This is a genomic window from Kitasatospora sp. NPDC096204 (genome assembly GCF_044763205.1).
In the GTDB taxonomy this organism is placed as follows: domain Bacteria; phylum Actinomycetota; class Actinomycetes; order Streptomycetales; family Streptomycetaceae; genus Kitasatospora.
Window position 1 is genome coordinate 1 of the sequence record NZ_JBIWFT010000037.1, and the last position, 56,738, is coordinate 56,738.

The window sequence follows — 56,738 nt, forward strand, 5'->3', positions numbered from 1 at the left end:
TGGGGCGCGGCGGGCCCGGGGGGGCGGCCGGGCGGGGGGGGGGCCGGCCCCCGGGCCCCCGCCCGGGGGCCCCCGGGGGGGGGGGGGGGGGCCCGCCCCCCCCCGCCCCCCCCCCACGCCGCCTCGCCGCGCGGCTTCGGCGCTGCCGCTCCCCCCGACACCCCGGCAAACCCGCCGATCCCCCCTGGCCACACCCTCCGGCGAGAGCGGTCCGCACAGGCCCCGGCGAGCCCCCACCCCGGGGACGTCGTGATCTCACGCTAACAAACCGCGTGGTTGGTTTGTCAATAGTGAAATCCATGAAACATCCACATTGTGACGAAGTGCCCGGCGATGGCCGAAGAGGCCTCTTACCAGGGATTTGTGGCCCTGCCCGGGTGTCCGACCGCGCTCCACCGCCCTCCCCGGGTGGGGGTGGGCGGAGGCGGGCACCGGATGGAATCCGACATTCCGAGCATCATGGCAGCACGCAGTGACACCGGACGGATGCCCAGCGCAGCCGGGTGAGGAGCGGCGCGGGCGGGCTCAGCGGAGCAGCCGGCGCTCCTTCGCCACCGCCACCGCGCCCGCCCGGGTGTCCACGCCCAACTTGTCGTAGATCCGGCCCAGGTGCGTCTTCACGGTGGCCTCGCTGATGAACAGCGCCCGGGCGATCTCCCGGTTGCCCAGCCCCTGAGCCAGCTGTTCGAGGATGTCCTGCTCGCGCTCGGTCAGCTGCGGCGAGGGCGCCCGCATCTGTGCCATCACCCGCGAGGCCACCGGCGGGGAGAGCACCGTCCGGCCCTGTGCGGCCGCGTGCACGGCGGCGAAGAGCTCCTCCGGGCGCTCGGCCTTCAGCAGGTAGCCGGTGGCGCCGGCGGCGATGGCCCGGGTGATGTCGGCGTCGGTGTCGTAGGTGGTGAGCACCAGGACGTGCGGCCCGCCCGGGGCGGCGGTGATCCGCCGGGTGGCCTCCACCCCGTCGATGCCGTCGCCGAGTTGGAGGTCCATCAGGACGACCTGGGGCGCCAGCCGGGCGGCCAGCGCGACGGCCTCCTCGCCCGTGCTCGCCTCGCCGACCACCTCGATGTCGCCGGCGCTCGCCAGCAGTGCCAACAGGCCCGCCCGCACCACGGCGTGGTCGTCGCAGACCAGCAGCCGGACGGGAGCCGTCCGGGCGGGAGTCGTGCGGACGGGACTCGTGCTCATGGCTGCTCCAGGGTCATCGCTGTTCCGGACCGGTCGGTGCTCCCGGGCTCATCGGTGCTCCGGGCCCGTCGCTGCGGGATCACCGCTGCTCCAGGGGCACCGTGGCGGAGACGACGGTGCCCTCACCGGGCGTGCTCTCCACGGTCAGCCTGCCACCCAGCTGCCGCAGCCGGGCACGCATGGCCGGCAGGCCGTACCCGCGCCGGCTCCCGCTCTCGCCCCCGCTCTCGCCCCCGGTCCCGCCCCCGGTGCCGACCGCGTCCGGGTCGAAGCCCCGCCCGTCGTCGGCCACGTCCAGCACGGCCTGGTCGCCGAGGAAGGACAGCGTGATCGCCGCGGCCGACGCCCCGGCGTGCTCGCGGACGTTGGCCAGCGCGCCCTGGGCGATCCGCAGCAGCGCGGACTGCGCGGCGGTGGGCAGCGGAACCGGCGTGCCGTCCAGGTGGAAGCGGACCGGCAGCCCGCTCTCGGCGGACTCCCGCTCGGCCAGCGCCCGCAGCGCCCGGTCGAGGGTGCGGCCGTCGGACAGCTCCACCGGGGCGAGGTCGTGGACGAAGCGGCGGGCCTCGGCCAGGTTCCGGGCGGCCACCTCGGCGGCGGTGCGGACATGGGTGCGGGCGGTCGCCGGGTGGGTGTCCCAGGTGCGCTCGGCGGCCTGGAGCAGCATCTGCTGGCTGGACAGGCCCTGCGCCAGGGTGTCGTGGATCTCCATCGCCAGCCGCTCGCGCTCGGCCAGGGTGCCCTCCCGCCGCTCGGTGGCGGCGAGTTCGCGCCGGGTGCGGACCAGGTCGGCGATCAGCGCGCGCTGCCGGGCGGCCTGCCGGGCCATGAAGAGGAAGACGCCGGTGGCGAGCGCGGCCACCGCGGGCGGCAGCAGGACGAGTGTGGCGTCGACGCCGCCGGGCAGCCGGATCTCGGCGATCACCACCAGCAGGGTCAGCGCGCCGACCAGCGGGATGGCCGCCTTCGCGGGCAGCGCCCGCAGCGCGGTGTAGACCAGCGGGACGGCGCACCAGGCGAAGCTCGGCGCGAGCAGCACCAGCACCACCCAGAGCGCCACCACCAGGGCCAGCGGCCACCGGCGGCGCCGGCCCGGGGCGGTCGGGCGGCGGTGGTCGAGCCAGGACCCGGCCGGTTGGGCGACCGCGAGGGCCGCGCTCAGCCCGATCACCCAGGGCGCCTGCGCGTTGCCGGAGTGGTGGCTGAGGTAGCGGTTGAGCGAGGCGGCGAGCAGCAGCAGGAAGGCGGAGTCCAGCAGCAGCGCGAGCCGGCCCGCGTCCGGATCGCCGGCGTCGGGCCCGAGGACGCCGCGACGGCCGGCACCGGTACGGCCCGCAGCGCGGCGGCCGGCGGTCGGGCGGGGCTGCTGCACGGGTGGCTCCTGGCTGAACGGGTGGTGCGCGCGCGGCCGGTGGGGTCCGTACCGGACGAAGGGCGGCCGCGCCGGCCGGCACGGCCCGTCGTACCGCTCGGTGCGGGCCCGGGCCGACGACAGCCGGATCCGCACCGACCTGCGTCGATCCCTCGATGGTGACCCGTCCGGCCCGGGCCCGCATCAGCCGATCGGTTGACGCCGCCGTCCACCATCATGCCCGGATGCCCGCGCCGGACCGTCGATGTGGCGGCCCCTGCCCCGGCCGGAGGATCGAAGCACGCCGCCGGACGATCCCCCCGACGGTCCGGCGGCCCCCGAACCCCCACCCGACCCCGCAGATCCGCTGAGGAGCTGGACCATGAAGAAGACCTCCGTGCGCACCCGGGTGCTGACCGGCACCGTCGTCGCCGCCGCGGTCGCCGCCGCCACCGTGGGCGCCGTCTCGGCCAGCGCCGAGTCCACCGACACCCCGGCCGTCCCGGCCGCGGCGAAGGCCGACACCCAGAACAAGAACCTGGCCCCGAGCAGCGGTCTGACCATCGACGCCGCCACCCGCGCCGCCCAGGCCGCCCTGGACGCGGCCACCAAGGCCGGCCAGCACGTGTCGGTCGCGGTCGTCGACCGTGACGGTGTCACCCGGGTGCTGCTGAAGGGCGACGGCGCCGGCCCGCAGGCCCCGGTCTCGGCCGAGCGCAAGGCCTTCACCGCGGTGTCCTGGAACGCCCCGACCTCGGAGCTGGCCAAGCGCCTGGCCCAGGCCCCGAACCTGAAGGACATCCCGGGCACCCTGTTCCTGGCCGGCGGTGCCCCGATCCAGTCGAAGGGCGCTCCGATCGCGGCCGTCGGTGTCGCGGGCGCGCCCAGCGGGGACCTGGACGAGCAGTTCGCGCAGGCGGGCGTCGCCGAGCTGGCGAAGTGACGCGAGCCCGGCCGGCGGCCCGCCCCGCGCGGGGGCAGGGGCCGCCCGGCCGGGCCAGGGTCTCGTTCGGGTGAACACAGGGAGGGGCGCCGCAGAACACGGGATGACCCTTCGAAAAGCCGGTGCCACTGTCAGTGGCGCGTGGCAGGCTTCCCGGTATGACGGCGTGGACCCTCAACGACATCGAACGTGCGATCCGCTCCTCCTGGGGTGTCGACACCTGTGCGCCCGAGGATCTGGCCCACTGGCGTCCCGACAATCCCGCCCGCGGCCAGTGCGGGGTGACGGCGATGGTGGTGCACGACCTGCTCGGCGGCGACCTCATGATGGGCGAGGTGTACGTCGACGGGGTGCGGACGGATCTCCACTGGTGGAACCGTTTCGCCACCGGCTTCGAGATCGACCTCACCCGCGAGCAGTTCGGGCCGGACGAGCTGGTCGGCCCCGGCCGTCCGGTCGCCCGCCCGGCCCGCCCCGGCCGCCTCCAGGCCCAGTACGAGCTGCTGCGCGGCCGGGTGGTCGCCGAGCTGGAGCGCGGCGCCGCCGCCGACCGCACCCGGGTGCCGGCCCGGGCCGCCCGGGCCGCCGCCGCCCGGGCCCGCGCCTGCGCCTGAGGCCGTGCCTGAGCCCGCGCCTGAGCCCGTGCCTGAGTCGTGACCCGGCCGCGGGTGCGCCGGGCGGTTCGGCAGCAGGTTCGGCGGCGGATTCGGTAGCCGGTCGGTTGCGGGTTCGACAGCCGGTGTCGTCCGGCCCGCAAGGCCCCCTGACGTACAGTCGGTCGCATACGAGCAGTGGCGACCAGGGGAGTGCGCGGATGAGCGGGCGGACGATCGGCTTCGTCGGGCTGGGCGGGATGGGGCGCGGCATGGCCGGCAGCCTGCTGCGGGCCGGCCACACGGTACGGGTCTGGAACCGCTCGCCCGAGCCGGTGGCCGCGATGGTGGCCGAGGGCGCGCAGGCGGCCGACTCGCTCGCCGAGGTGTTCGCCGCCGACACGGTGGTCTCCATGCTCGCCAACGACGCGGCGGTCGAGCAGCTGCTGCTCGACCCCGCGCTGCTGGCCGGCGCCGAGGCGACCCTGCACGTCAACATGGCCACCGTCTCGCTCGCCCTCGCCGAACGGGCCGAGGCGCTGCACGGCGAGCACGGCATCGGCTACGTCGCCGCCCCGGTGCTCGGCCGGCCGCCGGTCGCGGCGGCCGGGCGGCTGAACATCCTGGCCGCGGGCGCGCCCGACCTGCTGGAGCGGGCCGAGCCGCTGTTCGCCGCGATGGGCGAGCGCACCTGGTACTTCGGGGACAGCCCCCGGCAGGCCAACACGGCCAAGATCAGCACCAACTTCCTGATCGCCTGCGCGATCGAGTCGATGGCCGAGGCCTGCAGCCTGGCCGACGCGAACGGCGTCCGGCCGACCGAGCTGGTCGAGATGCTCACCGCCACGCTCTTCCCCGGGGCGATCTACGGCGGCTACGGCGCGATGGTGGCCGAACGCCGCTACGAGCCGGCCGGGTTCCGGCTGCCGCTCGGGCTCAAGGACGTCGGCCTCGCGCTGGAGGCGGGCGCCGCGCGCAACGTCCCGCTCCCGTTCGGCAGCATCCTGAGGGACGCCTTCCTGGACGCGCTCGCCCACGGCGACGGGGAGAAGGACTGGGCGGCCGTCGCCGCCGTCGCCCGCCGCCGGGCCGGACTGCCCGACTGAGCACCGTCCGGTCGCCCGCGCCAACCCCCGGTCGCTTCAAGGGGGTTGGCGCGGGCTCGGAATAAACCGACCTTCGATGGCCGCTCTCTCCTCCGTCCGTACCGCATTCACGACGGGGGAGTCATGATGGTCGATCAGTCGTCCGGCGCCGAGGCGCCGCGTCGTTTCCTGTTCCTCGACGCCAGCGCGCGCACCGACGGGAACTCCGTCCGACTGGCCCGGCTGGCCGCCGAGGCGAGCCTGCCGTCCGGCGCCGAGCAGCACTGGCTGCGGCTGGAGGACCACCCGCTGCCGCCCTTCCGGGACCTGCGGCACACCGGGGACGGCGGCTACCCCGAGCCGGCCGGCCATGGGCGGGTCCTGCTGGACGCCACGCTCGCGGCCACCGACCTGGTCTTCGTCGCGCCGCTGTACTGGTACTCGCTGCCGACCAGCGCCAAGCTCTACCTCGACCACTGGTCGGCCTGGCTGCGGCTGCCCGGGGTGGACTTCCGCGCCCGGATGGGCGGCCGCACGCTCTGGGGCGTCACCGCACTCGCCGCCACCGAGGAGGACAAGGCCGAACCGCTGGTCGGCACCCTCCGGTTGACCGCCGAGTACATGGCGATGCGCTGGGGCGGAGTGCTGATCGGCAGCGGCAACCGTCCGGGCGAGGTGCTGGACGACGCGCGGGCGGTGATCGCGGCCAAGTCCTTCTTCGCGGGCTGAGTCCGGGCCCGGCCCGGGGTGAGTCCGGACTCGGACCGCCCCGAGCCCCCGCCCCGAGCGCCCGGCCCGAGCCCCGGGCGTACACCGCGGGCCGACCGTCGGCGGGCCACCAGCGGGCCGGGCGCGGCCGGGCCCGGCCGGGCGTCCACGCGCGTTCGCCCCCCCGCCGGAGGAGGCCCTGCGGTACCGTCCCACGGGGCGTGTACCCGTCACCGCGGCCGACTTCGAGTGAGGTGCAAAAGCCGTACGGATGGCCAGAGTTGGGCGATTCGGGCATCGATTTCCCCGGTCCTGGACGCAGCGTGCCACCCGGCTTCCGGACCGGTCGGATCGTTCGGTACTCTCCGTCGGACTTTCAGCTTCGCGGGGGGTACTGCGGCGTCTGCGGCCGCCCCCTCGCGCCCGGGCCTCGCCCGGACACTTCCGTGAGGTCTCCTTGTCCATACGTCGCAGTCTTGCCCTTGCCGGAGCCGCCGCGCTCGCGTCCTCGCTCGTGCTGGCGGGCGCCCAGAGCGCCATGGCCGTCGGCACCCCCGGCACCCCGTCCGCCGTCGCCTCCCAGGCCGACAAGGCGTCGCACGCGAGCCTCGACCTCTCGCTGAACAACGTGCCCGGCACCTTCATCGCCGGTGGTGACGCCCGCGAGTTCACCTTCAAGGTCGACAACCGGACGAAGCACGACTTCGTCTTCATCCCGCTGCTCAAGTTCAAGAGCAAGGCGGGCTCGCTCCAGGCGAAGGACCTCAAGGTCCAGTACCGGCTCCCCGGGGGCGAGTGGCAGACCGCCGTGGTCGCCCCCGACAAGAGCGGGGAGAAGAAGAACGACTCCGTCCTGATGATGCTCGGCACCCTCGACGCCGACGGCAACCCGGTCGGCGACGACCTGCTCGGGGTGAACCGCGGCAAGAACGTCCCGATCAAGGTCCGGGCGTCCTTCACCGACGGCTCCCCGCTCGGCCGGGCCGGCGTCGTCCCGGTCGTCTTCGCCGCCCAGCTCGACGACTCCAGCCACCAGCCGGTCGACAACGGCCACCTCAGCTGCGACGGCGGCGTGGGCTTCGTCATCAAGGCGCCGGGCGGCAAGCCGACCCCGACGCCCACCTCGTCGCACACCGGCAAGCCCAGCCCGACGCCGACCCAGACGGGCAAGCCCAGCCCGACCGCGAGCAGCTCCCCGTCGGCCACCGCGACCGCCACGCCGACCGAGAAGCCGACCGAGACGCCCACCGGCAAGCCGACCGAGACCCCGACCGAGAAGCCCACCGAGCAGCCGACCACCCCGGCCACCGGTTCGCCCTCCGGCTCGGCCACCGCCCCGGCCCCGGCCGAGAGCACCGGCGACACCGCGGGCCCGATCGACTTCCCGGTGGAGCCCCCGGTCATCACCCCGCCGCCGCTGACCCCGGCCGTGGTCGACAAGGCCAAGGCTGCCGCCGACGGCGCCGACAAGGCCCTGGCCCAGACCGGTGGCGGCGACAACACCACGGTCATCGCGGCCACCGGTGGTGCCGTCCTGGTCGCCGGTGTCGGCACCCTCGTGGTGCTGCGCCGCCGCAAGTCCGCGCAGCAGGGCTGACCCGAAGCGCTGCCGAGGCGCTGACCCGAAGCGCCGCCCCGAGCGCTGACCCGGGCGCGCCGACGAGAGCGCGCAGGCCCGGTGTCCCGTGCCGCCCGTGCCGCCCGCACCGTCCCGTCGGACGGATCCGCGGGCGGCACGGGCGGTTCTCATCCGTCACATAGGATGTCCGGCCGGAGGGGGGCGGAACGGCGGGGAGAGGACAGGTGCGGGTAGCACGCACGGCACGGACCACCACCGACTACGAGGCGACCACCGGGCGGATCGCCGGACTGCCGCTCCGCAGGCACCACGTCCTGCTGACCGCCTGGACGGTGCTCTGGTTCCTCCTGGTCGAGCCCAGCGGCGGCTTCTCGTGGCACTACCTGCGCCAGGGCGAGCAGCTGCTCTTCAGTGACCAGCCCGACGGCGGCCTGTCGCTCTACGCCCACCACCCGGAGCTCCAGATCGGCCCGGTCAGTCTGGCCGCGGCCAGGCTCACCGCCCCGTTCACGCCGCACACCGGCGAGCTGATCGCCGAGGCGGTGAGCGCCGGGCTGGGCCTGGTGATGCTGGTCCTGATCGGCCGCACCGCCGCCCTGTACTACCTCGGCACCGGGACCAACCACCGACGCCTCCAGCAGCGGCTGCTGATCGCCGGGCTGGCGTTCATCCCGATGTGGGTCGAGGTCTCGGTCCGCTTCGCGCACCTCGACGACGTCCTGGCGCTGTTCTTCACCACCCTCGCCGCGCACGCCCTGGCCCGCGGCAAGCCCGTCCAGGTCGCGGTCTTCCTGGCGCTGGCGGTCGATTCCAAACCCTGGGCGATCGCCTTCGCCCCGCTGATCCTGGCGCTGCCCCGGCCCGCCTGGCTGCGCACCGCGCTCTGGTTCTGCGCCCTGGTGGCGGTCGCCTGGCTGCCGTTCTACCTGGGCAACCTGGACACCATGGCGGCCGCCAAGTTCACCATCCCGAACCAGCCCGCCTCCGCGCTGCGCTGGTTCGGGGTCACCGACCCGGCCACCCCCTGGTGGGACCGGCCGACCCAGTTCGCGCTCGGCATCGGGCTCGGCTGCGTCGCCGTCTGGCGCGGCCGCTGGCCCGCCGTGGTGCTGCTGGGCGCGGACGCCCGCATCCTGCTCGACCCGAGCGTCTACACGTACTACACCGCCTCGATCCTGCTCGGCACCCTGCTCTGGGACGCGATCGGGCAGAAGCGGCTCGTCCCGTGGTGGAGCTGGATAGCGCTGGCCTCGCTGTACGGCGGCACGCTGCTCCTGCCGTCCGACGCGGCCCGCGGCTTCGTCCGGCTCGCCTTCGTGGTGGTCTCCGCCTCGTACGTGCTGCTCTGGCCCACCCAGCGGTCCCGTCGGCAGCGGACCGGCGCACCGGGCGACGGCGGCGGCCGCAGGGGTGGGCGGCGGCGCGAGCGGGTGCCGGTCGGCGCCGGGGGCTGAGGCGGGCGCGCCCGCGCCGGTACCACGGCTTGACCCTCACGCGACGTGAGGGACGAGGGTGGTGGTCAGCACCAGGGAGGAACTCCGATGACCAGTGAGGGCTACTCGGTCGGCGCCGTGGCGAAGATCGCCAAGGTGACCGTCCGCACCCTGCACCACTACGACGAGATCGGCCTGCTGTCCCCGGCCGGCCGTACCCGCTCCGGCTACCGCCGGTACGGGGACGCCGACCTCGACCGGCTGCAGCAGATCCTCTTCTACCGAGAACTCGGGTTCCCCCTGGAGGAGATCGCGGCGATCCTGGACGACGAGTCGGTCAGCCCGACCGAACACCTCCGGCGGCAGCACCGGCTGCTCACCGACCGGATCAGTCACCTCCAGGAGCTCGCCTCAGCCGTCGAACACGCCATGGAGGCACGGAGAATGGGCATTCAGCTGACCCCGGAGGAGAAGTTCGAAATCTTCGGCGAGGGCTACCGGGAGGAGTGGGAGCAGGAGGCCGAGCAGCGCTGGGGCGACACCGAGGCCTGGGCCGAGTCGCAGAGCCGCGCCGGCGGCTACTCCAAGGCCGACTGGCAGCGCATCCAGGCCGAGATGACCGGGATCAACGACCGCCTGGCCGAGGCGGTCGCCGCCGGCGAGCCCGCCGACGGCCCGGTGGCCACGGACCTCGCCGAGGAGCACCGCCAGCACATCTGCCGGAACTTCTACGACTGCACGTTCACCATGCACCGCGGCCTGGCCGGGCTGTACGTCTCCGACCCGCGCTGGACCGACACCTACGAGAAGCTCGCGCCCGGCCTGGCCCAGTGGCTGCACGACGCCATCCTCGCCAACGCGGACCTGCGCGAGGCCGACCCCGAGGCGAAGCGCGAGGCCTGACAGGGGGCGCGCCCGGGCCGTCGCGTGCTCAGGCCACTCCGCGCCCGAAGGAGCGCCGGTAGGCGGTCGGGGAGGTGCGCATCACCCGGCCGAAGTGGTGGCGGAAGGTCGCGGCGTTCTCGAAGCCGACCGCCGCGGCGATCTCCTCCACCGTCCCCTCCGGCGACTCCAGCAGCGCCAGACTGGCCGCGATGCGCTGGGTGACGACCCAGCGCATCGGGCTGGTCCCGGTGCGGGCGGTGAAGTGCCGCAGGTACGAGCGGTCCGACATCCGGGCGGCGCGGGCCAGTCGGGAGATGGTCAGCGGGGAGGACAGGTGGTCCAGCGCCCACTGCATGCTGCGGGCTATGCCGTCGTCGTCCTCCTCGACCGGGCGGACCGCCGCCTCGATGAACTGGGCCTGCCCGCCGTCCCGGTGCGGTGCCACCACGAAGCGCCGGGCCACCGTGTTCGCCACCTTGGCGCCGTGGTCCCGGCGGACCAGGTGCAGGCAGAGGTCGATGCCGGCCGCGCTGCCCGCGCTGGTCAGCACGTCGCCGTTGTCCACGTACAGCACGTCCGGGTTGACCCGCACCGCCGGGTGGCGCTGCTGGAGCAGCTCGGCGTACCGCCAGTGGGTGGTCGCCTCCCGGCCGTCCAGCAGCCCGGCGGCGGCCAGCGCGAAGGCGCCCCCGCAGATCGACACGATCCGGGCGCCGCGACCGTGCGCGGTGCGCAGCGCCTCGACCAGGGCGGGGGAGACGCCCCCGGCATCGCGGCCGGGAGGCGCCCCCACGCCGCCGAACACGTCGGGCACCCCGGGGACGACCACGGTGTCGGCGGCCGCCAGCTCGTCCAGCCCGTACGGGGCGGTCAGCGTGAAGCCGCCCACCGCGTCCAGCGGAGTCCCGGGCCGCTCGGCGCACACCTTCAGCCCGTACCAGGGCGCCGCCAGCAGGCCCGCCAGCTCGGGCCGCGCCAGCCCGAACACCTCGACCACCACGCCGAGTTCGAAGGTCGCCATGCCCGGGAAGGCGTACACCGCGACGTCGTGCACGGGCTCCGGGCGCCGGCCGATGGTGACGGACACCGGCCGCGACGCGGTGGGTGCGGCCGCGGCCGCACCCACGGCCGTACCGGTTCCGGCACCGACCGGGCCGTCGACGTTCTGCTCGGCCATGCGAACCCCCTGCTCACGGGTGGCGGAATGCCGGTGAGTGTAGCCGTCCGGACCCCCTCGGAATTTTCTTCGAACCCACCTGCAACCTCCGCTCCCGTCACACGTCCTTGACTACGGGGGCGGAGGGAACCCGGCCGAGGGCGGGCTGGGACGATCCCCCCGATCATGATCTTGATCAGGTGACCTGACGGAACGGCGGCCGCCGTCACCGTCCCGGGGGAAAGCGGAAACGCAGATGTCCATGGCCATCGGGCCGACCGCCGTGCAGTCAGGGGGACGCGGCTTCTCCGTCCGAGGAGTGGTCGCCGCGCTGTTCGGTGCGCAGGAGGTCGGCGAGCCGCTCGCCGGCGTCGTCACCGAACAGGACGCGAAGCAGCGCCGTTCCGGCTTCCGCCTGCTGCGCGGCGGCCGCAAGCCCACCGAGGACCGGCCCACCCTGACCGACCTCTACCACGCCCACCGGCTCGGTCTGGTCCGGATGGCGGTCCTGCTGGTCGACCACCAGGACCTGGCCGAGGACGTCGTCCAGGAGGCCTTCACCCAGCTCTACCAGCGCTACGGCGAGGAGCTGGACGACCTCGACAACGCGCTCGGCTACCTGCGCACGTCGGTGGTCAACGGCGCCCGTTCGATGCTGCGCCGGCGCAAGACCGCCCGCGAGTACGTGCCGCCGCACGTGGCCGACGCCCCGTCCGCCGAGGACCACGCGGTGCTCAACGACGAGCATCGCCGGGTGCTCGTGGCCCTGCAGGAGTTGACTCCCCGCCAGCGCGAGGTGCTGGTGCTGCGCTACTGGTCCGACATGTCGGAAGCGCAGATTGCCGAGACCCTGGGGCTCTCCCGGGGTGCCGTGAAGTCCACCGCCAGCCGCGCTCTGGACGCCTTGGAAAAGCACCTGGAGAAGGTTCGATGACCGAGAAGCTCCCCCGCCGCACGGGCGGCGACGGCGACGGGCCGGCCGAGACACCCACGGAACGGCTGCTCCGCGAGGCGTTGACGGCCCGCGCCTCCATGGTCACGGCGACCGGTCTGCGCCCGGCCGCTCCCCCGAAGAGCAGGATCCGCCGACTGCGCCCGGTGTACGCCGTCACCCTGCCGCTCGGTCTGGCCGCCGCCATGGCGGTCGGCGTGCTCACCTTCCACGGCGAGCCGGTCGCCCAGGACCAGGCCCCTCCGCCGGCCGCCACGCTGACCTCCGTGCCGAGCCCGACGCCCGAGCCGACCGAGGCCCCCAGCCCCACGCCCACCCCCACCGACCCGGGCACCCCCACCGGCGACGCCGAGACCGGGGTCCCGCTCGCCGACGGCGCCTCGTCACCCTCCGCCTCCATCACCGGCAGTCCCACGGGCGGCGGGGGCTCGTACAGCCTCCGTGGCGTCAAGTTCAAGGTCCCGGCGGGCTGGAAGGCCGTGCCGGTCGCGGCCGACCGGGTCTGTGTCCTGAGTCCGGGCGCGCCGACGGAGCCGCAGCAGGACTGGGCGGCGGCGAAGTGCGAGCCGTACGGCGTCCTGGTCGTGGCGTACAACAGCGCGGACGAACTCGACCTCGGCGGCCCCTGGCCGACGATGAACGACCTCGCCGCCCCCGACGGCTGGGGCCATCAGCCGAACTGCCCGATCTGGGGCCGGCCCTACTTCCCCGACAGCGGCTACTCCTCGATGGGCGCCCCGGTGCGGACCAAGTCCACGGTGGGCGGCAAGACGATCGACAAGACCCAGTGGAACGTCACCTGCAACCCGGGTGACAGCTTCACCGCCCAGCTGTGGGGCATGGGTTCGGACCAGGTCTTCGTGGTGGCGAACGGGCTCAAGAGCGACTACCAGGCGGGCCTGACGTCGATCGTCAACAGCCTGGACGTGAGCGGCCACAAGCCGCCGACCGGGGCCGCGCAGAGCGGCAAGGACATCGCCATCACCGTCGACGGCGGCATCGGCGCGGGGCAGAAGGTGTCCAACGACGGCACCCCGGTGACCTTCTCGGTGACCTACCGGAACACCGGCCAGAAGAGCTTCGCGAAGGTTCAGCCGCTGGTCTACACGAAGGAGTACGCCGGGACGCCGCCCAGCGAGATGGTCCTGATGAACCAGGGCAAGCTGGAGCGCCAGGACGGCGGTGGCTGGACGGCGCTCCCGCTGTCGATGGGCGGCGGCATGGACTACGCGATGGCTGCCGAGAGCGCCGCGTTCTCGCTCGCTCCGGGTGAGAGCAAGAAGGTGACGTACCGGATGACCCTTGACCCGGTGGACGGGCCCGGGACGATGCCGGTGGCCGTCCAGGTGACGCTGCCGTACTCCGGCACCGCGGGGCTGAACGTCCTGAACGAGCTGACCGTCCCGGTGACGGTCGTGAAGAAGTAGTCCCAGGCGGGACGTCAGTCCCAAGCGGGCCGTCGAGGCGCCGTGGCCGGGGTTCCCCCCTGGTCACGGCGCCTTTCGGCGTTCCGGGGCGGGTCGCGGGAAATTTCTTCGAATCCGGCTGCAACCCCCCGGCGGGATGGACGTCTATCAGGGTGAGAGGCGGGGAGAGCGAGCCGGCGGAGCCGGGGGGCTCGGGCCGGCTCCTCGGGGCGCGACAGTAGGCGCCCGCTCATCCGATCAAAACCATCAGCACCGTGTCCTTTGGGGGGACTGTCACATGAACGCGTCCGTTATCGCCCGTATTGCGAAGATCATCCCGCTGGCCGTCGTCGCCGCCGTCGGGGTCGCCGCCTGCGGCCCGACCAACGGCGGGTCGTCCGTCGCCGCCTCCGCCCCCACCCCCTCGGCCACCTCCTCGGCCACCCCCGGCGCGGGCGCTGTCCCGACCACCCCCGCCCCGGCCGCGCCCACCACCGAGACGCCGGCCGCCGCGCCCACCGTCGAGGCCCCGGCGGCGCAGGCCCCGGCCGCCGAGCCCACCGAGCCCGCCAAGGCCGCCGCGAAGGCCCCCGCCAAGCCGGCCACGAAGGCCCCGGCCAAGCCCGCCGCCGCCAAGCCCGGCGCGCCGCAGACCGCCCGGTCCGGCGGAAGCGGCATCGGGATCACCTTCAACGGCCTGAGTGAGGGCGCGCAGATCGAGCTGAACGAGCTGGTGACCTTCTCCGTCACCTGGAAGAACAACGACGCCACCGGCACCCGCGGCGTGGCCCCGGTGGTGGCGACCCAGCAGTACGAGGGCGCCCCCTGCGCGCGGCTGATCGACCTCGCCGACGGCACCCTGGAGCGCAAGGACGCCTCCGGCTGGAAGAAGCTGGACCACCTCAGCCAGGGCACCGGGATGGACTACGTGATCAACCGGAACGACGGGGCCTTCACGCTCGCCGCCGGCGAGAGCCGGACCATCGAGTACCGGATGCGGCTGTCCATGGCCAACCGCCCGGGCCGGCTCGCGATCGAGGCGGACGCCCCCGTGCCGAACTCCACGGACTATCAGGGCATCGCGAAGGCCGTGCTGAACGCGGCGGTCGTCGACCACCTCAGCCCGGAGGTGACCGGTGTGTCGAAGACGGGCCTCAAGGTCGGGACGGCCCCCGTCGAGTTCGGCTTCGAGGCCAACGCCCCGGGGGGCACCGCGAACCTGCACCCCGTGGTGGGCGTGTCGAGCGCCAAGTGGCTCGCGGCGGACGACTTCACGCTGGAGGCGAGGGTCGGCAGTGTGTGGAAGCCGGTCGAGGTGCAGGAGGACTGCGACGGTCTGACCGCGGTCCTCCCGACCGGGACGGAGAGCAACCGGTGGGGTGACACGGTCGAGTACACCTTCCGGATCACCATGAAGGAAGCCCCGAAGTACGACGTGGAGGTCCAGGTGGGCGCCCGGTCGAACGGCCACCAGTCCGCCTACTGGAACGTCTTCGGCGACCGGGCCTGACGGCCGGCCCGCACCCGAAGCCGAACGGCCCGGCCTCCCACTGCTCGGGAGGCCGGGCCCTTCACCGTTCCACGGCTCAGGCGAGCGAGGCCATCCAGGCCTCGACGTCCTCGGAGCTGCGGGGCAGGCCGGCCGAGAGGTTCTCGTTGCCGTCGGCGGTGACCAGGATGTCGTCCTCGATCCGGACGCCGATGCCGCGGTACTCCTCCGGCACGGTCAGGTCGTCCTGCTGGAAGTACAGGCCGGGCTCGACGGTCAGCACCATGCCGGGGACCAGCAGCGCGTCGACGTGCTCCTCGCGGCGCGAGTGGGCGCAGTCGTGGACGTCCAGGCCGAGCATGTGGCCGGTGCCGTGCAGGGTCCAGCGGCGCTGGAGACCGAGCTCCAGGACCTTCTCGACGTCGTACACCGAGGCGTCCAGCAGGCCCCAGGCGAGCAGCCGCTCGGCGAGGACGCGCTGCGAGGCCTCGTGGAAGTCGCGGAACCGGGCGCCGGGCTTCACCGCGGCGATGCCGGCCTCCTGGGCGTCGTACACGGCGTCGTAGATCCGGCGCTGCAGCTCGGTGAAGCGGCCGTTGATCGGCAGGCTGCGGGTGACGTCGGCGGTGTAGAGGGTGCTGGTCTCCACGCCCGCGTCCAGCAGCAGCAGCTCGCCGGGGCGCACCTCGCCGTCGTTGCGCACCCAGTGCAGGGTGGTGGCGTGCGGGCCGGCCGCGGCGATGGTGCCGTAGCCGACGTCGTTGCCCTCGACCCGGGCGCGGCGCCAGAAGGTGCCCTCGATCCAGCGCTCCGAGGTGGCGACGGCCTGGCCCAGCTCGCGGACCACGTCGGTGAAGCCCTTGACGGTGGCGTCGCAGGCGGCGCGCAGCTCGCCGATCTCCCACTCGTCCTTGACCAGCCGCAGGCCGCTCAGGAACTCCTTGAACTCGGCGTCCTTGTCGGCGTCCAGGGCGTCGGCCAGCGCGGCCTCCAGGGCGGCGTCGTAGCCGCGGACGATCCGGGTCGGCACGGTGGAGTCGGCGGCCTTCGCGGCCAGCTCCTCGGCGGCCTGCCGAACGTCCCGGGCGGGCAGGCCGAGCAGCTGCTCCTGCTCGCTCAGGCTGTGCCGGCGGCCGACCCACAGCTCGCCGTAGCCGTCCAGCCAGAACTCGCCGTTCTCGCGGTTCGAGCGGGGCAGCAGGTAGAGCGCGAACTCGTGGCCGGCCGCTCCGGTCGGCTCGCCGACCAGCACCGCGTCCTCGGTCTGGTCGCCGGTGAGGTGGACGTACTCGCTGGAGGCGCGGAACGCGTAGTCGGTGTCGTTGGAGCGGACCCGCAGGTTGCCCGCCGGGACGACCAGGCGCTCGCCGGGGTAGGCGGCGGACAGCGCGGCGCGGCGCTCGGCCGCGTACGGGGCCTGGGCGACCGGGACGAGGCCGTGCAGCTCGGTGTCGGCCCAGCCGGACTTCATCGAGGCGGCCAGCTCGTCGGAGATCTCGCCGTAGAGACCGTTCTTGCGGCCCTTGAACTGCTCGGGCTCCTCGCCGCCCTCGGCCTCGGGGTTCTCGGCCACCGCGGGGGTACGGTCCTCGGTCACGTGCAACGCCTCCTTGGGGGGTGGTACCGCCGCCCCTCGGGGGAGGTGTCGGATCGCGACACGCGCGGGCGGCCGTGCGTCCATGGTACGGACGTCCGGCCGCCCGCCCGCTTCGGGCTCGAACGGTCACTCGAAGCGGGCCGCCAGCAGCATCAGGTCGTCGGTGGCCGTGCCCGGGGTCTCCCGGTCCGGGCAGACCGCCAGCAGGTGGGCGCAGAGCCGGTCCGGGTCGATCCGCACGTCGCGCGGGGCGTCGGCGGCGGCCCTGCGCAGGTTGGCCTGCCCGGTGTGCAGGGTCGGCCCGCAGCGGCGGGCCAGGCCCTCGGTGTAGAGCAGCAGGGTGTCGCCGCGCTCGGCGGTGAACCCCACCCCGGGCGCCTCCCAGCAGGTCAGCATGCCGAGCGGGGCGGAGAGCGAGGTCTCCACGAACTCGGCGCCGTGCCGGCCGACCAGGACCGGCGGGCAGTGCCCGGCGCCGGCCAGGGTGATCCGGCGCTCCTCGGGCTCGACCCAGGCGTAGACGGCGGTCGCGGTGCGGGTCGGCTCGGTGGTCTTGAGCAGCAGCTCCAGGTCCCCCAGGACGGAGACCGGGTCCTCGCCCTCCAGCACCGCGTACGCCCGCAGCGCGGCCCGGACCCGGCCCATCGCGGCGGCCGCGCCGGGGGCGGAGCCGGGGCCCGCCCCGGGGCCGTCGCCGGAGACGGAGCCGACGGTGAGGCCGATGGTGCCGTCGGGCAGCGGGATCGCGTCGTACCAGTCGCTGCCGGAGGAGCGCTCCAGCCCGGCGGGGACCAGCCGGGCGGCCAGCCGCAGCCCGGCGGCCCGGGGGAGCCGGTCCGGCAGCAGTCCGCGGCGCAGCGCCTCGGTGGTGCGCGCGATCCGGTCCGTCTCCAGCTGCTTGGCGAGCAGCGGGGCGGCGATCTCGCAGTAGTGGCGGGCCAGTTCCCGCTGGCAGCCGGTCGGTTCGCCGGGCTCGTCGTAGAACCAGAGGGCGGCGGCGAGCGGGCCGTCCTCGTCGGTGGCGAGCGGCAGGCCGTAGGCGCCGCCGAGGCCGAGGTGGACGGCGAGTTCGCGCAGCCGGGCGCCGATGGCCGGGTCCTCGGCGAGGTCGCGGGAGTGCATGTGGGCGGGCCGGTCCAGTTCGCGCAGCAGCCGCGCCAGCAGGCTCTGCTCGGCCGGGACGGTCTCCAGGGCGCCGAGGCTGGCGCGGTCGAGGTTGAAGCCGACCGGCTGTCCGGGCCCGCCGCCGGGCCGCCTGGTGACCAGCATGCCGCGCCGGGCGCCGAGCAGGGCGGCGCCGGAGGCGAGGACGGTGTCCAGGGTGGCGGTCAGGCCGCGGGCGCGGGCCAGCCGCTCGGTGTGCTCGTGCAGGCTGGTGATATCGGACAGGCGTCCGGCCAAACGGTCCTGCACCACGGCGGACGGGGCCGTGCGGTCGTCCGCCGTGCCGTCCGGGGCGTCGACGGGGCCGGGCAGGTCCGGCAGGTCGAGGACGGTGAGCCCGCCTGCGCAGCCGGGTTCGCCCGGCTCGGCGGTCGTCGTCGACGGGACGGCCGTCGACGGGTGGGACTCGTTCATGCCGTCACTCCTGACGCGGTGCTACGTGCCATGCGAAACCCCCAGCTAGGCCAATGTGGAGCGAGCACGGCCAAAGGGCGTGTTTCGCCTCGATTCGCTACTACTCGTCATTGATCGACAGCAATGCCACCACTTCTACACAGGCCATTCGGGGCATGTCCAGATCCAGGACGACGCGGTGGCCCGTTCCACAGCCGGCGCGACCCGGTCGGGGGGCGTGCGGGGTTGGTCCGCGCGCCCGTGGAGCCCACAGGCATGGAGCGGGCCGCGAGCGGGCAGAACCGGGAGGACGGACCCGGGCGGCCGTCCGGATCGTATGTCCGTGCCGCCCGTGAGCCGGGCTGGCCGGAACTCTCTCACTCGTACGGTGGAACCAAGCGCGCCCGGGCGGCGTCCATCCGGTCGCGTACGGGATTCTCGTTCCAAGGGCTGTGCCGGTGCGCGGCCCTTCATGTCGTGCTCCACACCTGCTCCACGTCGCAGCCGCGCCGTCCGCCCCGCCGCCCCGCCCCGCCCCGCGCCGCCCGGGGCCCGCCGCGGCGGCCCGCACGGAGGATCCCGACGGACGCCGGTGGAGCGGAGCGAACCGAGCGGTCAGGGAAAGGAACGAGCGCCATGCGTGAGAACCCGAAGAGCCGGTCGGAGGAGCGTTCCGCCCGGTTGGCCGCGGCCCTGGCGGCCGCCGTCGACCACCGCTGGCCCGTGGTGCCGGGCACCGTGCTGTGCGACGGCCACTGCTCCTGTGGAGACCCGGACTGCACCGTCCCCGGCGCCCACCCGCACGACCCCTCGCTGCTGGCCGCCACCACGGACGCCCGGATGGTGCGCTGGTGGTGGGAGCGGCGGAGCCCGGACGCGCCGGTGCTGGCCGCCACCGGCTGCACCGTCTCGGCGGTCAGCCTGCCCGCGGAGGCCGGAGCCCGGGCACTGGTCTACCTGAGCGCGCTGCGCCTGCCGCTCGGACCGGTGCTGGCGATGCCGGGCCGCTACGCGCTGCTGGTGGCTCCGTACTCGCTGGACGCGCTCGGCGACATGCTCGCCCAACTCCCTTGGGTGCCTGGATCGTTGCGCTACCACGGGCCGGGCGGCTTCCTGCCGCTGCCGCCCGGTGGCGCGGCCGGGAGCGTGCGCTGGGTGCTGGCGCCGCGGCCGGGCGCGGGCGGCGGGGTCTGGCTGCCGCAGGTCGGGCCGCTGCTGGGGGAGTTGGTGGAGGCGACGGTCCGGCTGGACCGCGGACGCTCGGCCCACTGAGGCCGCGGCTCCGCGCGGGCGCTCCATCGGGGTGATCCATCGGGGTGATCCATGCGGGCGCTCCGAGGGGGCGCTCCGGAAAAACAAAAGATCCGACCGCTGGCGACGGGGGATGCACCAGCGGCCGGACTCTTTAGACAGTAACAAGGATCCGCGCTCGCGCCAATTTCCAAGACGCCCTCCACGCCCGGAAATTGCGCGTTCACCACGACAATGTGACGCGTATCACGCGGATCCTGCGCGCTTTAGTTCAGGGTGACCTGACGGTTCACCAGGTTCGCGCGGGCGCGCCGCTCCTCGGCGGTCAGCGGGGTCCCGTCGGCGAGCACGGAAGCGAGCCGCGCGGCGAACTCGGCGGCCGGCTTCTCGCAGTCGGCGGCGGTCATCTCGAGCGGGAGGTCCCACACCGGCACGGTCAGGCCGTGCGCGCGGAAGGAGCCGACCAGGCGGGTGTCCGGGCCGAGCGAGGCCTCCTCGGCCGCGTTCAGCCGGGCCAGCGCGTCCAGCAGCTGCTCCTCGGGCACGGTCATCACCCAGCGCAGGTGGTTCTTGTCCGGGGTGCCGCACCAGTAGGCGGAGTCCACGCCGGCGAGCTTCTCGGTCGGGATGGCCGAGGCGTTGGCGCGCTCCAGGGAGGCGGCGACCTCGCCGGTGGCGGCCTCGGCGTCCTCCAGCCAGAACTCGAAGCCGGTGTGCACGGCGGGCGTGAACTCGGCGGTGGTGTCCAGCAGGTCCTGCAGGCGGCGCCCGCCCGGGACGGTCCGGCGGGCCGGCACCGGGCTGCCCGGCTCGGTGGCCAGGGCCAGCTCCAGGGCGTCCGCGAGGTCGCGGCTGAGGTCGCCCGAGGCGGACTGGGTCTGCAGGCCGAGCAGGATCGAGCCGTCCTGGCGGCGCAGGGCCGGCCAGGCCAGCGGCAGCACGGTGGCGAGGGTCACCGACGGGACGTCACCGGCCGCGCCCTCGGCCACCCCGGCCGCCAGCGTCAGCGGCACCGTGGCGGCGGGCACCAGCTCACGCAGCGCCACCCAGTCGGCCTCGCCCGGCAGGCCCTCGAACGGGCGGTGCACCAGCTCCTGCACCGCGTGCGAGGCCTCGCGGCCGTGGCACGCCTTGTACCGGCGGCCGGAGCCGCAGGGGCAGTCCTCGCGGGCCCCGACCACGGGGATCTCGCCCGTGACGGCGGTGGTGGACTGGCGCTGCGGCGCCTTCTTGGCGGCCTTCTTGCCCATGCTGCGGCTCTCCCGGGAACGGTGGTCCTGTGTCCCGGGAAGCCTAACGACACATTCCCCGAGCCCGGCTCATGCGCTACGGGCATCGCCTCCGGTGCGCCGGGCGTGCCGGGCCCGGGCCGGCAGCGCCGCCCAGACCGTGACCTCTCCCGGGGCGTCGCGCACGCCCCAGTCGCTCGCCAGCTGGTCGACGATGCCCAGGCCGCGGCCGCCGCGCGAGGTCAGCGAGGGACTCGCGGGCAGCGGCCGGGTGGTCGCCCCGCCGTCCGTGACCTCCAGGGTGAGCACCCCGTCGGCGTGCATCTGCCAGCGGACCAGCACCCCGCCGTCCGGCTCGTCCGAGCCCTCGGCGGACTCCCGGCCGCCCGGCGCGGCGTGCGGCCGGGAGGGGACACCGACCAGGACCTGCCCGAGCACCTCGGCCCGGGAGCCGCGCCCCAGCGCCGGCAGCGGGCCGAGCGGACGGGCGTACCGACAGGCGTTGCTCAACAGCTCGGAAAGGATCAGAACAGCATCATCGATGACCGGTTCCGGTATCTGCCGGTCACCCAGATCTCGACGCAGTCGGCGCCGTGCGACCCCGACACTCGCTGGGCCGTGCGGCACTGCCATGGTCGATGAAGTCGGCACTTCACGCGCCACCATCAACGCCACCCCCGGACCTCCTTCAGCGTATGCCGAGGGAGAGATGCCCCTTGGTAATGCGTCGGAAACGAGCACTGGACGATCCCGCTCGCCCATTTCGAGCGCGGCGACCGACGGTCGACATCAGGTCATTCCGTGCTCACCCTCTGTCGCCCGGATGCAAGAATTCCGGCAATTTCGCGCAAGGAAGGTTTGACTGCTGACCAGAAGTGATCGGATCTGCCGGTATGGCCCCGGCCGGTCCTCGGTGCGTCGGCGGATCACCGGGGCGATCACCGGGCCGATCACCGGGCCGATCACCGGGGGATCGCCCGGCGATCAGTCGGCGACGATCCGGCGATGATCCCGCCGTCAGCGGCCGAGCTGCGCCAGCACCTCCGCGGGCCGGTTGGTGATGATCGCGGACACCCCGAGCTCCAGGCAGAGCTCGACGTCGGCCGGCTCGTCCACCGTCCACACGTGCACCTCGTGCCCCAGCTCGCGCAGCCGGGTCACCAGCTGCGGGCGGGCCCGCACCAGTTCGATGCCCGGGCCGGCGATCCGCGCCCCGCCCGGCAGCGGCGAGCCCGCGCGCAGCCGGCCGAGCAGCGGCAGGGTCCGCTCGAACAGGAAGACCCGCCGGTACTGCGGTGCGGCGGTGCCCACCCGGTCCAGCGCGATCGAGGAGAAGCTCATGATCCGGGCGGACGGGCGGCCGCCGTCCCGGGTCGCGCCGATCTTGAACCGCTCCAGCGTCCGCAGCAGTTCGGCCTCCACCCGGCCGCGGAAGCGCACCGGGTGCTTGGTCTCGATCGCCAGCTCCACCGGGCGGCCGCACTCCACCACCAGCTCCAGCAACCGCTCCAGCCGCAGCACGCCGCGCAGCTCGGGGTCGGTGCTGGGGCGGCCGGTCTTCCAGGCGCCGAAGTCGTACGCCTCCAGCTCGGCGAGGGTCATGGCCGAGACGGTGCCCCGGCCGTTGGAGACCCGGCCGATCCGGCGGTCGTGCACGCAGACCAGCGCGCCGTCGGCGGTGACCCGGACGTCGCACTCCAGCGCGTCCGCGCCCTCGTCGAGCGCGCGCCGGTAGGCCGCGAGGGTGTGCTCGGGCAGGGCGTGGGAGGAACCGCGGTGGGCGATCACCTGGACGGTCGGCACGGTGCGCGCCGCCGTCGAGGGCAGGTCTTGGCTGGTCACGGGCCCAACGATAGGTGGCGGAAGTGAAGCGCGGACAAAGACGGCCCCAACCTGTGGGGCCGTCTCCGCCGTGCTCTGCTGTGCTTCGCCGTGTTCTGCCTGGCCTCGCGTTCGGTCCGTTCCGTTCCGGTCCGGTCCCGTCAGGGCCGGGCGGTGCGGCGGCCGAGCGGGGTGAGCGCCCAGGTGACCAGGGCCGGCACCAGGAAGGCGAACAGCGAGGCCGAGGTCCACTCCTGCGGGGTGAAGTGCAGCGCCTCCTGGGCGGAGGTCCAGAAGTCCGTCCACCAGTCGGCCACCTTGGTCGGCGCGATGAACTGGTAGACGGCGAAGCCCAGCGCCCACGGCAGCAGCATCAGCCAGCGGGACGGTGCGTCCGCGGAGAGGTCCCAGCCGCGCCGGCCGGCGCCGAGGAAGTAGTCCACCACGAGCACCGCCAGCAGCGGCACGAACACCGAGCCGATCAGGCCGAGGAAGCCGTAGTAGGTGTCGGTGAACTCGTCGATCTGCAACGCCAGCACGGTGATCAGCACGCCGATCGCGCCGGAGAGCACCCGGCGGTCCACCTTCGGCAGCAGGTTCTGCACCGACATCGCGGTCGAGTACACGTTGGCGAAGGACTGGTCCGTCTCGCGCAGCACCAGCACCAGCAGGAACAGCCAGCCGGCCCAGACCCCCAGGAAGGAGTCGAAGATCCGGTTCGGGGCGCCGTCCGACTGCAGCAGCGCCATCAGGCCGAGCACGTAGCACCAGACCTGGGCGATCGTGTAGCCGGAGAAGCTGCCCCAGAACGCCGAGCGCGGGGTGCGCGAGTGCCGGGTGTAGTCGGCGGCCAGCGGGACGAAGGAGACCGACACCGCGATCATCGCGTCGGTGGCGCCCAGGAAGCCGTGCCAGTTGCCCGCGCCCGGGTCCGGCACGCCCTGGCGGCCCAGCTGGACGGTGAAGTAGACCATCGCCACCGCGACCGCCCCGGCCACGAAGCGGCGCAGCACCGCGATCGAGCCCAGCGGCCAGATGGTCAGCACGGTGGTCAGCGCGCCGGCGAGCAGGACGAACAGCCAGCGGTAGCCGGTGGTGTGGGCGACGGTCTGGGCGCCCGCCGAGATGGTCAGCAGCTCGAACACGCCCCAGCCGATGCACTGCACGATGTTCAGCACGGTCGGCAGGTACGACAGCCGGGTGCCGAACAGCCCGCGCAGGTTCGCCATCGCGGGGGCGCCGGTGCGGGCGCCGATCAGCGAGGCCAGGCCGAGCATCGCGGTGCCGACGACCGTACCGACGGTGATCGCGGTCACCGCGGCGGCCAGCGACAGCTCGCTGCCGGGGGCGCCGAGCACGGTGGCGGCGGTGGAGAAGCCGATCAGGCTGACGCCCAGGTTCATCCAGAGCGCGAAGTGGTCCCGGAAGCGCAGCGTGCGCGGCGGCTCGGTGTCGAGCACCAGGGGCGCCTCGCGGTGATCGGTCCGCTGGGGGCGGTCCAGGACGGCCGTGGACCCGGAGAGATCCTTGGACTCGGGCGCACCCGAAGAAGAGGATGGCGAAGCAGACGGCATGGCCGATACTCCCTACGCCGGCATTACCCGGACAGGTTCCGGCGGTCAGCGCCCCCTCGAACGTCCGTCACTCGCGTGGCGTACGGTCGACATGCGCACTCTCAGCCTGGTGGGTCCAAGCTCCCGCGTGTCAGTTGTGAGCGACAGGCTAACCGGCACGGGGGCCAACACCCAAGGCCGAGGGCGTACGGTCCGCATCGCGGGACGCCCGGCGGGGGAGGGGAGCCTCGGCCGTCCGGTACCGGCGTCGGTACCGGCTAAGGATTCTTATGAGTTCTTCAGAGGGGTCCTTACGGCAATCGAATCGTCAGTGCGAAAAACTATGGTCCTTGGTTCTGCCAGCTATGGAGGTCGTCCGTGAGCACCGAGCGCGAGGTTGGGCCCGCCGGGCCGCAGGGGGAGCAGCCCGCCGGCCAGGGGGCGGCCGAGACCGCTTCCGAAGGCCCTGCTCAGGGCGGGCACCAGCCGACCATGGCCTTCCGGCGGGTGCCGGAGCCGGAGGCGGGTGCCGTCGAGGCCGCTGCCGTCGAGGCGGCGCCGCCCGTGGACGCCGTCCCGGCCGAGGGTGCCCAGGCCGAGGGCGGGCACAAGCCCACCGTCGCCTTCACCAAGGTGCCGGCGCCGGAGGCCCCCACCGCGCCCGTGGCGTCCGCCGCGCCCGTCGCGGAGGAGCCGGCCGTCGACCCGGCCACCGGCTACATCGACGCGCCGCCGCCGGTCCTGCCGCCCGCCCCGCCGTCCCCGGTCGCCGCGGCCCCCGCCGCGCCTGCCCCCGCCGCCCCGGCCCTGCCGCCGGCCGGCAACCCGTACGCCACCCCGACCCACGGCGTCCCCGCCGCCGGCGCGCACGAGGGCTTCGGCGCCGCCCCGGCCGCCGCCCCCGCCGCGCACGGCCACCACCCCTTCGGGGCCGGCCAGCCGCTCGGCGGCTGGGGCCCCACCCACGACTCCACCTCCGGCGGCGCCGGCTACCCCGGCGGCCCGGCCGGTCCGCTCGGTTACCCGGCGGACTACCCCGGCGGCCCGGGCGGCCACGGCGGCCCGCGCAAGAAGCGCGGCGGTCTGGTCGCGCTGATCGCGGTCGTCGCGGTGGTCGCCGGCCTGGCCGGCGGTGCGCTCGGCGTGTCCGTCGCCGACCGCGTCGACAGCAGCAGCTCCGCGAACGACCACCGCAGCACCACCGTCCAGGCCAGCGACACCCAGAAGAACGAGCCCGCCCCCGGCTCGATCGCCGCCATCGCGCAGAAGGCGCTGCCCAGCGTCGTCACCATCAAGGCGCAGGGCAACGGCGAGTCGGGCACCGGCACCGGCTTCGTCTTCGACACCGAGGGCCACATCCTCACCAACAACCACGTGGTCGCGCCGACCCTCAGCGGCGGCAAACTGACCGTCAAGTTCGCCGACGGCACCTCCTACAGCGCCTCGGTGCTGGGCCACGCCGAGGGCTACGACGTCGCCGTGATCAAGATCGACAACCCGCCCAAGAGCAAGCTGGCCCCGCTGCCGCTGGCCGACTCCGACAAGGTCAACGTCGGCGACGCCACCGTCGCGATCGGCGCGCCGTACGGCCTGGAGTCCACCGTCACCAGCGGCATCATCAGCGCGAAGGACCGCCCGGTGGCCTCCGGCGACGACACCGGCTCGCAGGCCTCGTACATGAACGCCCTCCAGACCGACGCCTCGATCAACCCCGGCAACTCCGGCGGCCCGCTGCTGGACTCCGGCGGCGCGGTGATCGGCATCAACTCGGCGATCCAGTCCAACGCCTCCGCCAACGGCCGGGCCGGCAGCATCGGCCTGGGCTTCGCCATCCCGATCAACCAGGCCAAGTGGGTCGCGGACACCCTGATCAAGACCGGCAAGCCGGTCTACGCCAAGCTCGACGTGCTGCGCAACGACGACTACAAGGGCGACGGCGCGCAGATCCAGACCAAGGACGTCCAGGGCCAGCCCGCCGTCACCCCCGGCGGCGCGGCCGACAAGGCCGGCCTCAAGCCGGGCGACGTCATCACCAAGCTCGGCGGCGTCCCGATCGACAACGGCCCCGCCCTGGTCAGCCGGATCTGGACGCACAAGCCCGGCGAGACCGTCGACGTCGAGTACACCCGCAACGGTCAGACCCTCAACACCAAGGTCACCCTCGGCCAGCGCGAGGGCGACCAGTAACCCACCGCCCGCGCGGAAACGTGTGCACCGAACCCCTCCGGACCCGTTAGGCTGACCTCCGCCTGGAGAGCTGCCCGAGCGGCCTAAGGGAACAGTCTTGAAAACTGTCGTGCGGTGACCCCGTACCGTGGGTTCGAATCCCACGCTCTCCGCCGGTAGGAGAACCACCTGCTCAGGGCGGGTGCCGACATCGTTCGGCACCCGCCCTTCGCGTTTCCCGGGGAGGCGGGCGAACGGGGTTGACCCTGACACGGTGGTAGGGGATGGAGTGGTCGCACCATGTTGAACATCGGAGACTTCGCCAGCCACGGCCGGGTGTCGGTACGGATGCTGCGCCACTACGACGCGATCGGACTGCTGCGGCCCGCCCGGGTGGACCCGGTCAGCGGGTACCGCTTCTACGAGGCTTCCCAACTCGCCCGGCTCAACCGGGTGATCGCGCTCAAGGAGCTCGGCTTCACGCTGCAGCAGGTACGGGCCGTCCTGGACGAGCAGGTGGACCCGGCCGAACTGCGCGGGATGCTGCGGCTGCGGCGGGCCCAGCTCGCCGAGGCGATCGCGGCCGACGAGCTGCGGCTGACCCGGGTGGAGGCGAGGCTCCGAACGATCGAGAGCGAGGGGACCATGTCCGCACACGATGTCGTGGTGAAGAAGGTGCCGTCCGTCCGGGTGGCCCAACTGAGCGGTGTGGCGGCGAGTTACGAGCCGGAGGACATCGGACCGGTGATCGGGCCGCTGTTCGGCGAGCTGTGCGGGCGGCTGGCCGAGGCCGGGATCGAGGCGACCGGTCCTTCCGTCGCCCGCTACCAGGACGCACCGGAGGGCAACGGCGCGGTGCTGGTCCTGGTGGGCATCCCGGTCGGTTCGTCGGTGCGGCCGGGCGCGCACGACTTCGAGGTGCTCGACCTGCCGCCGATCGAGGAGGCGGCGACCATCGTGCACCGCGGCTCGATGGACGAGGTGCTGGGCAGCAGCCAGGAACTCGCCCGCTTCATCGAGCAGAACGGCTACCGCTCGGCCGGCTACGCCCGGGAGCTGTACCTGGAGTGCCCGGAGGACCAGGCGGGGTGGGTCACCGAGCTCCAGGAGCCGGTGGTCCGCCGGTAGTTCGCCGCTGGCGGGCCCCTGGGCGGGCTTGCCCTCGACCTGGTCGAGGGGCCTAGCGTCGCCCGGCATGACCACCACCACCGGCGCACCGGCCCCGGTCGCGCTGCCCCGCCCGTACCTGTTCTGGCTGGCCGGGGTCCAGGCCGGACTGCTGGGCGACGCCGCGCTGTACTTCGCCCTCGGCTGGGCCGCCTCCGCGCACGGCGGCGGCGCGGCCGGGCTGGTCCTGACCGCGATCACGGTGCCGCGCACCGCGCTGGTCCTGCTGGGCGGCGCGGTCGCCGACCGGTTCGGCGCCCGCCGGGTGATGCTCGTCGGGGACACGGTGATGCTGGTCGCGACCGGCGCGCTGGCACTGGTGGCGGCCGACCGGGGCACGCCGCTGTGGCTGCTGGTCGCGGCGGCGGCCGTGATCGGGACGGTGGACGCCTTCCACCTCCCGGCGAGCGGCTCGATGCCGCGCCGACTGGTGCCCGCCGACCGGCTGCCCCGGGCGCTCGCCCTGCGGCAGGCCGGCGGGCAGAGCGCCGTCCTGCTCGGGGCGCCGCTGGGCGGCCTGCTGGTCGCGGCCGGCGGGCTGTCCGGCGCGGCACTGGCGGACGCGGCGAGCTTCGGGGTCGTGCTGCTGGTCCTGCTGCGGGTGCGCCCCCGGGAGGAGGAGGGGCCGTCCGGTCCGCGGGAGGGACTGCTGCGCGAGGCGGCGTCCGGCGTCCGGCTCGCCCTGGCCGACCCGCTGCTGCGGGCCGCGCTACTGCTCACCGGCGCGGCGGCCGGGGCGCTGCTGCCGGTGGTGTCGCTGCTCGGCCCGCTGCTCGCCCGGGCCCACGGCTGGGCGGCCGGGACCGCGGGACTGGTGAGCGCCGGGCAGGCGGCCGGGGTGCTCGCGGTGGCCGGCCTGGTCGTCCGGCGGGGCGGGCTGCCCCGGGCCGGCGTGGGGGCGGCGGCCGGGCTCTGTGCGGCGTCGGCGGGGACCGCGCTGCTGGCGCTGGCCGGGGAACCGGCGGTGGCGGTGGCCGGCAGTACGGTGGCGGGCCTCGGCTCGGGGCTCTTCGCCTGCCACCTCGGCCCGCTGGTGCTGACCGGTGCGCCGCACAGCCATCTCTCGCGGGTCCAGGCGCTGCTGACGCTCGTACAGAGCCTGGCCCTGGTGCTCGCGAACGCCCTGCTGGGGCTGCTCGCGGACGCGGCGGGCGCCACCCTGCCCACCCTGCTCTGCGCCCTCGCCACCGCCACCGCGGGCCTCACCGCCCTGGCCACCCCGGCCCTCCGCCGGGCCTGAGCCGCCCGACGGCCCGGGCCCCGCCGTGTCGGCCCGGCCTTCGTCGTCCGCCTCTTCCGCCTTCCCGCCCGTCGCCGGGCCCACTTGCTCGGCCCCGCCGTCCGCTTCTTTCGCCTTCCCGCCCGCTTCCGGGCCCACTTGCCCGGCCCCCGCCGTCCGGGCAGAGTGCGGAGGTGGAGGCGGCCGGACGGCGAGTGGAGGCGGCGATGAGTGATCTGACGGACCGACTGACGCAGGCCCTCCCGGACGGGGCCGTCGTGGTGGACCCGGACGTGACCGCCGCGTACCGCCACGACATGGCGGGCTTCTGCGCGGCCGGGCAGCCCGCGGTGGTGGTGTTCCCGGAGACGGTCGAGCAGGTGCAGCACGTGCTGCGCACCGCGACCGAGCTGCGCGTCCCCGTGGTGCCCCAGGGCGCCCGGACCGGGCTGTCGGGGGCGGCGAACGCGGTGGACGGCTGCATCGTGCTGTCGTTGGTGAAGCTGAACCGGATCCTGGAGATCGACCCGGTGAACCGGATCGCGGTGGTCGAGCCCGGTGTGGTGAACGCCGAACTCTCCCGGGCCGTCGAGGAGTTGGGCCTCTCATATCCGCCGGACCCGTCCAGCTGGGAGTCCTGCACGATCGGCGGCAACATCGGTACCGGTGCGGGCGGGCTCTGCTGCGTGAAGTACGGCGTCACCAGCGAGTACGTGCTCGGGCTGGACGTGGTGCTGGCGGACGGGCGGCTGGTGTCCACCGGCCGCCGGACCGCGAAGGGCGTGGCCGGGTACGACCTGACCAGGCTGTTCGTCGGTTCGGAGGGGACGCTCGGGGTGGTGGTCCGGGCGGTGCTGGCACTGCGGCCGGCGCCGGCTCCCCAGCTGGCGCTGGCGGCGGAGTTCCCGAGTGCGCAGACGGCCGGGGCGGCGGTCTGCGAGGTGATGGCGCGCGGTCTGACCCCGTCGCTGATGGAGCTGATGGACGCGGTCTCGGTGCGGGCCGTCAACGAGTTGGGGCGGATGGGCCTGCCGGAGTCCACCCAGGCGCTGCTGTTGGTGGCCTTCGACGGGCCGGACCGGGTGGCCGAGCTGGCCCGGGTCGCGCGGTTGTGCCGGGAGGCCGGGGCGACCGAGGTGGTGCCGGCCGAGGACCAGGCGGAGTCCGACCTGTTGCTGGCCGCCCGGCGGATGGCGCTGCCCGCGCTGGACCGGCTGGGCACCACGATGATCGACGACGTGGCCGTGCCGCGCTCCCGGCTGGCGGAGATGCTGGACGGCGTCGCGGTGATCGCGGAGCGGCACGGACTGACCATCGGGGTGGTCAGTCACGCCGGGGACGGCAACACGCACCCGATCGTCATCTTCGACGCCTCGGACGAGGAGCAGGCGGCCCGCGCCAAGCGCTCCTTCGACGAGATCATGGCGCTCGGGCTGGAGCTGGGCGGCACGATCACCGGGGAGCACGGGGTGGGGCTGCTGAAGCGGGACTGGCTGGCGCGTGAGCTGGGCCCGGTGGCGCTGGACCTGCAGCGGCAGCTGAAGGCGGTCTTCGATCCGCTGGGAATCCTGAATCCCGGCAAGATGATCTGATTTCCATCGATACATCAAGATCTGGGCGGGCCCTCCGCGCCCACCTTCCTGGCGTCGAAGTGCGACTCTCCGACGGTCTGCAAATTGCCGGAAAAGTCGACACGGGAGAGTGACCGAACTTTTCAGGGGCGCGTTCACGGTTCGCATGCGCCGGGGTGGTGCGCTCGGCGGGTCGCGTGACGGCGTCGCGCCGCCCTCCAGGGCGTCTCGGTCGGCCGCCGTTCGGGCGAAGTGCCCAGCTCGGGCGGGGTGTGTCGTCGCGTACTCCGCTTTCCGGGCCGTTATGCGCGGCCGCACGGATATCACGCGAACGGGCGAAATCCGCCGCACGAGCTAGCGCTTTGTCGATTTGTTGCGGAAGTCTGTCTTCCGGCGCCGCAGTTCGCAGGTGTTCGTCTCGCCGACGAACCTTGCACACCTTGATCGACCACTGCCCGATGAACGGCTTCCCGGAGGCACCCATGGCACGCGTTCACACCCGTCGAAAAACCGGGCTGCTCCTGGCCGGGCCACTCGCGGCCGGCCTGCTGCTGGCCGGTGCCGGTGCTGCCGCCGCCGACGAGGGAGCGGGCGCCGAGTCCGGTTCCGACACCGGGGTGGTCTCCAACACGGGCACCGGCAACGTGTTCGGCGGGGTCGACGGCAACTACGTCTCCACCCAGCAGACCGCCACCGGCTCCGGTGCCTCGAACCAGGACAACACCGTCGCGGTGAAGGACAACGCGGGCACCGTGCAGGGAGGTCAGGGCAACAAGGACGTCACCGTCGTCGTCGCCCCGACCTTCAACTGACCGACCGCACGGCCACTGACCGACCGCACGGCCGAGTGACGGCACCGGGCACCACGGAAGGCGGGGGCGCCTGACGTGGGCGGACGCGGGTGAGCTGAGCAGCCGCGAACGGGCCCGGACCGGATCGGAACGGCCGGAACGGACACCGAGGAGCCAGCACTTCACAGACACCGAGGAGCCGACGCTTCACACCAGAGGGAACAGCGCATTCGACCGGCCCGCGGAAAGGGTCACCGCGAAACCGGTCTCGTGGGCGGTGCCGCCATCGGCACCGCCCACGAGCGCGTCCGGCGCCGGCGCGCTCGCCGTCCGCCCCCGGACCTCCCCGTCCGGGCAGCCGGGAACGGCCCCGGAATCCCCCGCTGACCGGCCCGGATCCGTTCATCGAGGGCCCGCGCCCGGAGCCGTCGGTGTACGGCGGTACGGTTGCGCTCCGACAGCGCACCCACGTGCCCGGCCCGGAAGGACCGGAACGGCCGGGGTGGCGATCGCGGCAATCGGAAGGAAGGGCGCGCGATGGCGGCGGAGGAGGAGGGCCTGACCGGCCCGGACGGGGCCAGGCCCGCGGCGGAGCCCGGAGCGGACCCCGCGGAGGCGCGCCCGGAGCCGTCGGCCGAGCCGGTCCACGAGCACCGGTCCGCCCCCAGGTCCGTCCCCGAACTGCTGCTCGGCCGTCCGCCGATGGCCCGCCCGCTGCCGTCCTTCGACCACGAGGCCGCTCCCGCCGAGCCGGGCCCGCTGTTCGTGGACTGGCTCGAAACCGCGCTGCACGCCGGTGTGCTGGACCCGCAGGCCTTCACCCTCTCGACCGTCGACGCCGACGGCATGCCGGACGCCCGGGTGCTGGTGCTGCGCGACGTCGACGCGGCCGGCACCGGCTGGAACTTCTCCGCGGACGCCGACAGCGTCAAGGGCCGCCAGCTCGCGGCCCACCCGTACGCCGCGCTGACCGTCTACTGGCCGCAGCTGGGCCGCCAGGTCCGGGTGCGCGGCACCGTCGAGCGGGCCGCCGACCTGGTCGCCGCCGCCGAGTTCGCCACCCGCTCGCCCGCTGCCCGGCTGGTCTCGCTGGTCGGGCGGCAGAGCGAGCCGCTGGGCTCCCTCGACGAGTACGACGAGGCGGTGGCGGTCGCCCGCCGCCGACTGGGGACGCACCCGGACGCGGTGGCGCCCGGGCACGCGGTCTACACCCTGTGGGCGCACGAGGTGGAGTTCTGGCAGGGGGACAGTCAGCGCCGCCACATCCGGCTGCGCTACACCCGCATCGGTCCGGTCAGCTCCGCGGAGTGGTCGCGCACCCTGCTCTGGCCGTAAGGCCTTGCCGGGCCTGGCAAGGCCTTGAGCCCTCGTCGGCCTCCGCGGGCACCCGCGGGGCTACCGCCGCCCGGTCAGCGTGGCGCCCACGCTGGCCGCGACCACGCAGCCGATCCCGGCCAGCTGCGGCGCGCCCAGCAGCTGGCCCAGCACCACCAGCCCGACCAGCGCGCTGACCGCCGGCTCCAGGCTGACCAGCACGCTGAACACCCGCTGCGGCATCCGTCGCAGCGCGGTCATCTCCAGCGCGTACGGGATCACCGGCAGCAGCAGCGACACCCCGGCCACGGCGGCGAGCAGTGCCGGTGCCGAGGCCCCGGGGGCGGTCAGCCCGTGCCAGGCCTGGCCGAGCCCGAACGGCGCCAGCGTCAGCGCGCCGACCGTCATCGACACCGCCAGGCCCTGGAACCCCTGGAAGGTCGCGCCGACCTTGTCGGTGAACAGGATGTACACGGAGTAGCAGGCGGCCGCCCCGAAGGCGTACAACAGGCCGACCGGGTCGAGCGACCCGCCGCCGTCCCCCTCGCCGAGCAGGGTCAGCAGCACCACGCCCGCGGCCGCGAGCAGCGCCCAGAGCAGGTGGCTGGCCCGCCGGGCGAAGACCAGGGCGACCGCGAGCGGGCCGAGGAACTCGATGGTCGCGGCGGTGCCCATCGGCAGCCGGTCGATGGCCCCGGCGAACAGGAAGGTCATCCCGGCCGAGGCCATGCCGAGCAGCGCGGCCGCGGCGAGGTCGCGCGGGCGCTTGTCGCGCAGCTTCGGCCGGGTGACGGCGAGCAGGATGACGGCGGCGAAGCCGAGCCGCAGGAAGGTCGTGCCGCTGACCCCGAGCGGGCCGAACAGCGGCTTGGACAGCGCGATGCCGGTCTGCACCAGGAACATCGCGGCCAGACAGAGAAGCGGCGCCGGGATCCGCTCCGGGCGCCGCAGGACCTTGCCGAACCGGCCGGGGGATCGGCCGGTGTGGGTTCCGGGTGGCGCCGCGGGGCCGGACGCCCCACCTCGTCGCCAGCTTCCCCGCTCGCCGGCAGGCTCGCCCTTGGGGGCGGGCGGCATGGCAAGGGCCTCGGCGACGGCGGCGGCCGACGACGAGGCGGCGGGGGTTTCGCTGGTATGGGAGGTGGGCATGTTTGTGAGTTTGCCGTAAGGAGTGATGAACGGGCAAGCTCGTTACAAAAATCGGGACGGATCCGGACGGGTGCGTCTGAAAGGGTGGACCCCCGAGGGGGCTGCGGCGTGGTTGCCGCAGTCGTCCGACGGTCCGTCAGTATCAAGGCGGGGTGCGCCATCTCCGCCCCGCAGCCCTCCTCGCCGCCGCCCTCGTGCTCCTGCTGGCCACCGACGGGACGGGCGCGAACGCCGAAGCCGCCGCCCGGACCGCCGTCGCCGCTCCCCGCGTCCGGGCCGTCACGCTGCCCGACCGGTTCGGCCCGCCCCGGATCCGCGACACCTGGAGCGGCCCCGCCTTCGACGCCTGCACCGCACCGCCGCTCGACACCCTGAAGGCCTGGCGCGACGCCTCCCCGTACGGGGCGCTCGGCATCTACACCAGCGGCTCCCAGCGCGGCTGCACCCAGCCCCGGCTCACCGCCGAGTGGGTGCGCCAGGCCCGGACGATGGGCTGGCGGTTCCTGCCGGTGCACGTCGGACTGCAGGCGCCGTGCGCCGACCCGGGCCACAAGCCCAAGCGGATCGACCCGGTGAACGCCGTCGAGCAGGGCCAGGAGGAGGCGGGCGAGGCCGTTCTGGCGCTGCGCGCGCTCGGACTCGCCGCGGGCAGCCCGGTCTACCTGGACATCGAGGCCTACCCGCCGCGCGACCCGGTCTGCGGCCAGGCCGTGGTCGACTTCACCCTCGGCTGGACCGCCGGCCTGCACGCCGCCGGCTACGGATCCGGCTTCTACTCCAGCCTCGACTCCGGCATCGCGGACCTCGCCGCCGCCGCCCGGGCCGGCAGCTCCCCACTGCCCGACGCGCTCTGGTACGCCCGCTGGGACGGCAAGGCCGACACCGACGGCTCCGGCGGCCTCGCCCCCGACCTCTGGAACTCCCACCAGCGCGTCCACCAGTACAACGGCAACGTCGAGGAGACCTTCGGCGGCGCCACCCTCACCGTCGACCGCAACCACGTGGACGGTCCGACCGCCCGCTGAGACCCGCAGGTAGGGTGGCCCCCGATCGAGCGCGGGGGAACGGCATGACGAACGGCCAGGGGTACGGCGGCACCGGCGGACACGGCGCGCCACCGCCGCCGCAGTACCCGTACGGGCAGGCGTCGTACCAGCAGAACCCGTACGTGCAGAGCCCGCCCCCGCAGAACCCGTACGCGCGGCCGGTGCCGCAGTCGCAGTCGTACCCGCCCCAGCAGCCGCACCCGTCCGCCCCGCCGCCGCCCGCGAGCGGCCTTCCCGGCGGCTTCCCCGGCCCCGCGCCGCGCCGCAGCCGCGTCGTGGTGCTGACCCAGTTCCTCCTCCAGTGGATCTACGCGCCGCTGTGGATCCTCGGCCTGGTGCTCCTCTTCGTCCTCCTGGTCTTCGCCGACAACGTCGGCGGCGGGTCCGGCCCCAGCTCCGACGGCTGGCTGAAGGTCAACCGCAGCTTCATCCCGCCGCGCCGGCTGCGGGCCGAGCTCACCGGCCGCCCGGAGGACTGGGAGCGCTACGTCACCCCGGTCCTGGCGCGCCGGATCGCCGCCGCCGAGGCCGCGTACGCGGCCGGTGACGGCGAGGTGCAGACGGACCTCGGCCGGGTGGTGCGGGTCGGGCTCGCGCTGCGGCTCTACCGCGGTCTCGGCGCGGCCGGCGTGGTGCGGCTCGCCGAGCGGCACGGCTGGCACGGCGTGGCGTCCGGGACCGACGCCGGGCACGTCCGGCTCGCCCGCCACTTCCCCGCCCCGGCCGTCCTGAACGCCCCCACCCCGCAGGACCCGCCCGCCGCCCCCGGCGCCCCGTGGGGCCCGCAGCCGGTCCGCTTCGCGCCGCTGCTGCCTTTCGTCTTCCTGCTCCAGATCGTCTACGTCCCGGTGTACGGCCTGCTCACCTGCTGGGTGAGCCGCCCCGAGCCCGACTACTGGGACCGCTGGGGCGCCCGCTGGACCGTCGGCCCGCGCGCCTTCCGCGCCGAGTTCACCAACAGCCCCGCCGCCTGGGACCGCCACATCCGCCGCATCCTCGGCCGCGACACCAAGCGCATCAGCACCGCGGCCCGCACCCCCGACGGCCCCCGAGTGGACCGCGTCCACCTCAAGCGCGCCACCTACCGCGGCGCCGGCGCCCACCGGGCCCTGTGCCTCGCCGCCGAACAGGGCTGGACCCTCGACCCCGCCTACACCCCCGACCCCGCCAACTCCCTCCACCTCACGCGCCCCGCCCTCCCCTGACCTCCCCGCGAGAGACCGGAGGGCGGAACCGGGACGAATCCGTGATCCGCGCAACGGGGCCGGGATACTGACAGCGGGGGGTGGGGGCGGCACAATCGGGCACGTCCGCGCGCATTACCGCCCGGTAGGTGCCGCAGGCGCTGCCGCCAGTGCCGCCAGGTCAAGGAGGACCCGTGTTCAGCACGATGCAGGACGTTCCGCTCACCGTCGCCCGAATCCTGGAGCACGGGGCCACCATCCACGGCCGCTCCACCGTGACCACCTGGGACGGCACCGGGCCGGTCGTCCGCAGCTACGCCGAGGTGGGCGCCCGCGCCGCGCAGCTCGCCTGGGCGCTGCGCGACGAGCTGGGGGTGACCGCGGACGACCGGGTCGCCACCCTGATGTGGAACAACGCCGAGCACCTGGAGGCGTACCTCGCCGTCCCCGCGATGGGGTCGGTGCTGCACACGCTGAACCTGCGACTGCCCTCCCAGCAGCTGTCGTTCATCATCAACCACGCCGCCGACCGCGTGATCGTCGTCAACGGCACCGTCCTGCCGCTGCTCGCCGCCGTCCTCCCGGACCTCGCGCCGACCCTCAAGCACATCGTGGTGAGCGGCCCCGGCGACCACTCGGTGCTGGCCGGCTTCGCGGGCGGCGTGCACGACTACGAGGAGCTGATCGCCGGCCGCCCCACCGAGTACCCGTGGCAGCACGACATCGACGAGCGGCAGGCCGCGGTGCTCTGCTACACCTCCGGCACCACCGGGGACCCGAAGGGCGTGCTCTACAGCCACCGCTCGGTCTACCTGCACTGCCTCCAGGTCAACACCGGTGACAACTTCGCCTTCACCCCGCGCGACACCGCGCTGCCGGTGGTGCCGATGTTCCACGTCCAGGCCTGGGGCATCCCGCACGCGGCCTTCATGTCCGGCGCCAACCTGCTCATGCCGGATCGTTTCCTCCAGCCCAAGCCGATGGCCGAGATGATCGCCGCCGTCCGCCCGACCGTCAGCGCCGCCGTCCCCACCATCTGGGCCGGCCTGCTGGACGAGCTCGACGCGGGCGACTACGACACCTCCAGCCTGCGCATGGTGGTCATCGGCGGCAGCGCCTGCCCGCCCTCCCTGATGAAGGCCTACGAGGAGCGGCACGGCATCCGGGTGCTGCACGCCTGGGGCATGACCGAGACCTCCCCGCTCGGCTGCTTCGCCCAGCCGCCGGGCGGCCTCACCCCCGAGGAGGAGTGGCCGTACCGGGTCACCCAGGGCATCTTCCCGGCCTCCGTCGAGGCCCGGCTGATCGGCCCGGGCGGCGAGCGGATGCCGCACGACGGCGTCTCGGCGGGCGAGTTGGAGGTGCGCGGCCCGTGGATCGCCGGGGCGTACTACGGCGGCGCCGACCAGGACCCGGTCCGCCCGGAGGACAAGTTCTCCGAGGACGGCTGGCTGCGCACCGGTGACGTCGGCACCATCACCGCCGACGGCTACCTGACCCTCACCGACCGGGCCAAGGACGTCATCAAGTCCGGCGGCGAGTGGATCTCCTCCGTCGAGCTGGAGAACGCCCTGATGGCCCACCCCGACGTGGCCGAGGCCGCCGTGGTCGCCGTCCCTGACGAGAAGTGGGGCGAGCGCCCGCTGGCCACCGTGGTGCTGCGCCCGGGCGCGACCGTCGGACTGAAGGAGCTGCGGGCCTTCCTGGGCGAGCGGATCGCCTCCTGGCAGCTGCCGGAGCGCTGGTCGATCGTGGAGTCGGTGCCGAAGACCTCGGTCGGCAAGTTCGACAAGAAGGTGATCCGGGCCGGCTACGCGGCCGAGGAGCTGGACGTCACGGTGCTCGGCAAGGAGTGACCGGCGAGGAGTGACCGGCAAGGAGTGACCGGCGGGGACTGACCGCCGGTGACGACCGGCGCGGAGCCCCCGGTGGAAGGGCCGGCCGTCCCCGTACCGAACGGGGGCGGCCGGCCCTTTCCACGTGCCGAGGAGCCGAGTCAGCCCGCGGCGGCGACGCCCGCCTCGCCCATCGCGCCGATCCGCCCGAGCAGGTCGACGATCCGGGACTGGACGTCCTCGCTGGTCGAGCGCTCGGCGAGGAACAGCACCGTCTCGCCGGTGCGCAGCCGGGGCAGTTCGCGCGGGTCGAGGTCCACCGAGGTGTAGACCACCAGCGGGGTGCGGTGCAGCCGGTCGTTGGCGCGCAGCCAGTCCAGCAGGCCGACCCGGCGGCGGCGGATCTGCAGCAGGTCCATCACCACCAGGTTGGGCTGCACGCTGCTGGCCCGGGCGACCGCGTCGTTCTCGTCCACCGCGTGTTCGACGTGCATGCCGCGCCGCTCCAGGCTGCCGATCATGGCGGCGGCGATGTCCGGGTCGCCCTCGACCAGCAGCACCCGGGGGGCGTGGTGCTCACCGTCGCGCGGCGCGAGGGCGCGCAGCAGGACGGCCGGGTCGGCCCCGTACGCGGCGTCCCGGGTGGCCTGGCCGAGGCCGGCGGTGACCAGCACCGGGACTCTGCGGTTGAGCGCCGCGGTGCGCAGCGACTGGAGCGCGGTGCGGGTGATCGGGCCGGTCAGCGGGTCGACGAAGAGGGCGGCGGGGAAGCCGGCGGCCTGGGCGTCCACCTCCTCGCGGGAGCTGACGATCACCGGCAGGTAGCCGCGGGCCTGGAGGGCCTGCTTGGTGGCCGGGTCGGGCTCGGGCCAGACCAGCAGCCGACGGGTGTTGGCCAGCTCGCCGGTCGGGGCCGACGGCTGTCCGGCGGCGGGCCGTTCGTCGGCGGCCGGGAGCTCGGCCATCGGGCGCGGCGCGGTCCTGGCGGCGTCGGCCGGGACGGGCGGCTGCGGCGCGGCGGCGGGCAGCGGCGCGGGGCCGAGTTGGCGTGGCGGGGCGAGCTCGCCCAGGCCGGTGCCGACCGGACGTGGTCCGGACGGCTCCTCGGCGGCGGCGGGCAGCGCGGCGCGGGCGGGCGCCAGCGCGGTGCCGGGGGAGGGCTGTGCCTGGCCGACCGGACCGGCCGGACCGGAGGCGTTCACCAGCGCGTCCGGTCCCGGCCCCGGCGGGACGGCCAGCCGGCGGCGGCGCCCGGTCGGCGCGGCGGCCGCCGGCTCGGGCAGCACGGGCGCGGGGCCGGCCGGCAGGGCGTGCTCCAGGCCGGGGTAGACCGGGGTCTCGGGCACTCCGGGCAGGGCGAAGCCGCCGGGGGCCTCGTCGGCCGAGGGCAGTGCGCGCCGGCGCCGGTGCTTGGTCTCGCCCGGGGAGTGCTCCTGGGCGGCCTCGTCGGTCGGGGTGCCGTCGGTCGGGGTGCCGTCGGGGGCGGCGGGCGTGGGCGCCGGGCCGAGCGCGAGCGGCTCGCGTCCGCCGGGGCGGTTCGGCTGCGGCCGATGGCCCTCGACGGGTACGGCGTACGCGGGGCCGGAGCGGCCGTCGTCCTTGCCCCACGGGTCGCTCTGGGCGCCGGCCGGGCCGGCCAGGCCCTGGCGGCCGTACGCGGGGTCGTTGCCGGTGCCGTTCCACTGCTCGGGGACGGCCCGCTCGACCCGGGCGGGGGCGTTCGGCCACTGGTCGGCCGGAACGTCGGGGGTGCCGGGGGTGCCCGAAGTGCCGGGGGCCGGGGTTCCGGCGGCCGGTCGGCCACGGCGGCCGCGCCGCTCGGCGGGGGCCTCCTCGGCGGGGGCCCGCTCCGCGTCGGGAGCCGCAGGGGCTGCGGGGGCCGCGGCCGCTTCCGAGTCCTCGGGGCGGGGCCGCTCGCCGGCCGGCGCGGGCTCGGCGGTGTCGGCGGCCTCGCCGCTGCTGGGCAGCTGCGGGATGCCCGGAAGCTCGGGCAGGACGGCGCTGTCGCTCTCCTTGGGCCGGTCGGAGCGGCCTTCGGCGGCGGCGCGCTCGGCGGCGGCCTTGGCGGCGGCCGGGTCCAGCGGCAGCTCGACGACGTACGTGGTGCCGGCCTTGCCGGGCAGCTCGTGCGGCTGGAGCACACCGCCGTGGCGCTCGACCACCGCCCGGGCTATCGGCAGGTGGACGGGGCTGCCGCCGACGCCGGGGCCGCGGATCTCGACCCGGGCGACCTCGCCGCGCTGGGCGGCGGCCAGGACGACGGTCGGCGGCTCGGGGGCGGGCGACAGCGCGGGCGCGGCGCCGTTCAGCCCGGGCACGGCCAGACCAGGGGAGGGCGCGTCGGGGGTGTCCAGCGCCAGTCCGACGCCGCTGACGTCGGCGACCAGGTGGGCCAGCGCCTGCGCCAGCCGCCGCTCGTCGGCGATCACCTCGACCGCGGCGGCGTGCACCGAGAACCGGACCCGGCCGGGGCCGACCAGCTCGCCGGCCTCCTCGACGGCCCGGCGGACCACCTTGTCCAGGCCCACCGGCACCCGGGGCGCGGCCTTCCGCCCGTCCTTGGCGTCCTTGGCGTCCTTGCCCGCCTTGGACTCCTTGCCGTCCTTGGCCTCGGCGGCGCCGCTCTCGCCGCTCTCGCCGGCCTCGCAGCGCTGGTGGTCGAGGACGCCGTCGATCAGCTTCCCGAACCGGCGGCACTCGGCGGCCAGCCGGCGCAGCGTCCAGTTGGCCTCCGGCCAGAGCTGGCCGGCCGGGTCGGCGGCGAGCGCGTCGAGCCGCTGGTTCAGCGCGTTCAGCGCGCCGCCGAGCTCGCTCTCCAGGACGGCGGTGAGGTGCTCGTTGCGGGCGACCAGGGAGAGTTCGCGGCTGCGGTCGGTGAAGGTCATCACCGCGCCGACCAGCTGGTCGCCGTCCCGGACCGGGGCGGTGGTGAGGTCGACGGTGACCGGTCGGCCGTCCTTGCGCCACAGCACGGTGCCGCGCACCCGGTGCTTGCGTCCGGAGGTCAGGGTGTCCAGCAGCGCCGACTCCTCCAGCGCCAGCGGGGTGCCGTCGGCCCGGGAGTGCTGGATCAGCGGGTGCAGCTCGCGCCCGCCCAGCTCGCTCGCCCGGTACTCCAGGATGTGCGCGGCGGCCGGGTTGACCAGCACGCAGCGGCCTTCGAGGTCCACGCCGAGCACGCCCTCGGCGGCGGCGCGCAGGATCATCTCGGTCTGCTTGTGCTGGCGGCGCAGCTCGGCCTCGACGCCGAGCCGGCCGGAGAGGTCGCGGACCAGCAGCAGGAGCAGGTCGGAGGAGGAGGGCGAGTTCTCGCGGTACGAGTCGTACGGGGAGCGCGCGTAGCCGCGGCCGTCGCCGTCGTCCGCGAAGTCGTTGCCGGAGACCTCGACCGGGAAGGTGGTGCCGTCGGTGCGGTGGGCGGTCATCCGGACCGGGCGGTCGAGGGCCTCTCCGTCGCGGGTGGCCGGGCGCATCGAGCCGGGGATCCGGCTGGGGTCGAACTCGGGCAGCAGACCCAGCACGCCCATGCCGACCAGCGAGGTGCCCGGTGCCTGCAACGCCTGGACCGCCGCGCTGTTGGCGTCCACGACGGTGCCGTTGCTGTTCACCAGCAGCAGCGCGTCGGGCAGGGCGTCGAGTATGGCGGCGAGGCGAGCAGCGCCTCGGATCGGCCTGCTGCTCACGTCGACAGGTCTCCTCGGCTCGGGGCAGCTCCTCCGGAGACGGCAGTATCTCATTCTTCTTTGCGGCGGGGACGACCCGCCTAGTAACGTTGGCAGCGGTTGGTGCCAAGGCCCACGGTTGTGGCATCATCACTGACACACGGAACGGTTCCGCTCGCGCGGGGACGCTCCTTGTGGGGAGGCTTCGCCTAGTCCGGTCTATGGCGCCGCACTGCTAATGCGGTTTCGGGGTTATTCCTGATCGAGGGTTCAAATCCCTCAGCCTCCGCCAGTCGGGAGCCCCCGTCGACGATCTCGTCGGCGGGGGCTCTTCGCGTTCCCGGGCACGGGCCGGGGGTGGCCCGGAGCGGTTTCAGGGCGGTGTCCGAGTGGTTCCGAGCGGTTCCGAGTGGGTTCGGAGCAGCCCGGAGCGCGACGGTGGCGGGGCCCCGGGCGGGCCCGGATCAACCGATTTCGTCCTACGCCGCAGGTCATGTAATGTTGTCCACGCAACGCCCCGGAGGCAGAGTTCACCGGGGCGAGCGCTCATAGCTCAACGGATAGAGCACTTGACTACGGATCAAGAGGTTGCAGGTTCGAATCCTGCTGAGCGCACCAAACTCCGCAAGATCGGGTTCGCCCGTTCCTTGCGCTCATAGCTCAACGGATAGAGCACTTGACTACGGATCAAGAGGTTGCAGGTTCGAATCCTGCTGAGCGCACCATCGAGAAGCCCCCGGCCATTGGCCGGGGGCTTCTCGCGTTCTCCGGGGCGCCCCGCGGGTGATTCGAACGGGGTTGCCGGGTGGATGGTCCCGTGCCGGGGGCCGGTACTCGCCGGATGGGCCCGGTGCTCCCGTTCCCGCGTCCGTTCGGGTGGCGTCGATTGCCGCCTAATGGATGAAATGCAGCCGTTTCGGGTACATCCCGTCCTGCCGCCCGGATGACCGCCGAACGGGTGGGACACGGTCGAAAGCCCAGGTGTCTCGATATGACCGGCTCAGGATCGTGATTCCTTTTTGTCGGATCTTGTGCAGACTGCCCAGCGCCCAGGCAGCCGACCGCGAAGGAGAGCCGGATGAGCCGACAGTTTCCCCGTACGGCTGTCGCCCTGGCCGTCCTCGCGAGTGGGCTGCTGACCGCGTGGAACGCCCCGCTCGCGGCGGCCCTGCGGTACCCCGACGCCTGGCCCTCCGCCGAGGCCCCGGGCGTCCCCGTGCTCACCGTCCCCGCGGACACCGACGACCCGGGCCTGCGGCTCACCGGCACCGGTGAGGCCGGCGGCATCGTCTCGGTCGTCGACCAGGACTCGGGCGACGACCTCTGTATCACCAAGGTGCCGGCGGACGGCCGGTGGTCCTGCCTGCCGGTCGAGAACCTGACGGACGGCCAGCACCTGCTCACCCCGTTCGCGGTCGACGTGGCGGGGGGCCGGACGCCCGGGCCGCCGGGCGAGCTGGTCGTCGCCACCGGCCTGCCGGCGCGGCCGGTGCTCACCTCGCCGGCTCCGGGGGAGACCGTGCGGGTCAGCCGTCCGAAGCTGGTCGGCCGGGCGGATCCGGGCGCGAACGTGATGGTCACCGCGCGGGCCGCGGCGGGCGCGGACGTCGGTCGGCGGACGGTGCTGTGCGGGGCGCCGGCGGCGTTCGACGGAAGCTGGAGCTGCACGGCCAACCGGGACCTGGCGGACGGGGAGCAGTGGCTGACCGTCGCGGCGACGGACCGGGCGGGCAACGGGATCTCGGGGGAGTTCGTACGGGTGCGGGTCGCCACCGGGGGAGCGGCGACCGCGTCGAGTCCGTCCGTCGCGGTCGCGTCGAGTCCGGTGCCGTCGAGTCCGGTGGCGTCGCGCCCCGCCAAGCCGAGTCCGGCCGCGAGTCCGGTCGCACCGGGGTCGCAGTCGTCGAGTCCGGTGGCGTCGCGCCCGGCCAAGCCGAGCCCGGGGGCCAAGGGTTCGGCGACGGCCGCGTCGAGTCCGTCCGTCGCGGCGGCTCCTGCGGTGGCACCTTCCAGGGCCGCCTCGCCGACCGCGTCCACCCGGCCCGCCGTCCCTGCCCCTTCGGCCAGCGCGACCGTCTCCCCGACCCCGACCCCGGCTCCGGCTCCGACCCGGACTCCGGCCACCTCCGGCCTCGGTGCCTCACCGGTGGTGGCCGCCGTGGTGGAGCCCGCCGAGCCCGCCACCCGGCCGCTGGCGGCGCCGGTGGTGGCCGCGCAGGGCTCGTCCGGGCGGTTCGGGGCGGACGGCTGGCGCGGTGGACTCGCCGGAGTCCTGTTGGTGCTCACCGGCCTCGGACTGATCACCCGTCGGGTGCTCGCCCGCAGGAACGGTGCTCCTCGGCGCTGACCCGCGCCGAACTGTCCCGACCATCCGCTCATGTGCCTGCGCGTCAGGTCGGCTTTGGATGATTCGTCAGTAAATGTCGACACACCTCGGTTCAAATGTCGCATTTGATGACGTATGAACTTAGCCTGACCCTGGCACTGCCCGTCAGATCCGGGCCGCCCGTTGCGCGACACACCGACCCAGAGGATCCGTGCATGGACGTCACCCGCGATTCTTCGCAGCGACCCGACAACCTGCCCAAGGCACTCCCTCCAGCCCTGCCGGAACGTTCAGGCTCCGGCTCCGGCTCCGGTTCGCCGGCCAGGGCCACGGCCGTCCGGACCGTCAAGCCCGGCGGCCCGGTCGACAGCGGTCCGGCGACCACCCCGCTGGCCGTCGTCCCGAACCCGTCCCCGGCCGACGGTGCGACGACGGTGCGCGACCCGCTGGAGTCGGCCGCCCCGGAGACCGTCGAACTCCCGGACCCCACGACGGCCGGGGCCACGGCCGCCACCACCTCCCGGCGCCCGCCGCGCGCCGACCAGGCGCTGCGCGAGCAGCCCGCCACCGCGCTGCCCGGCTGGGTCGCCCTGCTGACGGTGCTCATCGGCGTGGCCGGCGTGCTGTTCGTACTGCTGCGCACCGGTGTCATCCCGTACTGGGACGCGCTGCCCGACCTGCGGGGCAGTGCCGCGCGGGAGAGCGGCCAGGTGGAGGTGGACACCAAGTGGATCGCCGCGGCGGCCGCGGCCGGCCTGCTGGCGGTGGCCGCGCTCTCCGGGCTGCTGGCCAACGCGGGCGGCGAGACCCGGGTGCTCACCCGCTGGGGCCGCTACCGGGGCACCGTCCGCCGGACCGGCCTGGTCTGGGTCAACCCGCTGCTGCGCCGCCGGCGGGCGGACGTGCGGCTGCGGCACTGGCGCAGCGAGCCGGTCAAGGTGGTGGACCGCACCGGCACGCCGATCGTGGTCCGGCTGCTGATCGTCTGGCGGGTCAAGGACACCGCACGGGCGCTGCTGGCGATCGAGGACCACGAGAGCTACCTGCGCGAGCAGGTCCAGGCGGTGCTCACCCGTACCGCGTCCACCCTGCCCTGCGACAGCAACGCCGCGCCCGGACCGGCGCTGCGCGACGGGCAGTGGTTCGCCGACGAGATGACCAGGGCGCTGGCCGCCGAAGTCGCCCCGGCCGGCCTGGAGGTCTACTCGGTGCAGCCGCTGGCCCTGGACTACGCGCCGGAGGTGGCCGAGTCGATGCGCCGGCGCCGGCTGGCGGACCTGGACGCCGGTCTGCGCACCGTGCTGGTGGACGACGCGGTGGAGGCGGCGGCGCTCGCCGTGCGCCGTCTGGAGCGGGCGACGGCGCACGAACTGGACGAGGCCGCCCGCAGCGCGCTGATGGAACAGCTGCTGGTCGCCTTCGTCGCCCCGGCCGGAGTGGCCGCCTCGGTACCGTCCCCGGCCGCCCGCGCCGGGCGGAAGGAAGGACGAACCGCATGAGGATAGCCACCGGCGCGTACGCCGAACCCGCCGATACCGTGGGCCCGGTCGGCCCCGACGGTGATCCCGGTCTGATCGGCTTCGAGGAGCGCCTCGGCCGCATCCCCGCGATCGCGGGCTGCGGCTGCCCGAACTGCGTCGTCCGGCCGCGCGCCGCCCGCTCCGCGGCCGGCGGCGGCCGAATACACCGGGCCGTGCGGAGCACCTGTCTGGCCACCACCGTGCTGGCGGGCGCCGGTGTCGTCGGCCTGACGGCCGGCGCCGGATCCGCGCACGCCGCGGCCGGGAAGCAGGGCTGGGACGGGTCGAAGTACTGGTTCGAGAACGGCAGTGGCGAGTGGCGCTGGACCAGCCACTACGACGTCTACGCGAGCCGCACCGGGCAGTCCGGCGGCTCGGCCGGCGCCACCGCCCAGGCCGTCTCCAACGGCTCGGCCTCCTCCGCCGGGATGCGCCAGGGCTGGGACGGGTCGAAGTACTGGTTCAAGAACGGCAGCGGTGAGTGGCGCTGGACCAGCCACTACGACGTCTACGCGAGCCGCACCGGGCAGTCCGGCGGCTCGGCCGGCGCCACCGCGCAGCCCGCGCCCCCCGCGAGCCGTCCGTCGACGAACCCCGCACCGGCCTCCGGGAGCATGGAGGCGGCCATCGACTACGCGCTCGCCCAGCTGGGCAAGCCGTACGTCTGGGGCGGCAACGGCCCCTCCGGCTACGACTGTTCGGGACTGGTCCAGCAGGCCTACCGGCGCGCCGGGATAAGCCTGCCGCGGGTGGCCGACGACCAGTACGCGGCGACCACGCCGATCAGCGCCGGGCAGCTGCGCCGCGGCGACCTGGTGTTCTGGTCCGACAGCGGCCGGGCCTCGGGGATCCACCACGTGGGGATCTACCTGGGCGGCGGCAAGTTCGTGGAGGCGCCGCGGCCGGGCAAGACCGTCCGGGTCTCGACGCTCAACTCGGGCTACTACCCGACCCACTTCGGGCGGCCGTAGCCGCGCGAACGGTGACGGGCCCCCGGCGGCATCGCGCTGCCGGGGGCCCGTCTTCGGGTGCTCAGGGCAGCTGCGGCGCCGAGCAGCCGTGGTGCTGGGCGGAGCGGGCGGCGAAGGTCCGCAGGGCGTCCTTCTCCAGGGCCGGGTCGGGCGCGGCGGTGTGGTTCCCGTCGAACACGGTGGCCACCGTGAAGAGGGCGGTGGCGCCGCCGGGGCAGGCGGCGGTGGCCCAGGCCACGTCGTCCTTGGCACCCGCCGGGCTGGTGACCGGGTAGTCCGCGACGGCGGGGAGGACGTCCGCGAACGGCGGGTAGTACGCCCCCAGGCGGAAGCGCGGGGCGTCCTGGCCGGCGTACAGGAAGCAGTCCTCGATCAGGGCGTTCGGGTCCGCCGCCGACTCGTTGGTGGTGCCGGACAGCCCGGCGCAGGTGCCGGTGGCCGCGCCGTCCGCGACCTTGACGTACCGGGTGTCCGCCGGGACCTCGGTGATCTCCGGTCCGGAGGGCGCGGTGCAGCCCCAGACCCGGGCGGCGCCGTCCGCGGCGCGGGCGGCGATGCGGGCGAACCGGGCCCGCCGGGCCGGGTCGTCGAGGACGTCCTTGCCGTCGGCCGGGACGGCCCCGACGGTGATCAGCAGGCCCGAGGAGTTCGGGGCGGGGCAGTCCAGGGAGACCACGGCGGTCGCGCCGATCCCGCCCTGGAGGTCCAGGACGCCCCTGCGGCCGTGGCCGAACGGCATCACCATGGTGGTGGAGAGGTTCGGACGGTCCCGGCCGAGCCTGTGCAGCGCCCCGTCGGCCCGCTCCTGGCTCCGGTCGATCCGGACGTCCAGGAAGCCGTTGCCGGGATTCCCGGCGTTGTCCACGGAACAGGCGGCCAGGCCCTCCGGCGCCTTGGCGTCCTTGCCGCGCGCCCGGTCCACCCCGAGCAGGTCCTCGACCTCGGCGGTGTCCACGCTGCCGTGGCAGAGCCCGGCCAGCGAGCGGCCGTCCTGCCAGCGGTCGTACCCGCCGCCCAGGTAGAACACGGCGCCGGCGACGAGGACCAGCCCGACGGCGGCGGCGACCGGAAGCCGCCACCGCCGACGGGCCCCGCGCGGTTCCGCGGGCTCGGCCGTCACTTGTTCTCGCCCCCGCGGCCGAGGGCGGCGGCGGCGTCGCTGCGGCCGGTGTTGTAGATCGTCCGCATCTGCTGCTCGTCCCAGTCGACGGCCGGGGCGTCCGGGCTGAGTCCGGCCCGCTGCTGCTGCCACTTCTCGACCATGGCGCTGATCCCCTCGTGTCCGCTGCGGCCGTCGGCGCCGGTGAGGGTGTTCGCCTCGATCCGGCCGGCTGCGGCCGCGTTGATCTCGGCGGTGGCGTTCATCTGCCACCCCATGATCCCGTCACCGAGCAGGCTCTGGGCCATCGCGCCGACCCCGGGGACCGGGACGAGCTTCAGCGGGGTGCCGATGCCCTGGTACAGGCCCTTGGCCTGCCAGGCCTTGACCTTGGTGTCGTCGTCGCGCTCGTCGAGGATGGCGTCGGCCTGGACGGCGTCGTACACGCCGAGGGCGACCGAGGAGTTGGCCATCACGCCCTTCCACTCCTTCTCGCCCACGTTGGGCGGGAGTTCGGCGAGCTGCTGGGCGACGTGCACCATCTCGGCCTGCTGGAGGACGTGGTGGGACTCGGGGTCGTCGGCGATGCCGCGCAGGACCCGGACCAGGGAGCCCTTGTCGGTCGCCATCCTGGTCTCCCCGGTGACCGGGTCGACCCAGACGCCGCTGGCGTCCTCGCCGGAGTGGTCCTTGGCCGCGCGGTTGGTGCCGGAGAGGATGTCGTGGGTGTCGGCGGTGTAGTCGGCCAGCGCGTTGGCGATCGGGCGCTGCATGCCGGCCGGGAGCTTCTCGTGGCCGATGCCGCCGTCCAGCATGTTGACGGTGTCGCGCATGACCCGGGCCTGGGCCTCGGTGTGATGCCTGACGGCGTCCTCCTGGCCCGCCCGGTCGCCGGTGGCGGCGGCCTCGATGGCCAGGCCGAGCGAGTGCTGGCCGTGGACGTACCCGCCGTCGCGGCCCATCTCGGAGGGCCAGCGGCGGTCGTCCACCAGGTGCTTGAGGTGGTCGTTGGTCCGCGGGTCGCCCGGGTCCAGGAAGCGGGTGGAGGCCTGCGGGTTGTGGCTGAGCGCCTCCATGAAGCCGACCATCGCGTCGCCGCCGCGCCCGTCGCCGAGGTGGTCCCAGCTCGGCTGGGTCGAGTCGGGCGACCAGATGAGCTGGGGGTCGGTCTTGGTGGCGCGTTCGAACTTGAGCAGGCTGTCGCCGTAGGAGTTGAGGAAGTCGGTGTCGTACTCGCCGGACCGCATCAGGCTGCTCATCAGCTGGTAGCCCCGGGGCTGAGGACCGCCGCCCGGCTGGTTGATGACCTGGGGGCCGAGCTTGAGCATCTCGTTCTCCCAGTCCTGCATGGGCTTGGAGTGGCTCTGGGTGGCGGTGCCCAGGGTCGCTCCCAGCGAGGCCTGGAGCTTCTTCACGGCCTCGTTGCGTTCCTTGCTGTACGCCCCGAACTTGGCCGGGTCGTTGGCGTCGCGCCAGAACTCCAGGGTGCCACGCGGGCCGAGGGTGGTGGCGAACTGCTCGGCGAACGCGGGATCGTTCCTACGCTTCTCCAGCAGGGCGTTGAGCCTGGTCAGCTCCTCGACCGAGAGGTTGCCGCCGCCCTTGCCGGCCAGGGTGAGCGCGTCGTCGAGGTCCTTGCGGGCCTCGGTGGCCTCGGTGAGGCTCTTGTAGCCGTTGGCGTTGAACGAGTGGTCGTCCGCGCCGTTCGGGTCCGAGCGCAGCGCCCAGGCGGCGGCCTGGTCCGCGTCGGCGGCCTGCTGGAGCGCCGCTTCGAGACTGTGGACCAGGTCCTCCACCGCGCGCTTGCGCTGCGGCAGGAAGACCCGCTCGTAGTCCGGTTCGTTCTGGGCGGACTTGTCCTTCAGCAGCGGATGGACGTCGGTGACCCTTCCCGTGCCGTCCACCTGAAGGTGGTTGGCCGGGCCGTCCTCGTCGGCGATCTTCTTCAGTCGGGCCTGGGCGGCGGTGAACTGCTGGGCGGCGTCGGCGAGCAGCCCGCTGATGTCGGCGGACTCCTTTCCGGCGGCGTCGAGCTGTTCGGCGGCCTTCTTGATCTGCGCGCGGGCCTGGGTGGCGGCCTCGCCCTCCCAGCCGGCGGCCAGCTTGTCGGCGACCTCGCCGGTCAGCCGGTCCTTCAGGCCGACGTAGCGGGCCTGGAGGGTCTTCCACTCCTCGGCGGCCGCGTGCAGCGGCTCGATCTTGGCGTTGCGGACGATCTCGTAGCTCAGCACGGTGGTGGCCCCTCAGTTCCCGCCGGACAGGTTCTGCTTGTTGGCGTTCTCGGTCGCCGTGTACTGGTCGGCGGTCTTCCGCAGCCGCTCCGCGATGTCGTAGAGGAGGTTGCCGAGGGTGGAGACCTGACTGTCCCAGCGGATGGAGCGGTTGCGCAGCTCCGGGCCGGTCTGCCAACTGGTCAGCGCGGCATAGGCGGTGGTGGTCTTCTCCGCTGCGGCGTCGTCGACGGTGTGGAAGTTGCCCTTGATCTCGTCGACGGTGCCGGCCCGCGCCTTCAGGTCGGCGGGGCTGACGGTCACCTTGCCGCCGCCACCACCTCCGCCGCCACCGGCGGAGTTGAGCCGCAGGCCCGCGTACTTCTTCCGGTCCTCGTCGTCGAACAGGCCGTCCCAGGCGGGATTGTGAGCCAAAGCGTCCCCCGTGTTGGCGTCTCGGTCATGAAGTCTTGGTCCGTGCTTGGTCGTTCATTGACCATGACTTTTCGGCCCCGTCGATGGTTCCCGAGCCGACGGACGTGATCCGGAACGCCGCAGGCCGCGAACCGCGCCCGGATCGGGGCGAGTTCGCGGCCTGCGGGGGAACGGTGCCGTTCCCGGCCGGGCGGCCGGGCGGGCTCAGGCGGAGGCGGCGTCCAGCAGGGCGGTCTGCTCCGGGGTGAGCTTCAGGGCGGCGCCGGCCAGCAGCGCCGGGAGCTGCTCGACGGTGCGGGCGCTGGCGATCGGGGCGGCGACCGTCGGCCGGGCGGTGAGCCAGGCCAGGGCGACGGAGGCGGGCTCCACCTCCTGCTCGGCGGCGACGGTGTCCAGTGCCTCCAGCACCCTGGGGCCGCGCGGCTCGGCCAGGTAGCGGGCGGCGCCCTCGGCGCGGGCGCTGTCCACGCCACCGATGCCCGGACGGTACTTGCCGGTCAGGAAGCCGGAGGCCAGCGCGTAGTACGGGACGGTGGCCAGGCCGTGCTCGGCGACGACGTCGGCCAGCGGGCCCTCGAAGGTGTCGCGCGAGACCAGGTTGTAGTGCGGCTGGACGGCGACGTACTTCGCCAGGCCCTCGCGGTCGGCGAAGGCCAGCGCCTCGGAGAGCCGCTCGGCGGAGATGTTGGAGGCGGCGACCGCCCGGACCTTGCCCTCGCGGACCAGCTCGTCCAGGGCGGTGACGAACTCCTCGACCGGGGTGTCGTCGTCCCGGTGGGTGTAGTAGAGGTCGATCCGCTCGACGCCCAGGCGGCGCAGCGAGTCCTCGGCCGCGGCCTTGACGTTGGCGGCGCCCAGGCCGTTGCGCGCGGCGAGCATGCCGACCTTGGTGGCGATCACGATGTCCTCGCGGTTGCCGCGGTTGCCGCGGCTGCGCAGCCAGTTGCCGAGGACGGTCTCGGACTCGCCGCCGGCGTTGCCCGGCGCCCAGGAGGAGTAGACGTCGGCGGTGTCGACGAAGTTGCCGCCGGCCGCCGCGTAGGCGTCCAGCACGGCGAAGGACTGCTGTTCGTCGGCCGTCCAGCCGAAGACGTTGCCGCCGAGGGAGAGCGGGAAGACGGACAGGTCGGAGGTGCCGAGGCTCACCCGGCTGTGGTTTCCGGTCATGGTCCCAGTCAACCGGATCACCGCCAGGTGTGTTCCGTGAACCGTACGGTCTTCACGAGTCCGTCGTGCCGCTGTCGCACGTGGGGGTGGTGTGTCCCGTACGACGGGGGTCCGGGGTGTGCCTGAGGTGGGCCGATTCGTTAGAGTCCCTGCCATGGCTGACAACGACTACGACCCCGCCGGCAGCACCCAGATGTTCCGGGCGTTCGTCGACGAGAGCCCGGCCCCGCAGGCTCCGGGCAACGTTTCCACCTACAGCAGCAGCAAGAGCGGCAGCCGCACCGGCGTGATCGCGCTGATCGCCGTCGTCGCGCTGGTCGTCCTGGGCGGCGTCATCTGGCTGGCGGTCAAGTGAGCATCGCGCGGGTGGCCCTCGTCCGGGTCACCCGCGCGACGGTGGAGGAGCTCCTCAGCAGGGCTTGCGCCAGGCGTTCAGCTCGAGCTTCTTGCGCATCGAACTGAAGCCCAGCGACTTGGCCTTGGCGCAGAACTGGTCCGTGTCGAGCTTGTACTCGACGTGGAAGACCGCCTTGCCCGCCTTGACGAACGGGGCGACCCGGTCGCACTCGTCGAACTGCGCGCACTCCTCGTTGACCGCGAAGTCGAAGTCCCCGAGCAGCGCCGGGATCTGGTCGAGGTCGTTCTTGAGCCCGATCGCCAGGCCGCGTTCGTGGGCGAGCTGCGCCAGCATCCGGTTGTACCTGAGCTGGTCGTCGGCGGTCAGCGGGAAGCCGCTGTTCTGGTTGTAGGCCTCGATGGTGTCCGGTTCGACGGCGTCGAAGCCCTTGCTCCTGCACATGTCGAAGCGGGCGGCCATCAGCGGCCTCAGCTGGTCGAGCTTGCGGATGTCGAACCACTTCTCGCCCTTCCAGCCGGTGTCCGAGCCCTGCAGGGACTTGGCGAAGGCGGCGGAGTCGGGGCGGAAGTCCTCCCAGGAGCCGGCGTTGATGTAGCAGATCACCTTGCGGCCCTTGGCGTGCAGGGCGGCCACCACCGAGGCGTCGTTCTCGAAGCCGTCGATGTCGTAGACCGGTACGTCCACGGACTGGTCCACGCCGCCGCCGAGTTGCCACTGCCAGGCGAGGCCGGGGGTGGGCTGCCAGCGGGCGCCGGCCGGCGGAGGTACCGGGTTGCCGGGCGGGGAGCCGGTTCCCGGCGGGGTGGCGGGCGGCGGGGTTCCGCCGGGCGTGCCCGGGGCCGGGACGGTGGTGCCGGGAGCGGTGGGTGCGGGGCCCGGGGTGTCCGGCGCGGTGGTGGCCGCGTCGGGGGTGCCGGGGGTGCTCGGCGCGGTGGCCGCGGGGGAGTTGCTCGGGGTGCCGTCGGCCGCGTCCTGGTCGTCCTCCGATCCCGAGCTGCTGCACGAGCTGACCAGCAGGGCGGTGGCGGTGGCGAGGGCCAGGGCGGCCGGAAGCAGCCGGTTGCGACGGTTCACGGTAGTCGGACTCCGGATCGGGTCAGGTCAGTTCAGCGGCGTTCAGGCCGTACGGCAGGGTGCGCCAGGGGTTGTCCCCGGCTCCCGGTACGGCACAGCCGACGCCGGCTCGCCGGGCGGCGATCAGGGCGGCGGCGTCCAGGGCGTGTTCGGCGGGGACGTCGTAGACCAGGTGGCAGAAGCGGGAGGCCGCGTGCCGGCCGGTCCACAGCGGCAGCGTCATGCCGCGGTAGGCGTCCCAGTCGCCCTCGAAGGTGACCAGCAGGTCGGCGAGGCCGACCTCGGCGTAGCCCGGGTCCGGGTGCTCGCCGTGGCCGAACACCACGGTGCCGCAGCCGGCCGCTCGGGCGGCCGTGGCCAGCCGCCGGTAGTGCGCCAGCGCGCCCGGGTGGGTGCTGACCTGGTCGAGGTAGACGCCGGTGATGCCGTGGCGCTGGCGGTACGTCAGGATGTCGGCCACCACGGCGGCGTGCGGTCGGCGTCCGTAGTCGGTGTCGGTGTAGCCGACCAACGGCAGGCCCGCGGCGCGGAGTTCGTCGGCCGCCTCGGCGAAGACGTGGTCCGGGACCGCGCCCGGGCCGTCGGCGAGGTTGAGCACGACGGCGGCGACCCGGGTGGGGTCGGCGGCGGCGACCGCCCGCCAGGCCGCCGGGTCCACCGCGGGGTGGACGTACAGCGGCACCAGCAGGCGGCCGTCGGGGGTCTGCCCGGCGGTCATGCGACCACCGGGTCGGGCGTGGGCCCGGCGGTGCCGAGCCACAGGTCCCGCAGGGTGTCGGCGAGGTCCGTCTCCGGCCGCCAGCCGAGTTCCCGGGCGGCGGCCGACACGTCGGCCTGCTGCCAGGAGACCCCGGCCGAGCGTTCCGAGCCGGCCCCGCTCTCGTCGATCCGGCCGGTGAAGCCGGCCGCGGCGACCAGCCCGTCGGCGATCGCCCGGACCTGCCGGGCGTGCCCGGAGGCCAGGTTGAGCACCCGGGGGAGCGGACGGTCGGCGGTGACGGCCAGGCCGACCGCCTTCGCCACGTCCCGGGCGTCGACGAAGTCCCGGTACGCGGAGAGGTCGCCGACCGTGATCACGCCGTCGGCGCCCTCGGGCGCCAGCCGGCGGAGCTCGGCGGCCAGCCGGCCGGGCAGCGAGCCGGCCGGGGCGCCGGGGCCGACCGGGTTGAACACCCGTAGCACCACGGCGTCCAGCGGCGAGCCGGCCACCGCGAGGGAGCCGGCCAGCTTGGTCGCGCCGTACACGCCGACCGGGCGGGCGTCGGCGTCCTCGGTGAGGGACTCGCCCTGCGCGCAGACGCCGTACTCGCCGGCCGAACCGATGTGCACCAGGCGGGCCTTCGGGGCGCCGAGGGACAGCGCCTCGCAGAGCACCGCCGGGCCGCGGGCGTTCACCTCGGCGAGCTTGACCGCGCTGCCGGCCACCGCGCCGGCGAAGTTGACCACCGCGTCGGGGGCCAGCGCGGACAGTTCCTCGCCGAGCGGGCCGGCCTGGGCGGTGGCCAGGTCCAGCCGGAGGTCGTGGGTGGGCCGCCGGCCCGCGGTCAGCACGGTGGCACCGGGCAGTGACCGCAGGACGGCGGTGGCGTGACGGCCGAGGAAGCCGTCGCCGCCGAGGAGCAGGATTCTCACGCGGCCCGTCCGTCGCTCTCCACGCCCGCGGTGGCGGGCTCGGCGGTCGCGTCGTCCGGAGCGGTGCGGGCGGCCGGGATCGGCAGTTCCGCGACGCCGCCCGGTGTGGGGCCGGTCGGCTCGAAGGGCATCAGGACCGGGCGGATGGTGGAGAACTCGGCGTTGGCCCGGTCGTAGTCGTCGGGCCGGCCGATGTCCAGCCAGTAGCCGCCGAACTCGTACGCCGCCGGCGGAGTCCCGGCGGCCAGCAGGTCCAGCACCAGCTCGTCGAAGCCCAGCGGCAGGCCGGGGGTGTACTTGGCGAGTGCCGAGCGGGAGACGCCGTACACGCCCATCGAGACGCGGTAGTCGATGCTGGGCTTCTCCTGGAAGCCGGTGATGGTGCCCTCGGCGGTGGTCAGCACCCCGAAGTCGATCTTGACCTGACGGGCGTAGGTGGCGATGGTCAGCGGGGCGCCGGACGCCTCGTGGTGCTTGAGCACCCCGGCGAAGTCCAGGTCGGTCAGGATGTCGCCGTTCATCACCAGGAAGTGCTCGGGCAGGCGCTCCTGCATGGTGAGCAGCGGGCCCATGGTGCCGAGCGGGCTGTCCTCGACGGCGTAGCCGACCCGCAGGCCCCACTGGGAGCCGTTGCCGACGTAGGCGCGGATGATGTGGCCGAGGTGGCCGATGGCCAGGGTGACGCTCTGGAAGCCCGCGGCGGCGAGCTGTCGCATCACGATCTCCAGGATCGCGTGCTGGTCGCCGATCGGAACGAGCGGCTTGGGAAGCGCGGTGGTGTACGGGCGCAGACGGACGCCCTTACCGCCGGCCAGGATCACTGCGTGCATGGTGTTTCCCCCACGGAAAGGATGTGCAGGACACGAACCTTGGTTACCAGGACGAGCAAGATCGGTTGCGGCGGGTCAGACGTTGTAGATGTCGGTCTTGTAGCGGGCCAGGTTGGCCGGCTCGCGGAAGAACTCGATGGTCTGCTCCAGGCCCTGCTCCAGGCTGAACCCCGGGGCCCAGCCGGTGGCCTCGCGCAGCCGGGTCGCGTCCGCGACCAGGCGCATGACCTCGGAGTTGGTCGGACGGATGCGCTGCTCGTCCTCCTTCACCACCAGGTCCACGCCCATCAGCTTGCCGATCAGGGTGACCAGGTCGCCGACCGAGATCTCGCCGCCGGTGCCGGCGTTGAAGGTCCGGCCGACCACCGTCTCGGCGGGGGCGGTGCCCACCGTGCGGAAGGCGTTGGCGGTGTCCTTGACGAACATGAAGTCGCGGGTCGGGCGCAGGTCGCCGAGGGTGATCTCGGTCTGGCCGGCCGCGACCTGGGCGATCACGGTCGGGATGACGGCGCGCATCGACTGGCGCGGGCCGAAGGTGTTGAACGGGCGCAGGGTGACGACCGGGGTCTCGAAGCTGGCGTGGTAGCTGTCCGCCAGCCGGTCCCCGCCCGCCTTGGAGGCGGCGTACGGGGACTGGGTGTTGATCGGGTGGTCCTCGGTGATCGGCACGGTCTGCGCGGTGCCGTAGGTCTCGCTGGTGGAGGTGTGCACCAGGCGGGGGATCTCCAGGTGGCGCACCGCCTCCAGCACGTTCAGGGTGCCGGTGACGTTGGTGTCCACGTACGAGTGGGGGGCTCGGTAGGAGTACGGGATCGCGATCAGGGCGGCCAGGTGGTAGACCGCCTCGGTGCCCTTGACCAGGCCGTTGACCGAGCCAGGGTCCCGGACGTCGCCGAGGATGATCTCGACCGACTCCAGCACCTCCGCGGACAGGGTCTCCAGCCAGCCGAAGGACGAGAACGAGTTGTACTGGACCATCGCGCGGACGTGGTGCCCGTCGGCGACCAGGGTCTCGACGAGGTGGGAGCCGATGAAGCCCTCGGCTCCGGTTACCGCGACGCTGCTCATGCGGATTTCGCTTTCTCGATCTGCCGGGGCGGCCGGACGCTCGGTGACGGCCGGCCGCCGCCGACGGGTGGGTGTCTCGGGTGGAACGGGTACGGCGGTGCACGCGAAGGAAGGCGTGCGGGATATTCGATGTGTTCAGCGGTGCTGGGTGGTGCGGCCGAGCGCGGGCCCGGCGAGTGCGGTGAGGACGACGGCGGCCGCCCCGCAGCCGATCAGCTGCAGGACGATCGGGTCCACACCTGCCAGCAGCCCGGCGCTCTCGGCGACCGCGGCGGCCAGACAGACGAGGGCGGTGCTCCAGCTGAACCCGAAGGCGTTCAGCAGCAGCGCCAGCCAGAGCGAGCCGCCGAGGAGCAGCATCGCGCCGAGCTGCGGCACGCCGAGCGCGGGGGCGCCGGGCCACAGCACGGTCGCGGCGGCGTCCAGCGCGGCCACGGTGGTGAGGTAGATGAACAGACAGCCGAGCAGGATCGCACCGGCGCGGCGGGAGAACTGGCCGCTGGTGTGGCTGGTGCGCAGCGCGGCCACCGCCAGCGCCCGGTAGCGGAAGAGCAGCCACTCGGCGAGGCCCAGGCTGAGCGTCAGCGCGATCATGGCCGGGCCGGTCGGGGTCGTCGACGTCCCCTGCGCGGCGTGGCCGCCGGTCTGCACGGCCTGGTGGATGGTCCCGCCGAGGCCGGCGATCAGCGTGAGCGCGCCGCAGGCCAGGCCGAACAGCAGGTGCGGGAGTTCCTGGCGGACCGGCAGCCTCAGCTCGACGGACTCGCGTTCGCCGCCGCGGATGCAGACCAGCAGCTCCCGGACGGCCAGCCCGACCGCCAGCGCCACCGAGGCGAGCAGCACCACCGTACGGACCAGCTGCGGGACGTCCACCGCCAGCACCACGCCCGCGCCGACCGAGGCCGGCGCCAACGCCAGCAGCAGGAACTTCTCCCGCCCGAGCACCAGCAGCACGGTGGCCGCGGCCAGGTAGCAGGACTGCCCGGCGGCGAAGCACAGCGCGCCGAGCGGCCCGCCGACCACGTACGCGGCGGCCGAGGCGACCAGCGCGCCGGCCGGGGCGCCGACGGCCAGGCAGACCGCGGCGTCGCGGCGGCGCAGCCGGCTCAGCCAGCGGTAGGAGCGGTGTGCCAGTGCCTGGTTGAAGCCCCAGCTGACCAGCGTGGCG

44 protein-coding genes, 4 tRNA genes, 1 pseudogene and 1 riboswitch (1 of these 50 running past the window's edge) are annotated in these 56,738 nt (G+C 74.1%); of the genes and pseudogenes, 28 read left to right on the forward strand and 21 right to left on the reverse strand.

Annotation, left to right across the window (positions count from 1 at the left end):
* Positions 1-525: 525 nt before the first annotated feature.
* Together ACIQ87_RS31475 and ACIQ87_RS31480 are read right to left on the reverse strand one after the other, a co-directional pair.
* Positions 526-1,188, reverse strand: coding sequence for a response regulator (locus ACIQ87_RS31475; protein ID WP_402413338.1), 663 nt, complete (start codon positions 1,186-1,188; stop codon positions 526-528).
* Between the two features lie 79 nt (positions 1,189-1,267).
* Complete coding sequence (locus ACIQ87_RS31480; protein WP_402413341.1) at positions 1,268-2,560, reverse strand: sensor histidine kinase; 1,293 nt, start codon at positions 2,558-2,560, stop codon at positions 1,268-1,270.
* A gap of 361 nt (positions 2,561-2,921) precedes the next feature.
* Between ACIQ87_RS31480 and ACIQ87_RS31485 the strand changes: the two genes are divergently transcribed.
* From ACIQ87_RS31485 to ACIQ87_RS31515, 7 genes are all read left to right on the forward strand, one after another.
* Entirely contained in the window at positions 2,922-3,482 is a 561-nt protein-coding gene (locus tag ACIQ87_RS31485; protein WP_392868506.1) for a heme-binding protein, read from the forward strand.
* Between the two features lie 158 nt (positions 3,483-3,640).
* Positions 3,641-4,096 (forward strand): hypothetical protein, encoded by a 456-nt coding sequence (locus ACIQ87_RS31490; RefSeq protein ID WP_402413345.1) that lies wholly within the window; start codon positions 3,641-3,643, stop codon positions 4,094-4,096.
* Between the two features lie 125 nt (positions 4,097-4,221).
* On the forward strand, positions 4,222-5,181 hold the full coding sequence (locus tag ACIQ87_RS31495) for an NAD(P)-dependent oxidoreductase (protein WP_402413348.1): 960 nt from the start codon (positions 4,222-4,224) through the stop codon (positions 5,179-5,181).
* 123 nt (positions 5,182-5,304) lie between these two features.
* Positions 5,305-5,889 (forward strand): flavodoxin family protein, encoded by a 585-nt coding sequence (locus ACIQ87_RS31500; RefSeq protein ID WP_402413351.1) that lies wholly within the window; start codon positions 5,305-5,307, stop codon positions 5,887-5,889.
* Positions 5,890-6,325: 436 nt separating this feature from the next.
* Entirely contained in the window at positions 6,326-7,465 is a 1,140-nt protein-coding gene (locus ACIQ87_RS31505) for an LPXTG cell wall anchor domain-containing protein (RefSeq protein WP_402413354.1), read from the forward strand.
* A gap of 206 nt (positions 7,466-7,671) precedes the next feature.
* Positions 7,672-8,901 carry a hypothetical protein gene (locus ACIQ87_RS31510; RefSeq protein WP_402413357.1) on the forward strand — a complete coding sequence of 410 codons (1,230 nt, stop codon included), beginning with the start codon at positions 7,672-7,674 and terminating at the stop codon, positions 8,899-8,901.
* Between the two features lie 87 nt (positions 8,902-8,988).
* Positions 8,989-9,783: a MerR family transcriptional regulator gene (locus tag ACIQ87_RS31515; RefSeq protein WP_402413360.1), complete on the forward strand. Its 795-nt coding sequence runs from the start codon at positions 8,989-8,991 to the stop codon at positions 9,781-9,783.
* Between the two features lie 28 nt (positions 9,784-9,811).
* Here the strand turns inward: ACIQ87_RS31515 and ACIQ87_RS31520 are convergent, their stop codons facing one another.
* Positions 9,812-10,942, reverse strand: a complete 1,131-nt coding sequence (locus tag ACIQ87_RS31520; protein ID WP_402413363.1) for a helix-turn-helix domain-containing protein — start codon at positions 10,940-10,942, stop codon at positions 9,812-9,814.
* 235 nt (positions 10,943-11,177) lie between these two features.
* On the opposite strand from ACIQ87_RS31520, the gene ACIQ87_RS31525 reads away from it, so the two are divergent.
* The 3 genes from ACIQ87_RS31525 to ACIQ87_RS31535 all read left to right on the forward strand — a co-directional run bounded on the left by ACIQ87_RS31525 (position 11,178) and on the right by ACIQ87_RS31535 (position 14,789).
* On the forward strand, positions 11,178-11,855 hold the full coding sequence (locus ACIQ87_RS31525) for an RNA polymerase sigma factor (RefSeq protein ID WP_402413366.1): 678 nt from the start codon (positions 11,178-11,180) through the stop codon (positions 11,853-11,855).
* The gene (locus ACIQ87_RS31530; protein ID WP_402413369.1) at positions 11,852-13,300 is read left to right on the forward strand and encodes a hypothetical protein; all 1,449 of its coding nucleotides are present in this window, start codon (positions 11,852-11,854) and stop codon (positions 13,298-13,300) included. The genes ACIQ87_RS31525 and ACIQ87_RS31530 overlap by 4 nt, the downstream gene beginning before the upstream one ends.
* Positions 13,301-13,577: 277 nt before the next feature.
* Positions 13,578-14,789 carry a hypothetical protein gene (locus tag ACIQ87_RS31535; protein WP_402413372.1) on the forward strand — a complete coding sequence of 404 codons (1,212 nt, stop codon included), beginning with the start codon at positions 13,578-13,580 and terminating at the stop codon, positions 14,787-14,789.
* A 76-nt stretch (positions 14,790-14,865) separates the two neighbouring features.
* Here the strand turns inward: ACIQ87_RS31535 and ACIQ87_RS31540 are convergent, their stop codons facing one another.
* Positions 14,866-16,365 (reverse strand): aminopeptidase P family protein, encoded by a 1,500-nt coding sequence (locus ACIQ87_RS31540; RefSeq protein ID WP_402413375.1) that lies wholly within the window; start codon positions 16,363-16,365, stop codon positions 14,866-14,868.
* 126 nt (positions 16,366-16,491) lie between these two features.
* Complete coding sequence (locus tag ACIQ87_RS31545) at positions 16,492-17,943, reverse strand: PP2C family protein-serine/threonine phosphatase (RefSeq protein WP_402413378.1); 1,452 nt, start codon at positions 17,941-17,943, stop codon at positions 16,492-16,494.
* A gap of 615 nt (positions 17,944-18,558) precedes the next feature.
* On the opposite strand from ACIQ87_RS31545, the gene ACIQ87_RS31550 reads away from it, so the two are divergent.
* Positions 18,559-19,194 carry a bifunctional DNA primase/polymerase gene (locus tag ACIQ87_RS31550; protein WP_402413381.1) on the forward strand — a complete coding sequence of 212 codons (636 nt, stop codon included), beginning with the start codon at positions 18,559-18,561 and terminating at the stop codon, positions 19,192-19,194.
* Between the two features lie 245 nt (positions 19,195-19,439).
* Here the strand turns inward: ACIQ87_RS31550 and ACIQ87_RS31555 are convergent, their stop codons facing one another.
* The 4 genes from ACIQ87_RS31555 to ACIQ87_RS31570 all read right to left on the reverse strand — a co-directional run bounded on the left by ACIQ87_RS31555 (position 19,440) and on the right by ACIQ87_RS31570 (position 23,797).
* Positions 19,440-20,423, reverse strand: a complete 984-nt coding sequence (locus ACIQ87_RS31555) for a DUF5926 family protein (RefSeq protein WP_402413384.1) — start codon at positions 20,421-20,423, stop codon at positions 19,440-19,442.
* Between the two features lie 69 nt (positions 20,424-20,492).
* Positions 20,493-20,912 (reverse strand): ATP-binding protein, encoded by a 420-nt coding sequence (locus ACIQ87_RS31560; RefSeq protein WP_402413387.1) that lies wholly within the window; start codon positions 20,910-20,912, stop codon positions 20,493-20,495.
* Between the two features lie 507 nt (positions 20,913-21,419).
* Complete coding sequence (locus tag ACIQ87_RS31565) at positions 21,420-22,244, reverse strand: glycerophosphodiester phosphodiesterase (RefSeq protein WP_402413390.1); 825 nt, start codon at positions 22,242-22,244, stop codon at positions 21,420-21,422.
* Positions 22,245-22,384: 140 nt separating this feature from the next.
* Positions 22,385-23,797, reverse strand: coding sequence for a purine-cytosine permease family protein (locus tag ACIQ87_RS31570; protein WP_402413392.1), 1,413 nt, complete (start codon positions 23,795-23,797; stop codon positions 22,385-22,387).
* Positions 23,790-23,934: riboswitch (TPP riboswitch) on the reverse strand. (Overlaps the previous gene by 8 nt.)
* A 220-nt stretch (positions 23,935-24,154) precedes the next feature.
* Between ACIQ87_RS31570 and ACIQ87_RS31575 the strand changes: the two genes are divergently transcribed.
* From ACIQ87_RS31575 to ACIQ87_RS31605, 7 genes are all read left to right on the forward strand, one after another.
* A complete protein-coding gene (locus ACIQ87_RS31575; RefSeq protein ID WP_402413395.1) occupies positions 24,155-25,963 on the forward strand; it encodes a S1C family serine protease in 1,809 nt (602 codons plus the stop codon).
* 64 nt (positions 25,964-26,027) lie between these two features.
* Positions 26,028-26,115 (forward strand) — tRNA-Ser (locus ACIQ87_RS31580).
* A gap of 127 nt (positions 26,116-26,242) precedes the next feature.
* Positions 26,243-27,070 carry a MerR family transcriptional regulator gene (locus tag ACIQ87_RS31585; protein WP_402413398.1) on the forward strand — a complete coding sequence of 276 codons (828 nt, stop codon included), beginning with the start codon at positions 26,243-26,245 and terminating at the stop codon, positions 27,068-27,070.
* A 67-nt stretch (positions 27,071-27,137) separates the two neighbouring features.
* Positions 27,138-28,349 carry an MFS transporter gene (locus ACIQ87_RS31590; RefSeq protein ID WP_402413401.1) on the forward strand — a complete coding sequence of 404 codons (1,212 nt, stop codon included), beginning with the start codon at positions 27,138-27,140 and terminating at the stop codon, positions 28,347-28,349.
* Between the two features lie 206 nt (positions 28,350-28,555).
* Positions 28,556-29,920, forward strand: a complete 1,365-nt coding sequence (locus ACIQ87_RS31595) for an FAD-binding oxidoreductase (protein WP_402413404.1) — start codon at positions 28,556-28,558, stop codon at positions 29,918-29,920.
* 461 nt (positions 29,921-30,381) lie between these two features.
* Entirely contained in the window at positions 30,382-30,711 is a 330-nt protein-coding gene (locus ACIQ87_RS31600) for a hypothetical protein (RefSeq protein ID WP_402413407.1), read from the forward strand.
* A 516-nt stretch (positions 30,712-31,227) separates the two neighbouring features.
* The gene (locus ACIQ87_RS31605; RefSeq protein ID WP_402413410.1) at positions 31,228-32,025 is read left to right on the forward strand and encodes a pyridoxal 5'-phosphate synthase; all 798 of its coding nucleotides are present in this window, start codon (positions 31,228-31,230) and stop codon (positions 32,023-32,025) included.
* Between the two features lie 60 nt (positions 32,026-32,085).
* Here the strand turns inward: ACIQ87_RS31605 and ACIQ87_RS31610 are convergent, their stop codons facing one another.
* Complete coding sequence (locus ACIQ87_RS31610; RefSeq protein ID WP_402413413.1) at positions 32,086-33,153, reverse strand: EamA family transporter; 1,068 nt, start codon at positions 33,151-33,153, stop codon at positions 32,086-32,088.
* Positions 33,154-33,305: 152 nt separating this feature from the next.
* On the opposite strand from ACIQ87_RS31610, the gene ACIQ87_RS31615 reads away from it, so the two are divergent.
* The 3 genes from ACIQ87_RS31615 to ACIQ87_RS31625 all read left to right on the forward strand — a co-directional run bounded on the left by ACIQ87_RS31615 (position 33,306) and on the right by ACIQ87_RS31625 (position 37,239).
* Positions 33,306-34,178 (forward strand): DUF1906 domain-containing protein, encoded by an 873-nt coding sequence (locus ACIQ87_RS31615; protein ID WP_402413416.1) that lies wholly within the window; start codon positions 33,306-33,308, stop codon positions 34,176-34,178.
* A 44-nt stretch (positions 34,179-34,222) separates the two neighbouring features.
* Positions 34,223-35,404 carry a hypothetical protein gene (locus tag ACIQ87_RS31620; protein WP_402413419.1) on the forward strand — a complete coding sequence of 394 codons (1,182 nt, stop codon included), beginning with the start codon at positions 34,223-34,225 and terminating at the stop codon, positions 35,402-35,404.
* Positions 35,405-35,577: 173 nt separating this feature from the next.
* Positions 35,578-37,239, forward strand: coding sequence for a long-chain fatty acid--CoA ligase (locus ACIQ87_RS31625; protein WP_402413422.1), 1,662 nt, complete (start codon positions 35,578-35,580; stop codon positions 37,237-37,239).
* Positions 37,240-37,379: 140 nt separating this feature from the next.
* On the opposite strand, the gene ACIQ87_RS31630 is transcribed toward ACIQ87_RS31625, so the two are convergent.
* A complete protein-coding gene (locus tag ACIQ87_RS31630) occupies positions 37,380-40,901 on the reverse strand; it encodes a PAS domain-containing protein (RefSeq protein ID WP_402413425.1) in 3,522 nt (1,173 codons plus the stop codon).
* Between the two features lie 177 nt (positions 40,902-41,078).
* On the opposite strand from ACIQ87_RS31630, the gene ACIQ87_RS31635 reads away from it, so the two are divergent.
* From ACIQ87_RS31635 to ACIQ87_RS31660, 6 genes are all read left to right on the forward strand, one after another.
* Positions 41,079-41,172, forward strand: a tRNA-Ser gene (locus ACIQ87_RS31635).
* 250 nt (positions 41,173-41,422) lie between these two features.
* Positions 41,423-41,498, forward strand: a tRNA-Arg gene (locus ACIQ87_RS31640).
* 31 nt (positions 41,499-41,529) lie between these two features.
* A tRNA-Arg gene (locus ACIQ87_RS31645) sits at positions 41,530-41,605 on the forward strand.
* Between the two features lie 353 nt (positions 41,606-41,958).
* The gene (locus ACIQ87_RS31650) at positions 41,959-43,227 is read left to right on the forward strand and encodes an Ig-like domain-containing protein (RefSeq protein ID WP_402413428.1); all 1,269 of its coding nucleotides are present in this window, start codon (positions 41,959-41,961) and stop codon (positions 43,225-43,227) included.
* Positions 43,228-43,421: 194 nt separating this feature from the next.
* Positions 43,422-44,705: an SPFH domain-containing protein gene (locus ACIQ87_RS31655; protein ID WP_402413431.1), complete on the forward strand. Its 1,284-nt coding sequence runs from the start codon at positions 43,422-43,424 to the stop codon at positions 44,703-44,705.
* Entirely contained in the window at positions 44,702-45,697 is a 996-nt protein-coding gene (locus ACIQ87_RS31660; RefSeq protein ID WP_402413434.1) for a C40 family peptidase, read from the forward strand. The genes ACIQ87_RS31655 and ACIQ87_RS31660 overlap by 4 nt, the downstream gene beginning before the upstream one ends.
* A 61-nt stretch (positions 45,698-45,758) precedes the next feature.
* On the opposite strand, the gene ACIQ87_RS31665 is transcribed toward ACIQ87_RS31660, so the two are convergent.
* The 4 genes from ACIQ87_RS31665 to ACIQ87_RS31680 form a co-directional block, all read right to left on the reverse strand.
* Positions 45,759-46,817 carry a hypothetical protein gene (locus ACIQ87_RS31665; protein ID WP_402413437.1) on the reverse strand — a complete coding sequence of 353 codons (1,059 nt, stop codon included), beginning with the start codon at positions 46,815-46,817 and terminating at the stop codon, positions 45,759-45,761.
* A complete protein-coding gene (locus tag ACIQ87_RS31670; RefSeq protein ID WP_402413440.1) occupies positions 46,814-49,027 on the reverse strand; it encodes a PPE domain-containing protein in 2,214 nt (737 codons plus the stop codon). The genes ACIQ87_RS31665 and ACIQ87_RS31670 overlap by 4 nt, the downstream gene beginning before the upstream one ends.
* Positions 49,028-49,039: 12 nt before the next feature.
* Positions 49,040-49,441 carry a WXG100 family type VII secretion target gene (locus tag ACIQ87_RS31675; RefSeq protein WP_402413443.1) on the reverse strand — a complete coding sequence of 134 codons (402 nt, stop codon included), beginning with the start codon at positions 49,439-49,441 and terminating at the stop codon, positions 49,040-49,042.
* Positions 49,442-49,645: 204 nt separating this feature from the next.
* Positions 49,646-50,608: an aldo/keto reductase gene (locus ACIQ87_RS31680; protein WP_402413445.1), complete on the reverse strand. Its 963-nt coding sequence runs from the start codon at positions 50,606-50,608 to the stop codon at positions 49,646-49,648.
* Between the two features lie 154 nt (positions 50,609-50,762).
* Between ACIQ87_RS31680 and ACIQ87_RS31685 the strand changes: the two genes are divergently transcribed.
* Complete coding sequence (locus tag ACIQ87_RS31685) at positions 50,763-50,963, forward strand: hypothetical protein (RefSeq protein ID WP_402413448.1); 201 nt, start codon at positions 50,763-50,765, stop codon at positions 50,961-50,963.
* Positions 50,964-51,017: 54 nt separating this feature from the next.
* On the opposite strand, the gene ACIQ87_RS31690 is transcribed toward ACIQ87_RS31685, so the two are convergent.
* From ACIQ87_RS31690 to ACIQ87_RS31715, 6 genes and pseudogenes are all read right to left on the reverse strand, one after another.
* Positions 51,018-52,040 (reverse strand): endo alpha-1,4 polygalactosaminidase, encoded by a 1,023-nt coding sequence (locus ACIQ87_RS31690; RefSeq protein ID WP_402413451.1) that lies wholly within the window; start codon positions 52,038-52,040, stop codon positions 51,018-51,020.
* Between the two features lie 22 nt (positions 52,041-52,062).
* Positions 52,063-52,758 (reverse strand): spherulation-specific family 4 protein, encoded by a 696-nt coding sequence (locus tag ACIQ87_RS31695; protein ID WP_402413453.1) that lies wholly within the window; start codon positions 52,756-52,758, stop codon positions 52,063-52,065.
* Complete coding sequence (locus ACIQ87_RS31700) at positions 52,755-53,672, reverse strand: NAD-dependent epimerase/dehydratase family protein (protein WP_402413456.1); 918 nt, start codon at positions 53,670-53,672, stop codon at positions 52,755-52,757. The genes ACIQ87_RS31695 and ACIQ87_RS31700 overlap by 4 nt, the downstream gene beginning before the upstream one ends.
* Positions 53,673-53,800: 128 nt before the next feature.
* Positions 53,801-54,502: pseudogene (locus tag ACIQ87_RS31705) on the reverse strand (NDP-sugar synthase); the annotation flags it as partial.
* 75 nt (positions 54,503-54,577) lie between these two features.
* Positions 54,578-55,570: an SDR family NAD(P)-dependent oxidoreductase gene (locus tag ACIQ87_RS31710; protein WP_402413459.1), complete on the reverse strand. Its 993-nt coding sequence runs from the start codon at positions 55,568-55,570 to the stop codon at positions 54,578-54,580.
* A gap of 135 nt (positions 55,571-55,705) precedes the next feature.
* Positions 55,706-56,738, reverse strand: the 3' portion of a protein-coding gene (locus ACIQ87_RS31715) for a hypothetical protein (RefSeq protein WP_402413462.1). It continues 500 nt past the right edge of the window; 1,033 of the gene's 1,533 nt are visible here — the last part of the coding sequence; its start codon lies beyond the right edge, outside the window; the stop codon is at positions 55,706-55,708.

What these genes read in the sequence shown, in the direction of transcription:
- ACIQ87_RS31610 (WP_402413413.1), bottom strand. Translation starts at nt 33,153, where the DNA reads ATGCCCACCTCCCATACCAGCGAAACCCCCGCCGCCTCGTCGTCGGCC.
- ACIQ87_RS31530 (WP_402413369.1), top strand. Translation starts at nt 11,852, where the DNA reads ATGACCGAGAAGCTCCCCCGCCGCACGGGCGGCGACGGCGACGGGCCG.
- ACIQ87_RS31685 (WP_402413448.1), top strand. Translation starts at nt 50,763, where the DNA reads ATGGCTGACAACGACTACGACCCCGCCGGCAGCACCCAGATGTTCCGG.
- ACIQ87_RS31490 (WP_402413345.1), top strand. Translation starts at nt 3,641, where the DNA reads ATGACGGCGTGGACCCTCAACGACATCGAACGTGCGATCCGCTCCTCC.
- ACIQ87_RS31660 (WP_402413434.1), top strand. Translation starts at nt 44,702, where the DNA reads ATGAGGATAGCCACCGGCGCGTACGCCGAACCCGCCGATACCGTGGGC.
- ACIQ87_RS31520 (WP_402413363.1), bottom strand. Translation starts at nt 10,942, where the DNA reads ATGGCCGAGCAGAACGTCGACGGCCCGGTCGGTGCCGGAACCGGTACG.
- ACIQ87_RS31570 (WP_402413392.1), bottom strand. Translation starts at nt 23,797, where the DNA reads ATGCCGTCTGCTTCGCCATCCTCTTCTTCGGGTGCGCCCGAGTCCAAG.
- ACIQ87_RS31585 (WP_402413398.1), top strand. Translation starts at nt 26,243, where the DNA reads ATGTTGAACATCGGAGACTTCGCCAGCCACGGCCGGGTGTCGGTACGG.
- ACIQ87_RS31680 (WP_402413445.1), bottom strand. Translation starts at nt 50,608, where the DNA reads ATGACCGGAAACCACAGCCGGGTGAGCCTCGGCACCTCCGACCTGTCC.
- ACIQ87_RS31500 (WP_402413351.1), top strand. Translation starts at nt 5,305, where the DNA reads ATGATGGTCGATCAGTCGTCCGGCGCCGAGGCGCCGCGTCGTTTCCTG.
- ACIQ87_RS31545 (WP_402413378.1), bottom strand. Translation starts at nt 17,943, where the DNA reads ATGAACGAGTCCCACCCGTCGACGGCCGTCCCGTCGACGACGACCGCC.
- ACIQ87_RS31710 (WP_402413459.1), bottom strand. Translation starts at nt 55,570, where the DNA reads ATGAGCAGCGTCGCGGTAACCGGAGCCGAGGGCTTCATCGGCTCCCAC.
- ACIQ87_RS31515 (WP_402413360.1), top strand. Translation starts at nt 8,989, where the DNA reads ATGACCAGTGAGGGCTACTCGGTCGGCGCCGTGGCGAAGATCGCCAAG.
- ACIQ87_RS31485 (WP_392868506.1), top strand. Translation starts at nt 2,922, where the DNA reads ATGAAGAAGACCTCCGTGCGCACCCGGGTGCTGACCGGCACCGTCGTC.
- ACIQ87_RS31475 (WP_402413338.1), bottom strand. Translation starts at nt 1,188, where the DNA reads ATGAGCACGAGTCCCGTCCGCACGACTCCCGCCCGGACGGCTCCCGTC.
- ACIQ87_RS31590 (WP_402413401.1), top strand. Translation starts at nt 27,138, where the DNA reads ATGACCACCACCACCGGCGCACCGGCCCCGGTCGCGCTGCCCCGCCCG.
- ACIQ87_RS31550 (WP_402413381.1), top strand. Translation starts at nt 18,559, where the DNA reads ATGCGTGAGAACCCGAAGAGCCGGTCGGAGGAGCGTTCCGCCCGGTTG.
- ACIQ87_RS31695 (WP_402413453.1), bottom strand. Translation starts at nt 52,758, where the DNA reads ATGACCGCCGGGCAGACCCCCGACGGCCGCCTGCTGGTGCCGCTGTAC.
- ACIQ87_RS31555 (WP_402413384.1), bottom strand. Translation starts at nt 20,423, where the DNA reads ATGGGCAAGAAGGCCGCCAAGAAGGCGCCGCAGCGCCAGTCCACCACC.
- ACIQ87_RS31600 (WP_402413407.1), top strand. Translation starts at nt 30,382, where the DNA reads ATGGCACGCGTTCACACCCGTCGAAAAACCGGGCTGCTCCTGGCCGGG.
- ACIQ87_RS31605 (WP_402413410.1), top strand. Translation starts at nt 31,228, where the DNA reads ATGGCGGCGGAGGAGGAGGGCCTGACCGGCCCGGACGGGGCCAGGCCC.
- ACIQ87_RS31595 (WP_402413404.1), top strand. Translation starts at nt 28,556, where the DNA reads ATGAGTGATCTGACGGACCGACTGACGCAGGCCCTCCCGGACGGGGCC.
- ACIQ87_RS31525 (WP_402413366.1), top strand. Translation starts at nt 11,178, where the DNA reads ATGTCCATGGCCATCGGGCCGACCGCCGTGCAGTCAGGGGGACGCGGC.
- ACIQ87_RS31620 (WP_402413419.1), top strand. Translation starts at nt 34,223, where the DNA reads ATGACGAACGGCCAGGGGTACGGCGGCACCGGCGGACACGGCGCGCCA.
- ACIQ87_RS31535 (WP_402413372.1), top strand. Translation starts at nt 13,578, where the DNA reads ATGAACGCGTCCGTTATCGCCCGTATTGCGAAGATCATCCCGCTGGCC.
- ACIQ87_RS31650 (WP_402413428.1), top strand. Translation starts at nt 41,959, where the DNA reads ATGAGCCGACAGTTTCCCCGTACGGCTGTCGCCCTGGCCGTCCTCGCG.
- ACIQ87_RS31655 (WP_402413431.1), top strand. Translation starts at nt 43,422, where the DNA reads ATGGACGTCACCCGCGATTCTTCGCAGCGACCCGACAACCTGCCCAAG.